The 56,071-nt window shown below is 70.8% G+C and carries 56 protein-coding genes (2 of these 56 only partly in view); 33 read left to right on the top strand and 23 right to left on the bottom strand.

Annotated features, from left to right (window positions below):
* The 6 genes in view from NRB56_RS16975 to NRB56_RS16950 are tightly spaced (at most 43 nt apart) and all read left to right on the top strand, a layout consistent with a single transcriptional unit that may run on beyond the window.
* A protein-coding gene (locus NRB56_RS16975) for a questin oxidase family protein (RefSeq protein ID WP_227837916.1) crosses the window boundary here: on the top strand, positions 1-7 show its final stretch. 1,178 nt of this gene lie to the left of the window's left edge; the window shows 7 of its 1,185 coding nt (coding positions 1,179-1,185); the start codon falls outside the window, past its left edge; its stop codon occupies positions 5-7.
* Positions 8-50: 43 nt separating this feature from the next.
* Positions 51-881: a nitroreductase family protein gene (locus NRB56_RS16970; RefSeq protein WP_194290892.1), complete on the top strand. Its 831-nt coding sequence runs from the start codon at positions 51-53 to the stop codon at positions 879-881.
* A gap of 18 nt (positions 882-899) precedes the next feature.
* Positions 900-1,931 carry a BMP family ABC transporter substrate-binding protein gene (locus tag NRB56_RS16965; protein ID WP_153343314.1) on the top strand — a complete coding sequence of 344 codons (1,032 nt, stop codon included), beginning with the start codon at positions 900-902 and terminating at the stop codon, positions 1,929-1,931.
* Between the two features lie 12 nt (positions 1,932-1,943).
* On the top strand, positions 1,944-3,821 hold the full coding sequence (locus NRB56_RS16960) for an ABC transporter ATP-binding protein (RefSeq protein ID WP_153343312.1): 1,878 nt from the start codon (positions 1,944-1,946) through the stop codon (positions 3,819-3,821).
* A complete protein-coding gene (locus tag NRB56_RS16955) occupies positions 3,818-5,212 on the top strand; it encodes an ABC transporter permease (RefSeq protein WP_153343310.1) in 1,395 nt (464 codons plus the stop codon). Before NRB56_RS16960 ends, NRB56_RS16955 begins: the two co-directional genes overlap by 4 nt.
* The gene (locus NRB56_RS16950) at positions 5,209-6,150 is read left to right on the top strand and encodes an ABC transporter permease (RefSeq protein WP_153343308.1); all 942 of its coding nucleotides are present in this window, start codon (positions 5,209-5,211) and stop codon (positions 6,148-6,150) included. Before NRB56_RS16955 ends, NRB56_RS16950 begins: the two co-directional genes overlap by 4 nt.
* 7 nt (positions 6,151-6,157) lie before the next feature.
* Here the strand turns inward: NRB56_RS16950 and NRB56_RS16945 are convergent, their stop codons facing one another.
* Positions 6,158-6,877: an alpha/beta fold hydrolase gene (locus NRB56_RS16945; RefSeq protein ID WP_153343306.1), complete on the bottom strand. Its 720-nt coding sequence runs from the start codon at positions 6,875-6,877 to the stop codon at positions 6,158-6,160.
* Between the two features lie 85 nt (positions 6,878-6,962).
* Between NRB56_RS16945 and NRB56_RS16940 the strand changes: the two genes are divergently transcribed.
* Positions 6,963-7,592, top strand: coding sequence for a TetR family transcriptional regulator (locus tag NRB56_RS16940; protein ID WP_153343304.1), 630 nt, complete (start codon positions 6,963-6,965; stop codon positions 7,590-7,592).
* 8 nt (positions 7,593-7,600) lie between these two features.
* On the opposite strand, the gene efeB is transcribed toward NRB56_RS16940, so the two are convergent.
* Genes efeB through efeU form a run of 3 tightly spaced genes read right to left on the bottom strand, consistent with a single transcriptional unit; the run spans position 7,601 to position 11,097 of the window.
* Positions 7,601-8,920: an iron uptake transporter deferrochelatase/peroxidase subunit gene (efeB, locus tag NRB56_RS16935; RefSeq protein WP_153343302.1), complete on the bottom strand. Its 1,320-nt coding sequence runs from the start codon at positions 8,918-8,920 to the stop codon at positions 7,601-7,603.
* Between the two features lie 24 nt (positions 8,921-8,944).
* Positions 8,945-10,156 (bottom strand): iron uptake system protein EfeO, encoded by a 1,212-nt coding sequence (efeO, locus tag NRB56_RS16930; RefSeq protein WP_406603491.1) that lies wholly within the window; start codon positions 10,154-10,156, stop codon positions 8,945-8,947.
* A gap of 26 nt (positions 10,157-10,182) precedes the next feature.
* The gene (gene efeU, locus NRB56_RS16925) at positions 10,183-11,097 is read right to left on the bottom strand and encodes an iron uptake transporter permease EfeU (RefSeq protein WP_319943098.1); all 915 of its coding nucleotides are present in this window, start codon (positions 11,095-11,097) and stop codon (positions 10,183-10,185) included.
* 168 nt (positions 11,098-11,265) lie between these two features.
* On the opposite strand from efeU, the gene NRB56_RS16920 reads away from it, so the two are divergent.
* The 4 genes from NRB56_RS16920 (at position 11,266) to NRB56_RS16905 (ending at position 13,797) form a co-directional block, all read left to right on the top strand.
* Positions 11,266-11,718, top strand: a complete 453-nt coding sequence (locus NRB56_RS16920; RefSeq protein WP_319943097.1) for a BlaI/MecI/CopY family transcriptional regulator — start codon at positions 11,266-11,268, stop codon at positions 11,716-11,718.
* Entirely contained in the window at positions 11,718-12,653 is a 936-nt protein-coding gene (locus tag NRB56_RS16915) for a M56 family metallopeptidase (RefSeq protein ID WP_153343296.1), read from the top strand. Before NRB56_RS16920 ends, NRB56_RS16915 begins: the two co-directional genes overlap by 1 nt.
* Positions 12,654-12,790: 137 nt before the next feature.
* A complete protein-coding gene (locus NRB56_RS16910; protein ID WP_153343294.1) occupies positions 12,791-13,264 on the top strand; it encodes a Dps family protein in 474 nt (157 codons plus the stop codon).
* 113 nt (positions 13,265-13,377) lie between these two features.
* Positions 13,378-13,797, top strand: coding sequence for a nitroreductase/quinone reductase family protein (locus tag NRB56_RS16905; RefSeq protein ID WP_153343292.1), 420 nt, complete (start codon positions 13,378-13,380; stop codon positions 13,795-13,797).
* Between the two features lie 170 nt (positions 13,798-13,967).
* Here NRB56_RS16905 and NRB56_RS16900 read toward each other — a convergent pair whose 3' ends face one another.
* The 4 genes from NRB56_RS16900 to NRB56_RS16885 form a co-directional block, all read right to left on the bottom strand.
* On the bottom strand, positions 13,968-14,825 hold the full coding sequence (locus NRB56_RS16900; RefSeq protein WP_153343290.1) for a class II glutamine amidotransferase: 858 nt from the start codon (positions 14,823-14,825) through the stop codon (positions 13,968-13,970).
* Between the two features lie 50 nt (positions 14,826-14,875).
* Complete coding sequence (locus NRB56_RS16895; RefSeq protein ID WP_153343288.1) at positions 14,876-15,193, bottom strand: hypothetical protein; 318 nt, start codon at positions 15,191-15,193, stop codon at positions 14,876-14,878.
* Positions 15,190-15,477, bottom strand: a complete 288-nt coding sequence (locus NRB56_RS16890; protein ID WP_194290891.1) for a hypothetical protein — start codon at positions 15,475-15,477, stop codon at positions 15,190-15,192. The genes NRB56_RS16895 and NRB56_RS16890 overlap by 4 nt, the downstream gene beginning before the upstream one ends.
* A gap of 190 nt (positions 15,478-15,667) precedes the next feature.
* Positions 15,668-16,231: a class I SAM-dependent methyltransferase gene (locus NRB56_RS16885; protein ID WP_319943096.1), complete on the bottom strand. Its 564-nt coding sequence runs from the start codon at positions 16,229-16,231 to the stop codon at positions 15,668-15,670.
* Between the two features lie 82 nt (positions 16,232-16,313).
* Between NRB56_RS16885 and NRB56_RS16880 the strand changes: the two genes are divergently transcribed.
* On the top strand, positions 16,314-17,135 hold the full coding sequence (locus tag NRB56_RS16880) for an AraC family transcriptional regulator (protein WP_319943095.1): 822 nt from the start codon (positions 16,314-16,316) through the stop codon (positions 17,133-17,135).
* A gap of 38 nt (positions 17,136-17,173) precedes the next feature.
* On the opposite strand, the gene NRB56_RS16875 is transcribed toward NRB56_RS16880, so the two are convergent.
* Complete coding sequence (locus tag NRB56_RS16875) at positions 17,174-18,799, bottom strand: thiolase C-terminal domain-containing protein (protein WP_153343286.1); 1,626 nt, start codon at positions 18,797-18,799, stop codon at positions 17,174-17,176.
* 321 nt (positions 18,800-19,120) lie between these two features.
* Between NRB56_RS16875 and NRB56_RS16870 the strand changes: the two genes are divergently transcribed.
* Positions 19,121-20,794, top strand: coding sequence for a CocE/NonD family hydrolase (locus NRB56_RS16870; protein WP_153343284.1), 1,674 nt, complete (start codon positions 19,121-19,123; stop codon positions 20,792-20,794).
* Positions 20,795-21,231: 437 nt separating this feature from the next.
* Positions 21,232-22,824 carry a GMC oxidoreductase gene (locus NRB56_RS16865; RefSeq protein WP_153343282.1) on the top strand — a complete coding sequence of 531 codons (1,593 nt, stop codon included), beginning with the start codon at positions 21,232-21,234 and terminating at the stop codon, positions 22,822-22,824.
* Here the strand turns inward: NRB56_RS16865 and NRB56_RS16860 are convergent.
* Both NRB56_RS16860 and NRB56_RS16855 read right to left on the bottom strand, forming a co-directional pair.
* Positions 22,817-23,956 (bottom strand): PucR family transcriptional regulator, encoded by a 1,140-nt coding sequence (locus NRB56_RS16860; RefSeq protein WP_194290890.1) that lies wholly within the window; start codon positions 23,954-23,956, stop codon positions 22,817-22,819. The genes NRB56_RS16865 and NRB56_RS16860 overlap by 8 nt on opposite strands.
* 190 nt (positions 23,957-24,146) lie before the next feature.
* On the bottom strand, positions 24,147-25,043 hold the full coding sequence (locus NRB56_RS16855) for a LacI family DNA-binding transcriptional regulator (protein WP_153343278.1): 897 nt from the start codon (positions 25,041-25,043) through the stop codon (positions 24,147-24,149).
* A 76-nt stretch (positions 25,044-25,119) separates the two neighbouring features.
* Here NRB56_RS16855 and NRB56_RS16850 point away from each other — a divergent pair, with 76 nt between their 5' ends.
* Entirely contained in the window at positions 25,120-26,136 is a 1,017-nt protein-coding gene (locus NRB56_RS16850; protein ID WP_153343276.1) for a zinc-dependent alcohol dehydrogenase, read from the top strand.
* On the opposite strand, the gene NRB56_RS16845 is transcribed toward NRB56_RS16850, so the two are convergent.
* Positions 26,123-27,592 (bottom strand): SDR family oxidoreductase, encoded by a 1,470-nt coding sequence (locus NRB56_RS16845; protein WP_153343274.1) that lies wholly within the window; start codon positions 27,590-27,592, stop codon positions 26,123-26,125. The two genes, NRB56_RS16850 and NRB56_RS16845, sit on opposite strands and share 14 nt — an antisense overlap.
* A 158-nt stretch (positions 27,593-27,750) precedes the next feature.
* On the opposite strand from NRB56_RS16845, the gene NRB56_RS16840 reads away from it, so the two are divergent.
* Entirely contained in the window at positions 27,751-31,101 is a 3,351-nt protein-coding gene (locus NRB56_RS16840; RefSeq protein WP_227837871.1) for a serine/threonine-protein kinase, read from the top strand.
* 9 nt (positions 31,102-31,110) lie between these two features.
* Here NRB56_RS16840 and NRB56_RS16835 read toward each other — a convergent pair whose 3' ends face one another.
* The 3 genes from NRB56_RS16835 to NRB56_RS16825 all read right to left on the bottom strand — a co-directional run bounded on the left by NRB56_RS16835 (position 31,111) and on the right by NRB56_RS16825 (position 36,238).
* Positions 31,111-34,515 (bottom strand): serine/threonine-protein kinase, encoded by a 3,405-nt coding sequence (locus NRB56_RS16835; protein WP_153343272.1) that lies wholly within the window; start codon positions 34,513-34,515, stop codon positions 31,111-31,113.
* Positions 34,516-34,608: 93 nt separating this feature from the next.
* Positions 34,609-35,166, bottom strand: coding sequence for a type 1 glutamine amidotransferase domain-containing protein (locus NRB56_RS16830; RefSeq protein WP_319943094.1), 558 nt, complete (start codon positions 35,164-35,166; stop codon positions 34,609-34,611).
* A gap of 13 nt (positions 35,167-35,179) precedes the next feature.
* Complete coding sequence (locus NRB56_RS16825) at positions 35,180-36,238, bottom strand: DoxX family protein (RefSeq protein WP_153343270.1); 1,059 nt, start codon at positions 36,236-36,238, stop codon at positions 35,180-35,182.
* A 194-nt stretch (positions 36,239-36,432) separates the two neighbouring features.
* Here NRB56_RS16825 and NRB56_RS16820 point away from each other — a divergent pair, with 194 nt between their 5' ends.
* The 4 genes from NRB56_RS16820 to NRB56_RS16805 all read left to right on the top strand — a co-directional run bounded on the left by NRB56_RS16820 (position 36,433) and on the right by NRB56_RS16805 (position 38,640).
* Entirely contained in the window at positions 36,433-36,906 is a 474-nt protein-coding gene (locus NRB56_RS16820) for a Dps family protein (RefSeq protein ID WP_153343268.1), read from the top strand.
* A 37-nt stretch (positions 36,907-36,943) separates the two neighbouring features.
* The gene (locus tag NRB56_RS16815) at positions 36,944-37,249 is read left to right on the top strand and encodes a hypothetical protein (protein WP_153343266.1); all 306 of its coding nucleotides are present in this window, start codon (positions 36,944-36,946) and stop codon (positions 37,247-37,249) included.
* A 191-nt stretch (positions 37,250-37,440) separates the two neighbouring features.
* Positions 37,441-37,635 carry a hypothetical protein gene (locus NRB56_RS16810; RefSeq protein ID WP_153343264.1) on the top strand — a complete coding sequence of 65 codons (195 nt, stop codon included), beginning with the start codon at positions 37,441-37,443 and terminating at the stop codon, positions 37,633-37,635.
* 30 nt (positions 37,636-37,665) lie between these two features.
* Positions 37,666-38,640, top strand: coding sequence for a TIGR03557 family F420-dependent LLM class oxidoreductase (locus tag NRB56_RS16805; protein ID WP_319943170.1), 975 nt, complete (start codon positions 37,666-37,668; stop codon positions 38,638-38,640).
* Positions 38,641-38,776: 136 nt separating this feature from the next.
* On the opposite strand, the gene NRB56_RS16800 is transcribed toward NRB56_RS16805, so the two are convergent.
* The gene (locus NRB56_RS16800; protein WP_153343260.1) at positions 38,777-40,573 is read right to left on the bottom strand and encodes a thiamine pyrophosphate-requiring protein; all 1,797 of its coding nucleotides are present in this window, start codon (positions 40,571-40,573) and stop codon (positions 38,777-38,779) included.
* A gap of 137 nt (positions 40,574-40,710) precedes the next feature.
* On the opposite strand from NRB56_RS16800, the gene NRB56_RS16795 reads away from it, so the two are divergent.
* The 8 genes from NRB56_RS16795 (at position 40,711) to NRB56_RS16760 (ending at position 46,148) form a co-directional block, all read left to right on the top strand.
* Positions 40,711-40,875 carry a hypothetical protein gene (locus NRB56_RS16795; protein WP_153343258.1) on the top strand — a complete coding sequence of 55 codons (165 nt, stop codon included), beginning with the start codon at positions 40,711-40,713 and terminating at the stop codon, positions 40,873-40,875.
* Positions 40,872-41,963 (top strand): enolase C-terminal domain-like protein, encoded by a 1,092-nt coding sequence (locus NRB56_RS16790; RefSeq protein ID WP_153343257.1) that lies wholly within the window; start codon positions 40,872-40,874, stop codon positions 41,961-41,963. The genes NRB56_RS16795 and NRB56_RS16790 overlap by 4 nt, the downstream gene beginning before the upstream one ends.
* Before the next feature lie 121 nt (positions 41,964-42,084).
* Positions 42,085-42,924 (top strand): sigma-70 family RNA polymerase sigma factor, encoded by an 840-nt coding sequence (locus NRB56_RS16785; RefSeq protein ID WP_153343255.1) that lies wholly within the window; start codon positions 42,085-42,087, stop codon positions 42,922-42,924.
* 133 nt (positions 42,925-43,057) lie between these two features.
* The gene (locus NRB56_RS16780; protein WP_153343253.1) at positions 43,058-44,017 is read left to right on the top strand and encodes an AraC family transcriptional regulator; all 960 of its coding nucleotides are present in this window, start codon (positions 43,058-43,060) and stop codon (positions 44,015-44,017) included.
* A 50-nt stretch (positions 44,018-44,067) separates the two neighbouring features.
* A complete protein-coding gene (locus NRB56_RS16775) occupies positions 44,068-44,505 on the top strand; it encodes a MarR family winged helix-turn-helix transcriptional regulator (RefSeq protein ID WP_153343251.1) in 438 nt (145 codons plus the stop codon).
* 88 nt (positions 44,506-44,593) lie between these two features.
* Positions 44,594-45,010 carry a hypothetical protein gene (locus NRB56_RS16770; RefSeq protein WP_153343249.1) on the top strand — a complete coding sequence of 139 codons (417 nt, stop codon included), beginning with the start codon at positions 44,594-44,596 and terminating at the stop codon, positions 45,008-45,010.
* Between the two features lie 400 nt (positions 45,011-45,410).
* The gene (locus tag NRB56_RS16765; RefSeq protein WP_153343247.1) at positions 45,411-45,764 is read left to right on the top strand and encodes a hypothetical protein; all 354 of its coding nucleotides are present in this window, start codon (positions 45,411-45,413) and stop codon (positions 45,762-45,764) included.
* A gap of 54 nt (positions 45,765-45,818) precedes the next feature.
* A complete protein-coding gene (locus NRB56_RS16760; protein ID WP_153343246.1) occupies positions 45,819-46,148 on the top strand; it encodes a plasmid stabilization protein in 330 nt (109 codons plus the stop codon).
* 92 nt (positions 46,149-46,240) lie between these two features.
* Here the strand turns inward: NRB56_RS16760 and NRB56_RS16755 are convergent, their stop codons facing one another.
* Positions 46,241-46,528: a hypothetical protein gene (locus tag NRB56_RS16755; RefSeq protein ID WP_153343244.1), complete on the bottom strand. Its 288-nt coding sequence runs from the start codon at positions 46,526-46,528 to the stop codon at positions 46,241-46,243.
* Between the two features lie 298 nt (positions 46,529-46,826).
* On the opposite strand from NRB56_RS16755, the gene NRB56_RS16750 reads away from it, so the two are divergent.
* Positions 46,827-47,666 (top strand): sigma-70 family RNA polymerase sigma factor, encoded by an 840-nt coding sequence (locus NRB56_RS16750; protein WP_194290889.1) that lies wholly within the window; start codon positions 46,827-46,829, stop codon positions 47,664-47,666.
* A 52-nt stretch (positions 47,667-47,718) separates the two neighbouring features.
* On the opposite strand, the gene NRB56_RS16745 is transcribed toward NRB56_RS16750, so the two are convergent.
* Positions 47,719-48,798 (bottom strand): NAD-dependent epimerase/dehydratase family protein, encoded by a 1,080-nt coding sequence (locus tag NRB56_RS16745; protein WP_153343241.1) that lies wholly within the window; start codon positions 48,796-48,798, stop codon positions 47,719-47,721.
* A 66-nt stretch (positions 48,799-48,864) separates the two neighbouring features.
* Positions 48,865-49,413: a hemerythrin domain-containing protein gene (locus NRB56_RS16740; RefSeq protein ID WP_153343239.1), complete on the bottom strand. Its 549-nt coding sequence runs from the start codon at positions 49,411-49,413 to the stop codon at positions 48,865-48,867.
* Positions 49,414-49,572: 159 nt separating this feature from the next.
* Between NRB56_RS16740 and NRB56_RS16735 the strand changes: the two genes are divergently transcribed.
* Genes NRB56_RS16735 through NRB56_RS16720 form a run of 4 tightly spaced genes read left to right on the top strand, consistent with a single transcriptional unit; the run spans position 49,573 to position 53,538 of the window.
* Entirely contained in the window at positions 49,573-50,652 is a 1,080-nt protein-coding gene (locus NRB56_RS16735; protein WP_153343237.1) for a glycosyltransferase family protein, read from the top strand.
* The gene (locus NRB56_RS16730; RefSeq protein ID WP_153343235.1) at positions 50,649-51,737 is read left to right on the top strand and encodes a glycosyltransferase; all 1,089 of its coding nucleotides are present in this window, start codon (positions 50,649-50,651) and stop codon (positions 51,735-51,737) included. The genes NRB56_RS16735 and NRB56_RS16730 overlap by 4 nt, the downstream gene beginning before the upstream one ends.
* Entirely contained in the window at positions 51,734-52,723 is a 990-nt protein-coding gene (locus tag NRB56_RS16725) for a glycosyltransferase (protein ID WP_153343233.1), read from the top strand. Before NRB56_RS16730 ends, NRB56_RS16725 begins: the two co-directional genes overlap by 4 nt.
* A complete protein-coding gene (locus NRB56_RS16720; protein WP_153343231.1) occupies positions 52,720-53,538 on the top strand; it encodes a glycosyltransferase family 2 protein in 819 nt (272 codons plus the stop codon). Before NRB56_RS16725 ends, NRB56_RS16720 begins: the two co-directional genes overlap by 4 nt.
* A 44-nt stretch (positions 53,539-53,582) precedes the next feature.
* Here the strand turns inward: NRB56_RS16720 and NRB56_RS16715 are convergent, their stop codons facing one another.
* The 4 genes in view from NRB56_RS16715 to NRB56_RS16700 are tightly spaced (at most 41 nt apart) and all read right to left on the bottom strand, a layout consistent with a single transcriptional unit that may run on beyond the window.
* Positions 53,583-53,819, bottom strand: coding sequence for a CDGSH iron-sulfur domain-containing protein (locus tag NRB56_RS16715; RefSeq protein WP_406603490.1), 237 nt, complete (start codon positions 53,817-53,819; stop codon positions 53,583-53,585).
* Complete coding sequence (locus NRB56_RS16710) at positions 53,800-54,450, bottom strand: methyltransferase (RefSeq protein WP_153343230.1); 651 nt, start codon at positions 54,448-54,450, stop codon at positions 53,800-53,802. The genes NRB56_RS16715 and NRB56_RS16710 overlap by 20 nt, the downstream gene beginning before the upstream one ends.
* On the bottom strand, positions 54,447-55,466 hold the full coding sequence (locus tag NRB56_RS16705; protein ID WP_153343228.1) for an iron-containing redox enzyme family protein: 1,020 nt from the start codon (positions 55,464-55,466) through the stop codon (positions 54,447-54,449). Before NRB56_RS16705 ends, NRB56_RS16710 begins: the two co-directional genes overlap by 4 nt.
* Before the next feature lie 41 nt (positions 55,467-55,507).
* A protein-coding gene (locus NRB56_RS16700; RefSeq protein ID WP_153343226.1) for an AI-2E family transporter crosses the window boundary here: on the bottom strand, positions 55,508-56,071 show its 3' end. 618 nt of this gene lie beyond the right edge of the window; the window shows 564 of its 1,182 coding nt (coding positions 619-1,182); its start codon lies off the right edge, out of view; the stop codon is at positions 55,508-55,510.

The raw sequence follows: 56,071 nt of genomic DNA, 5'->3' as shown, positions 1-56,071 counted from the left end.
CGAATGAGCTGCCGTACAGCAGCTTCCACCACCAGAGAACAGGAAATCCGGTGACCGAGGTCATCTCGAACGCGCTGCAACAGCAGCTGGACAAACGGTACGGCCCGGCCGGGCCACGCGCCGGAACGGCGGGCAACCCGACCCTCGAGGTGCTGTTACGGCACCGCACCGTACGCCGCTTCCTGCCCGGCACGATCGGCGAGGACGAACTACAGCTGATCCTCGCCGCGGGCCAGTCGGCCTCGACCTCGGCGGGCTTCCAGTTCACCAGCGTCGTCGTGATCGACGACCCCGCGGCCCGTGCGCGGCTCGCCGAGCTGGCCGGCGGCCAGCGGCTGGTGACCGACGCCGCCGTATTCCTGGTGTGGGTGGCCGACTGGTCGCGCAACATCGCCCTCGCCCGCGCGCACGGGCACAGCATCGAGGCCACCGAATACCTCGACAGCACCATCTCGAGCATCGTGGACGTCACGCTGTCGGCGCAGAACGCCGCTGTCGCCGCCGAATCCCTCGGCTACGGCATCACTTTCGTCGGCGCGCTGCGCAACAACATCGACGCCGTGATCGAGCTGCTGCGGCTGCCGCAGTGGACCTTCCCGGTGTACGGACTGGCCATCGGCATCCCCGATCCCGATGATCCGGCCGACGTCAAACCGCGCTACGGGCAGAACGTGGTCGTGCACCGCAACACCTACACCCCACCCGCCGACGCCGATGTGACCGACTACCTCGAGCGCATCAACGCCTACTACCGCGAGCAGGAACTGCCGGAGGACTGGGTGCTGAACCGGCTGGCGAACCGGATCTCGACCAAGGAGAGCCTGCACGGACGGCAGGGCATCCGTAACACCTTCCACCGCCAGGGTTTCGAGCTCAGGTAAGACCGCAGGAGAACACCGATGACGCGAATCCGATCGATCCCCCGCACCGCCGCCGGGGTCGTCGCGGCACTGCTCGTGGCCGCGCTCGCCGGCTGCGGTGGCGGCGACGCCACCGCGAACAGCGCCGAGATCGTCTACATCACCGACGCCCCGATCGGGCAGAACCAGTTCCTGCAATTGGGCAGGACCGGTACCGAGGAGGCCGCGAAGACGCTGGGCACCGCCGCCCGTACCTACGAGAGCACCGACGAACAGTCGCGGCGCTCCAATCTCGAGGCGGCCGTCGCCCGCCGGCCCGCCGCGATCGTACTCATCACCTACGAATTCAACGACCTGGTCACCGAATTCGCCGACAAGTACCCGGATCAACAGTTCGCCCTGGTGGATTCGTGCCCGAAGCACATCCCCGCCAACCTGCGCTGCGGAACGTTCGCGGAATACGAACCCTCCTATCTGCTGGGCGTCGAGGCCGGACTGCTCGGCCGCAGCGGGCACGTCGGCACCGTCGCCGCCCGCGATTCCGCCTTCTTCCACCGCTGGTCGGACGCCTTCGCCCAGGGCGCGCGCAGCGTGAACCCGCAGCTGACCGACACCCAGCTGTTCGTCGGCGGCGACAACGCCGTCGGTGACCCGGCCCGCTCGAAGGAGTTGGCGCTCACCGCGATCCAGTCCGGGGTCGATCAGGTCTACGGCGTCACCGGTGGCGGCAACGGCGGCGTGTTCGAGGCCGCCGCGCAGAACCACGTGCTCGCCTACGGCGTGGACGTGAACCAGTGCCCGCAGGCGCCCGGGGTGATCGTGGACAACGCGATCAAACGGGTCGACAAGGTCGTGCTGGACCTGCTGACCGCGATCCACCAGGGCGCCCCCGGCGGCACCTCGACGGTCTTCGGACTGGCCCAGGACGGCTCCACCGTCACCAGCCTCGGCCCCGACGCCGCCGCCAGCGGCTGTGCGGTGCTCCAACATCCCGAGGTGCTGGCCCGCGTCCGGCAGGTCCGCGACGACATCGTCGCCGGCCGGATCACCATCCCGCATGCGACCAACTGAGCCGGAACACGCATGCGCACACTGACTCTGGAGGCGATCACCAAACGATTCGGCCCGGTGCTCGCGAACGACGCGATCTCCCTGACCGTCCACGCGGGCACCGTGCTCGGCCTCATCGGCGAGAACGGCGCCGGCAAGTCGACCCTGGTGTCGATCCTGTACGGGGTGCACCGGCCGGACTCGGGGCGCCTGCTCATCGACGGCCGCGAGGTGGTGTTCCGGTCCCCCGGCGCGGCCATCGCGCACGGAATGGGCATGGTGTTCCAGCACTTTCAGCTGTTCGCCGACATGACGGTGCTGGAGAACGTGGTGTACGGTGCCGAACCGGGTCGCTGGGGCCTGCTGGACCGGCGCGGCGCCGAACGCCGGGTGGCCGCGCTGGCCGCCGAGTACGGGCTCGACGTGCCGCTGACCGAGATCGTCGCCGACCTACCGGTCGGCGTGCTGCAACGGGTGGAGATCCTCAAGGCGCTGTACCGCCGCGCCGAGGTGCTGATCCTCGACGAACCCACCGGTGTCCTGACCCCGCCCGAGGCCCGTGCGCTGTTCCGGGTGCTGCGCCGCCTGGCCGACCAGGGCCATGCCGTACTGCTCATCACCCACAAACTCGACGAGATCATCGCCGTCGCGGACGAGGTGGTCGTGCTGCGCGACGGCCGCCGGGTCTTCGACGCCCGCGTCGCGGCCACCACGACCACCGAACTCGCCCGCCACCTGGTCGGCCGCGACCTCGACCTGCGCCCCCGGCGCGCGACCCGCCCGCCCGGCGACCCGGTCCTGGTCGTCGATCGCGTCAGCACCCCGGGCACCGGCCGCTCCGCCCTGTCGGAGGTGTCGGTGACCGTACGCTCCGGTGAGATCGTCGCGGTCGCCGGGGTGGCCGGGAACGGCCAGGAGACGCTGGCCGCCGTCGTGGCCGGGCATCGCCTCCCGGCCACCGGCACCGTGACCCTGGCCGGAACCGACGTCACCACTCGCGGCAACGACCGCCGCCGCGCCGCCGGGCTCGCGCACATCCCGGAGGACCGCAACGGTGCGGGCGTCGCCGCCGCCGCGAGCGCGATCGTGAACCTGGCGGCCGGCTTCCACCGCGGCCCGCCGCTGGGTCGCCGGGGCCGGCTGAGCCCGCGCGCGATGCGGGCCCACGCGCGAGAACTCATCGCCCGCTTCGGAATCCGGGTCGCCGACCCCGCGGCGCCGGTCCAGGGCCTGTCCGGCGGCAATGTCCAGAAGCTGGTGGTGGCCCGCGAACTCGCCCACCGGTCCCCATTCCTGCTCGCCGAACAACCCACGCGCGGTATCGATCTGGGCGCGATCGAATTCGTCTACCGTCAACTGGACGAGTTCCGTGCCGCCGGCGGAGCGGTCCTGCTGATCTCCAGCGAACTGACCGAACTCCTCGCCCTCGGTGACCGCGTCGTGGTCCTGGCCGACGGCCGCATCGCCGGCGAATTCGACTCCGCCGGCGCGGATCCCGAAATCATCGGCGCCCTCATGGCCGGCGGGGCGGATTCCGCCACCGCCGACACCCGGGAGGGCACGGCCGGTTCCGGAACCGTCGGTGCCCGTACGGCCGACAGTGCGGATGCCCGAACTGCCGGCAGCATCCTGGCCGGCGGCGCGCATCCCCGAACAGCCGGTACCCGCGCGGCAGGTAGTGGCGACCACGGATTCATCGGTACCCGTGATGCCGGTGTGGCCGCTCCCGAGACCGTCGCCGACCGCGCGCCCGGTGGTGTGGAGCGCGGAACCTCCGGTGCCGGTGCCGGTGCCGGTGCGGCCGGCGTGGCCGGTGCCGGAGCCGCCGGGGTGCGCGTGGCCGGCGGCGCGGATCCGGAAACCGAGGCGGCGAACAGCCCCGGTTCCGCCGTGACACCGGAGTCGGTATGAGCACGGCGCCGCGCCGGCTGCGTGGGTTCGCCGGATCACGGGAGACCGTGGTGGAGCGAGCGGTGGCGGTCGTGCTGACCGCGCTGGTGACCGCCGCCCTGTTCGCCGTCGCCGGGCACGATCCGATCGCGGTGTACCGCAGCATGTTCCAGGGCGCGTTCGTCGGTGCCGGCCTGGTGACGACGGTGCAGCAGAGCGTCGTGGTGGTCGGGCTCGGCCTGGGCCTGTCGTTCGCGTTCCGGGCCGGTCAGTTCAACCTGGGCACCGCGGGGCAGTTCGTCGGTGGCGGGGCGGCCGGCGCCGTGGTGGCGTTGTACTGTCCGGGGCCCGGGTGGGCGGTGGTGCCGCTGGCGCTGGCCGCGGCGTCGCTGACCGGCGCGCTGCTGGCCCTGATCCCGGCGGTCCTGTTCACGGCGCTGTCCGCACCGGTGTTCGCGACCTCGTTGCTGCTGAACTATCCGGTGCTGTCGCTCACCTCGTATCTGGTGACCACGTGGTTGAAGGATCCGGCCTCCGATCGCGAAGCAACCCGGCCGATCCCGGTCGGCCACCGCATTCCGGTTCTCGCACCGCCACATTCGATCCCGGGGCGGTTCCTGGAGTCGGTGTTCGGCCGTCACCACGTGTTCACCCTGCTCGGCGCGGGACTCAACTGGTCGATACTGCTCGTCGCCGTGCTGCTGGTGGTGGTGCTGCTGGTCGAGTCCCGCACCGCGCTCGGCTTCGAAACCGGCCTGATCGGGCTGAACGCGCGGATGGCCACCGCGGTCGGCATCGACACCGGCCGCGCGATCCGGCTCGCCCTCGCCGGTGCCGGCGCGATCGCCGGCGTGATCGGCGCACTTGTGGTGCTCGGCGCGCACTACCGGCTCATCGACGGCGCGCTCGACGGCACCGGCTACCCGATCACGGCGCTGCTCGTCGTGATGCTGGCTCGCGAGAATCCGATCGCGGTGGTCGTGGTCGGTTTCCTGTTCACCGCGATCGGCGTCGGCGGACAAGAGGTGGAACGCGACTACAACCTGTCCTCGTATGTGTCGACGGTGATCCAGGCTCTGGTGGTCTTCCTGGTGTCGATGCGGCTGACATTCCGATTCGGCAGGTACGCAACGAGATTCAGGGCTCGCCGGGGAGCGGGATCCGCGGCCGGCGCATCGGCGCATCCGGCGTCCGGACCCGCGGTGGATCCGGTGTCCGGGGTGTCGGCCCGCCCGGAATCCGAGCTCGCGGCCGTCCCCGCACTCGGGTCCGCGATTCGCGCGGTGCCCGATTCGGTGACGTCGCCGTCGGCCGATTCACGTTCCGGCGCAACAGATCAGCTCGCCTCGGAGCGCCGGCGTCCGCCCGGCCGCGGGACCTCGGCGGCGGACGACGGGGAGGTACGGCCGTGACCGGTCTGGATCTGATTGTCTCCCCGGCGATTCTGGGTGCCGTGGTGCGCAGTGTCGTCCCCTTGATCCTGCTCGGGCTGGGCGGGTTGATCTGTCAGCGGGCCGGGGTGTTCAACGTCGCCCTGGAGGGGCTCATGCTCACCGGGTGCTTCACGGCGGTCGCGGCGAGCGCGTGGTCCGGCAGCGCGGCGATCGGTGTGTTCGCCGCGGCCGCGGGTGGGATGGCGGTCGCCTTCGTCCTCGCGGCCGGATCATTGTGGCGCCGTGGCGATCCGCTCGTTCTCGGCACCGCGCTGAACATCGTGGTGGCGGGACTGACCACATTCCTGTTGCAGGCGCTGTTCCACGTGCGAGGCACCTTCCAGCGGCCCGATCTTGCCCGGCTGCCGCACTGGTTCGCCGATGTTCCGCTGCCCTGGATCGGACCGGCCGTCGCGGCGCTGAGTCCGCTGGGCTGTCTGGCCCTGATCGCGATTCCCGCGGTGCACGTCTTCCTGCATCACACCGTGCCGGGGATGCGGTTGCGTGGGGTCGGTACCGATGCGCAGGCCGCGGCCTCGCTGGGGGTGCGCCCGGACCGGTACCGATTCGCGGCGCTACTGGCGGCCGGGCTGTTCGGCGGGCTGGCCGGCGCCGAACTCTCGCTGGGGTCGGTGGCGCTGTTCACCGAGAACATGTCGGCCGGACGCGGCTGGGTCATCGTGCTCGTGCTGCTGCTCGGCAACGGCAGACTGCGCGCGCTGTTGTTCGCGCTCGTCGTCTACGCCTACGCACAGGCGGTCGGGTTCCGGTTGCAGACCGTCGGTCTGCCGATGCAATTGTCCGATGCCGCACCGTATCTGGCGACACTCGCGGTGCTGGTGTGGGCCGGGGTCCGCGCCCGGCGCGCCGCGCGCCGGGCCCGGACGCTGCCTGGCCGGCCCATCCCCGTCTCGTGAGAAATGTTCAGGCGGCGGCGATTTCGAGCAGCGCGGCGGTGACGGCGTCGGGTTCGGTGATCATCAGATCGTGGCCGGTGTCGATATCCCACAGCCGCCCTTGCGCCCGCGCGGTGTCGAGCAGTCGCGGGTCGCGGGTGGCGAGGGTGGTGGTGCAGACGATGTGGTACTGCGGGATCTTCCACAGCGCGTCCTCGTTGCGCAGGTCGAGTTTGTCCTCGAAACAGCGCCAGGGGTGTGCGGTCAGCCGCGTCGCCATCCATGTGCTGTCGGCGGGGTCGGTGACCCCGTACAGCAGCGGCGCCTCCGGTCCGGGCAGCAGCACCAACTCCACGCCGTCGACGACCGTGCCGAACGGCCGGGCCGCCTCGATGATCGGCCCGGCGACGTCGACCAGCGACTGCCCGTTCACGGGATTGGCCGCGTCCAGATAGACCAGCCGGCCGACCCGGTCGGTCACCTTGTCGGCCGCGCCGGTGATCACCATGCCGCCGTAGCTGTGGCCGACCAGGATCACCTCCTCGAGATCCTCGTAGTGCAGCAGCGACGCGACGTCTTCGAGGTGGGTCTCCAGCCCGATGCCGGACAGGTTCAGATGCGAGCGTTCGGCCAGTCCGGACAGGGTGGGCGTGTGCACCTCGTGCCCGGCGCGCCGCAGCCGCCGCGCCACCTTCTGATAACACCAGCCGCCGTGCCCGCCGCCGTGCACCAATACGAACGTAGCCATGTCGCTCCTGAAACATCATTCTCGGTAACCGAGAGTCGAATAGTGAGTAATCCGATTACTCGAGTAATGAGATTACTCTGGAGGGATGGCGGGCGAGCAGGAATCGGAGACATCGCAGCGGATCCTGGCCGTCGTGCTCGAGGCCCTCGAGCGCGGCGGGTACCACGGGGTCCATCTCCAGGAGGTCGCCCGCATCGCGCGGGTCTCACTGGCGACGGTGTACAAACTCTTCGGCACCCGCGACGAACTGATCGTCGCGGCGCTGGCACAGTGGATGGCCGGCGCCAGCTACGCCGACCTCACCGCCCCGGAACCGGGAGAATCCCTGTACGACGGGCTGATGCGCCTGTTCCGCCGGGTGTTCGAGCCCTGGGAGCGCAGCCCCCGGATGCTGGAGGCGTTCCATCGCGCCCGCAGCGGTCCCAGCGGGAACCGGCTCGACGCACAGGGCCTGATCGCGGTGCTCCCGGCCGCCGCGGCGGTGCTCGACGGCGCCGACCCGCGGTATCTGGAGGACATCGGATACGTCCTCACCAACCTCAGCTACGGGCTGATCGGCCGGTACGTCGACGGCACGATCGACATCACCGACATCCTGCCGACCCTGGACCGCGCCGTGTACCGGCTCACCGCCGACAACGCTGACCTGGCGACCGCGGCGGTGGTGCGGCGGGCGGAGTCGGAACCCGGCGCGAGCACGCAGGCGCGCCCGTAGCGCCGGATTCAGGCCTCGAACAGGCGCTGCCCCCACCAGTCGTCCGCGCCGAGACCCGGCGGGCAGGCATACAGCGCCGAGCCGGTGTGGGTGATGTACTCCATCATCGCGTCCTTGGTGGCCAGCGCGCGCTGCATGGGCACGAACTGGTTCTGCGCGTTGCGGCAGTAGGCCAGGAAGAACAGGCCGGCGTCCAGGTGGCCGAAACCGTCCGAACCGTCGGTGAAGTTGTAACCGCGGCGCAGGATCTGCACGCCGCCGAGGTTGTCCGGATGCGCGAGCCGCACGTGCGCGGTCTTCGGGATCACCGGCGACCCGCTCGAGGTCACCACGAAATCGGGTTTGTCGAATTCCTTGTCCTTGCCCAGCGGAGCGCCGTCGCCCTTGCTGCGGCCGATGATCGCCTCCTGCTCGGACAGCGCCGCGCGGTCCCACGGCTCGATGTCCATCCGGATCCGCCGGGCCACGAGATAGCTTCCGCCGGTGAGCCATTGGGCCTCGGCGGGATTGTCCTCCGGCGCCACCCAGACCCAGCGGTCGAGCAGATCGGCCTGCTCCGCGGTGAGATTCGCGGTGCCGTCCTTGAAGCCGAACATGTTTCGCGGCGTCTGCTGGCTGCGCGAGGTGCTGGAGGTGCGGCCGAACCCCAGCTGCGACCAGCGGACGCTGACCACGCCGAAGCCCATCCGGGCGAGGTTGCGGATGGCGTGCACCGCCACCTGCGGGTCGTCGGCGCACGCCTGGATGCACAGATCGCCGTCGCTGCGCGAGGTTTCGAGCGCGTCCTTGGCGAACGCCGGCAGTTCCGTGAGCGCCTCCGGGCGGTGCTTCGCCAGGCCGAAGCGGTCCTTGCGGCCCGGCGCGGCCGGGGTGGGGCCGAACAGGCTCGGCCCGAACCCGATCGTCAGGGTCAGCGAGGACGGCGAAAGGCCAAGGGCCTCACCGGTATCCGGCGGCGGAAGGTAACGGCCGTGGCCGGTCGCGCCGCCGTCCACGGTCTCCTGGCCGCGGGTCATCCGCTCCGCCGCCGCCGTCCAGCGTTTGAGCAGGTTGACCAATTCGGTGCGGGAGTCGGTGATCACGTCGAAGGACGCGAAATGCAGCCGATCCTGCACCGGGGTGACGATGCCGGCCTGCCGCGTGCCGCGGAAGTCGACGATGCGGTCGGCGGTGGCCGCGCCGGCGTGCCCGGCCTGGACGACGGTGACGCCGGCGGCGACCCCCGCCACGACCCCCGCACTCGCGGCCGCGCCACCGAACAGGGCACGGCGGGACAGTCGGCCTCCGCGCGGCGCGGGCGCCGCGTCGGCTGCGAGTTCGTCGGTCATGGCGGGATCCTTCGCGTCGCGGGTTTACTTGCCCAGCACCAGGTCCGGGACCTGGCTCAGGGTCGCCGACAGGGCGTCGATCTTGTCGGACAGATCCTTGCGCTGTGGCGCGGTGACCGTGTTGTAGCTCACGTAGCCGTCGCCCTGGCGGTACTGGTCGATGGCGTCGCGCACTGCCTTGAACTGCGCGGTGATCTTGTCGGTGAGACCCGGGTTCTTGGCCGCGATCATCGGCTGCAGTTGACCGATCAGGGCTTCCGAACCGTCGATGTTGGCGGCGAAGTCCCAGAGGTCGGTCCGCGAGTAGCGATCCTCCTCGCCGCCGACCTTGGTCCGGGCGATCTCGTCGACCAGGGCCTGCGGGCCCTTCACGAAGGACTGGTCCTCGAAGTCGAAATCGGTCTTCTTCACCTCGTCGCGCAGCGCGGTGACGTTCTTCAGCAGTGTGTCCGCCTCGGCCGCGATCGCGTCCTTGGTGTCGGACTTGATGTTGTCGAGATCGGACGCGGTGATCTGGTCACCCTTGTCACCGACCTGGTTCGGCTGCGGGGGCCACAGGAACCGCTCGATCCGATGGAATCCGGTGAACGGCTGCTTGCCGTCCTCGGTGTCGTCCCAGCGCATATCGATCGCGGGATCCAGTTCGGCGAACGACTCGGCCACCGGCTCGACCCGCTCGTAGAGGGTGCGGGTGCGGGCGAATTGGGCGCGCGCCCCGTTGAGGTCGCCGGACTTCACCGCCGCGGTGAAAGTGGTGGTCTGCGCGACGAGACCGTCGAGCTGGCCGCGCACGTAGTCCAGATAGCGGACCTTCGCCTGCACCACATCGGCGGGCACCTCGGACTTGGCCTTCTTGTCACCGGACACGGTCAGCGCCTGATGGATTCCGTTGCCCACCATGCCCGGCTTGCAGGCGGTGTCGTACTTGCCCGGATCGGAGATGTCGACGGTGAGCTTGCCGGTCACGCCCGGGCCGATGTTCTCCACCTCGCCGAGCACCCGGTCGTTCGCGCCGAACACGTAGAACTCGGTGACCTTCGATCCGTTGTTGGTGACGTTGAACACCACCTGACCGGTCGAGGCCGTCGTCGCGCCGAGCCGGCACTCGGAGTCGGTGGAGGTCACCGCGACGCCGTCGGCGGAATCGGATTTCGCCGTGCACGCCACCAGCGCCAACGGCGTTGTCACGAGCACTCCGGCGACGACGCCCCACCGGCGCGACAACTTCGGTTTCACTGTGTTTCCTCTCATCCACCGGCTCTTCACGAGACCGGAGTTCCGTCCGGGGACCCGGCCGGAACCGGTTGCGCGGGGGCCGCGGCGGGCTTGCGAGTGTTGCGGCGCGGGCGCAGGAACAGCGCCAGCACCACGACCAGATACACCGCCCAGGCGCACATCTGCAGCACCGTCGGATCCGGGCGCAGGTTGAACAGGCCGGCCAATGTCGTTCCGTACCAGGACGACTGGTCGTAGTGGGCGCTGGCGTCGAAGGCCAGGGTGCCGTTGCCGGGCAGCCAGCCGACCGTCTGCAATGCCCGCACGCCGTAGCCGAGGATGCCGGCGGCGACCACCACCAGCAGCGCACCGGTGAAGGTGAAGAACTTGCCCAGGTCGATGCGGACCGCGCCGAAGTACAGCGCGATGGTCACCACCACGGCGACCAGGATGCCCAGCAGCAGGCCCAGCAGCGGCCAGCTGCTGCCGGAGGTGTTCTCGGCGTAACCGACCATCAGCAACGCGGTTTCGACCCCCTCACGGCCGACCGCGAGGAACGACAGCGACACCACCGCGAAGCCGCCCATCTCGACCGCGTCGGCGAGGCCGCGCCGCAGGTCCGACGAGATGTGCGCCGCCGCACCGCGCATCCACAACACCATGCCGGTGACCACGCAGACCGCCACCAGCGAGGCCACCCCGGCCACCGCCTCGGCGAACATGCCGCTGATCGTCGATGTGCCGTAATGGATTCCGGCGAAGATGGCGACCACCATCACCAGCGCCGCGGCGACGCCGAGCCACAACCACCGGAGATTGTCGCGGCGATCGGACTTCACCAGGAAGGCCGCCAGGATCATCACCACGATCCCGGTCTCCAGCCCCTCCCGCAGCCCGATCAGCCCGCTGCCGAACAGCTGCGTCGTCACCGTGGGCGTCGACAGAGCGAGATACACGCCCACATCACCTCGATCCACTCTCCGCGGACCGGTCGGCCGCGACACATGTTGCGAACGCCATCCCTACTAAGGGTAGGCAATCCTTGTGGTGAGAGTACCTGGACCGCGTGCTGAAAACTACACGCTGCGTAGAATTTCTACAGCAAACGTCCGCAGTGCTTGAATGAGGCTGTGCGACAAGGAAACGACGACGCCCCACCCGGAGCAGGCCGCGGCCGCCGGCGCAGCGGCGAGTTGTCGGGCCTCATCCTCGCCGTACTGCGCACGGCCGGCGGTGAACTGACCCCCGGCGAAGTGTGCGAACGCCTCGGCACGGCCGGCGCCCCGGAACTCGCCTACACCACGGTCGTCACGATCCTCTCCCGCCTGCAATCCCGGGGCCTGCTGGAGCGGCGACGGGTGGGTCGAGCGTACGCCTACCGTGCCGTGGCCGATCCGGCCCGCCTGGCCGCCGGCCGGATGCGGCGGATGCTGGACGCCGAGCACGACCGGGACGCGGTACTCGCCAGCTTCGTCCGCGACCTGTCCGCCGACGACGAGCGGCTGCTGCGCGAACTGCTGGGCACCGACCTCGCGGACAGCTGTGACCTCGCCGGTGACTCCCCGAGCGAAGGGGCGAACTGATGCATGTGGCGGTCTATCTGCCTCTGATCATGCCGATCCTGGCAGCCGTCTCGGCCCGGCGGCTGGCGATGTGGCTGCCACCCCGCTTGGCGACCTGGCTGCTGACCGCCGCCGCCGCGATCTTGGCCGCCGCGAGTTGGCTGGCACTCGCCGCGCTGACGGCGGTGCCGATCGGCCGGGTGCCGGCCGTGGCGCGGTGGGGCCGCTGGTCCACCCATCTGCCCGACCACGACGGCCCGATCTCACTGCTCGTGGGGCTGGCGGCGGGCGCCGCACTCGGCGCCGGGGCGTTCGCGGCCGGGCGGACGATTGTGCGACGGACGCGGGCCGTGCGGGCTGCGGCCCGCACCGCCGGTGCCATGCCGGGCACGGAATCCGTTGTGGTGCTGGACGATCCGGATCCCGATGCCTACGCGATCCCCGGTTCGCCCGGCCGGATCGTGGTCACCACGGGCATGCTGGCGGCCCTCGACGCGCCTGAGCGACACGCACTGCTGGCCCACGAGCGGGCCCACCTGCGAGACCGCCACCACCTGTTCGTCGCGTGCGCCGATCTGGCCGCCGCGGTCGATCCGCTGCTGCGTCCGCTGGCCACCGCCGTCCGGTACACGACCGAGCGCTGGGCCGACGAATCCGCCGTGACCGAGGTCGGTGACCGTCGCCTGGTCGCCCGCGCCATCGGCAAGGCGGCCCTGCGGACCCGTCGCGCGAGCGGCGGCCCGGCCCTCGCGCTGGCCGTCGCCGGCCGCAACCCGGACCGCGGCGGTCCCGTCCCGCGCCGGGTCGCCGCTCTGCTCACCCCCGGCCCCACCGTCCGCCGCACCCGCTGGCTCACCGCCACGGCCCTGGCCGTCGTCGGCTTCGCGGCCGCGACCTGTCTGCACGCCGTCTACGACCTGAACATCCTGTTCGAACACGCCCGGCTGCCGCACTGAGTCGAAAGTCCTTCTCGCCCAGCCGAACTCGGCCACCCGGGCCGGGGCGCGCCGAGTCCGGCCGCCTGCCGCGCGATAGATCCGCGCCGCGGCGGGTACGTCCCGGAGAGAGGCAACGTTTACGAAGGAGGCGGACCATGGCTCATCCCATCACCACCGAACTCGATCAGGAGCAGCAGCGGCTGGCCGGTGACGCGTTGCGCGACACCGTCATCGATCTGACCGATCTCGCGCTGATCGGAAAACAGGCGCACTGGAACGTGATCGGTCCCCGGTTCCGGTCTCTGCACCTCGCCCTCGACGAATTGGTCGACACCGCACGGGAGTTCACGGACTCCGCGGCGGAGCGGGCCACCGCGATCGGGGTCACCCCCGACGGGCGGGTGCGGACGGTCGCGGATCGCTCGGGCATCGACGCGTTCCCGGCCGGCTGGCAGCGCGACGACGACGTCAGCTTCACGATCGCCACGGATCTGGGCATCGTGATCCGGCGGCTGCGCCGCCGCATCGAGGTCACCGACAAGGCCGACCCGGTGACCCAGGACCTCCTCATCGAGATCACCGCCCGCCTGGAGCAGCTGCACTGGATGTGGCAGGCCCAGTCCGCCTGAGCCCGAGACCGGCGGCGGGGGCGCGGATCGCGCCCCCGCCGGTTTCGCTGTGTAGTGGGAACATTCACGCCGCAACGGTGGCCGCGCGACTCGTTTCCGCCTACGGTGTCGGCATGACCGACTACGACCGGGCGCTCATCGAACGGTTCCGTGCCAACGGCGGCCGCCTGGACGCGGCGCTGGGCGGCGCGCCCTTGCTGCTGCTCCACCATGTCGGAGCGCGCACCGGTATCTCCCGGATCACGCCGCTGGGATATTTCCCCTGTCCCGACGGAAGTTTCGCGATCGTCGCCGCCAACGGTGGATCGCCGCGGCACCCGGGCTGGTATCACAATCTGCTGGCACATCCGGACACCTCGGTCGAGGTCGGGACCGAGACCGTCCCGGTCCGCGCCGAGGACCTGACCGGCGCTGCCCGCGAATCACTCTGGAATACTCTCGTCACCCTGGCCCCGGGACTCGGGGCCTTCGCCCGCCGGTCCGGCCGGACCATCCCGCTGCTGGTCCTGCACCGGCTCGACCAGGCGGACTGATCCGCACGAATTACGCGCTCGCGGCGACGAATTCGGTCGCCACCCGGCGATCCCGGCTGTCGGCGCGGCGGGTCGTGTGTACCTCGTCACCATGACCGCGCCGATCGGCATCGACTCGCGGCAGCCGATCGAGCCCGCGTACCCGGCTGCCCGCTCGGCGATTTCCGGCGCTACGACCCGGTTTGCGATGCCGCGCCGACGCTCCCGAGTTCGGCGAGCGAAAGCCGTTGTCGCGGCGGCGCCTCGAGGACGACTTCCGATCGGGTGCCGAGCCGGTTGTCGACGTGCAGGAGTTCGCCGGACCGCAGCAACCGCCAGCCGGGATCCTCGTCCATGCGCTCGCTGGCGACCACCACCGCGGGCAGCTCGGCGAGGCGGCTGCTGTGCGCGTGGACCGTGCCGGCGTGACCCACATGCTCGAGGTGCCGGCCGGCCGGTTGCCGCTCGAGCACGTACAGGTCGTGCGTGTCCGGATAACGCAGTGCCCACAGCTCGGTCGCGGTGGTGAGGATCAGATTCAGGGCGTAGACCGGGAGATGTTCGCCGATCCAGGCCGCCGCGTCGGTGATACCGGCGGTGACGTCGCCGCCGTGCCGGTCGGTGCGCTGGGTGATCAGTGCGAAGACCCGTTCGGAATCGGTTTCCCCGGCGACGAGCCGCCGGTAGTCGCCGAGTTCGGCCTCCAGCTCGTCGAGGCCCCGGACCACCCCGTTGTGCGCGAACAGCCGATCGCGCTGCCGGAACGGGTGGGTATTGCGGCCGGAGAGGCCGCCGGTGGAGGCGTACCGGATGTGTGCGACGAAGGTGACCGACTCGCGCTCGCGGGCCTCGCACGCGAACGCCGTGTCCTCGTACGCCGCGATCGGCTGTTTCTCGACCAGCGGCGCACCGTCGCGACCGAAGGTGCCGAGCCCCGTCCCGTCCGGCTCGCGGCGGCTCTGCGCCGCCAGACTGTCCGGCGCGTCCAGTAACCAGAAGGTGGCCCGCACCCGCTGCGGCGCGGCCGACAAACCGAACAAGCGACACATGGCACTCCCCGGAATCGGTTGGTGCGGACAATGTCTCGGGTGGCGGGACCTCAGGCGGTGGGGCGCAGGCTGCTCAGGACCCGGATGGCGTCCGACAGCGGGATCATCCGCTGCGGCTGTTCGGCGGCCAGGCCCATCTCGATGTACTGCCGGACCAGCATGCTGGAGGTGACGCAGTGGTCGGCCGCGGTGTCGCGCAGGCGTTCCCGCAGCTCCGCCGGCAACTTGAACGTCATGGTCACCATGCCGCGTTCGATCTCCTCGGCCGTCGGCGGCAGCGCGGGCACCGCCGCGGTGTCGTCGAACACCAGTGATTCGAGGATGTCGGCCGGATCCAGGTCAGGCTGCGGCTCGTAGTTCCTGCTCATCGTTCCGCCTCCCATGCGATGTATTCCTTCAGCTGGTGCGGCCGCATTTCCGCCGCCAGCAGGATCTGCCAGGTGTCGAGATCCGAGTGCAGGCGGCGCAGCAGCACCACCAGCGGGCGGCCCTCCTCGGTCCGCCCCCACACGGTGAGTGCGGGGGCACCCTCCGGCGTCGTCACCGGCCGTGGCCAGCGATGGGACGAGTACAGCACGTCCATCACCTCCCACCGCCGCACCCGGGCCCGATCGAAGAACCGGCCCGAGCCGATCCACCACTCGTACTCCACGGATCACACGATAATACCCGGGTATTACCCGCCTGGACCATCCTCCCGCGAGAGGGGGCGATTGCCCGGAGCGGACCGCGGGTGGATTCGATGTGTGCCACCGTCCGGCTCCGGGCTGTCCGGGTCGAGGACGAGACCGGGCCGTACGGTCGCTGACCCGAGATCGCCGGCGAGTCGCGGGTCGGACGGATCAGGCCGGTGTGGTGGCGGAAAAGCGGAAATGGTGTTCGTCGTGCGGGGTGACGACGATGTTCTCGAAGCCGGCGGCGGTCAGGCGGTCCGGGAGCGTGTCCGGGCCGACGGGGACGAAGGTGTCGTCGAGGTGGGCGCGGCGCAGGGCGGGAGTGTCGACCGCGTCGGTGCCGACCAGCGACGCGCCCGGGCGCAGTACCCGGCCGAGCCGGGCGAACAGCAGATCCTGGTGCTGCGGGGAGGGCATGTGGTGCAGCATCGCGAAGCAGGTCACGGCGGTGTAGTGGCGTTCCGGGAGATCGGCGGTGACGGCGTCGCCGTGGATCACGGTGGCTTCCGGCAGTCGCCGGCGCAGCCGGTCGGCCAGGTCGGCGTCGATCTCGACGGCGGTGATCGTCGCGCCCAGTTCCAGCAGCAGATCGGTGCTGAGCCCGGGGCCGGGGCCGATCTCCAGGACGTCGCCGAGATCGGTGACGCGGTCCCGCAGCCACGGCAGCAGCCGGACGCGCAACTCGCCGGCCCAGGCCGGGCTCGCCAGGTAGGTCAGATGGGACTCGTTCACGTTGTGCTCTCCGTTCGTGGATACCGGTGTGCGCCGGTGGAATTCGCGTCGGTGGGCCCGGTTCCATTGGTACGCTCGGGCGGTGGTGACCGGCACTGCCGCATCGGCCGAATCCTTGCTCGCGGCGGCCGATTCCAGGTTCGTCCGCCTGCGCGGAGCGTCCGCGGTCCTCGCCGGGTCGTACACGTTCACGGGCACGGTGGCCGACGCCGGCTGGCACCGGCACGACCTGCATCAGTTGGAGTACGCCGTCGCGGGCGTGATCGAGGTGGAAACGCCGGTGGCCCGGTATCGTTCGCCGTCGCGGCAGGCGGTGTGGATCCCGGCGGGCCTGGCGCACCGGTCGATCCTGCGCGAGGTGCACACGGTCTCGGTGTTTTTCGATCCGGTCCTGTTGCGCGACAACGATTGCCGTGCCCGGGTCCTGCACGCGGGCCCGCTGCTGCGGGAGATGGTGATCCATGCCGGCCGCTGGCCCATCGACCGGCCCGCCACCGAAGCGGGCGGCGAGAGCTACTTCGAGGCGCTGGCGCATCTGGTGCTGGAATGGCTCGGCGACGAACAGCCCTTCCACCTGCCGGTCGGCCGGGATCCGCTGACCGCCGAGATCATGCGCTGGACCGACGCGAACCTGGCCTCGGCGACGCTGCCGCAGGTGTGCCGGGCCGTCGCCGTCTCCGAGCGGACGCTGCGCCGCCGCTTCCACGCCGCCACCGGCATGACCTGGCAGCAGTATCTGCGGCAGAGCCGCCTGCTGCACGCGACCACCCTGCTGGTGGAGACCACCGACACCGTCATGAGCATCGCCACCGCCGTCGGCTTCGACAGCGCGGCGGCCTTCACCCGCGCGTTCGAAAGGTACAGCGGCCGAACCCCGTCCGCGTTCCGCCGGGAACGCCGTTGAGCCGCTTCGCCGACCCGGCAAGCCACCTGTGCCGGTGGTCAGGAGTCCCGTTGCATCAGGAACACTCCTGACGGGGTGCCGCCGCCGGTGGAGACGACCGCGGTGCGGACGTGGGGTACCTGCCGGTCCCCCGCCTCGTGTCGTAGCTGCGCGACCGCTTCGTAGAGGAAGCCGAAGCCGTGGGTGCGGCCTTCGGAGAGCTGGCCGCCGTGCGGGTTCAGTGGTAGCCGGCCGCCGGGGGCGATGCTGCGGCCCTCGTCCAGCCAGTCCTGGGCCTCGCCGAAGCCGCAGAAGCCCAGGCCTTCCAGCCACGAGACGGCGTTGAAGGTGAAGCCGTCGTAGAGCAGTGCCAGGTCGACGTCGTCGGGGCGCAGGTCGGTGCGGCTCCACAGGTGCGCGGACTGTCCGAGGACCTGGGGTTCATGGGTGAGTACGCCTTGGTCCCAGGACGTGCGTTCGAGGATCTGGGTGCCCGCGGCGGCTATCCGTACCGCGGGTTTCGGCAGGTCCGTGGTGGTCTCGGCGGCGGAGACGATCACCGCGATCGAGCCGTCGCACGGCACGTCGCAGTCGTAGAGGCCGAACGGGGAGGAGACCATCCGCGCGGACAGGTAGTCGTCCATCGTGAGCGGATCGCGGTAGATCGCCGCCGGATTGCGCGCCGCGTTGGCCCGGCCGTTGATCGCGATGGCGCCCAGCATCTCTCGCGTGGCGCCGTACTTGTGCAGATAGCGGGTGGCGTTCATGCCGATCCAGTTCGCCGCCGACATCGCGCCGAACGGCAAGCGCCACGCCATCATCGAGCCCGAGGCCCGCCCGCCGGGCGAGCCGAGCCGCAGGGTGCGGTACGTCGATTCCCACACGGTCCGGAAGCAGAGCACATGCCGGCACAGCCCCGCCGACACCGCCAGCATCGCCGCCACCAGCGCACCGCCGGGGCCCGGCAGGTCGCCGCCGCCGTTGTGCCAGGTGGGGTGGATGCGCAGCGCCTCCTCCAGCGCGGTCACCCCGCCCTCGCTCATTCCCGCACCGGCGAAACCGCCGGGGTAGGTGGACAATCCGTCGATGTCGCCGAGGTCGAGCCCGGCATCGGCGACCGCCTCCAGGCAGGCGTCCACGGTCAGTGCCAGCGGATCCACCAGCAGGCGGCGGCCCAGCCGGGAGCGGCCGATTCCGGACAGCACCGAATCGTGCTCGAAGCGCTTGCTGCCCAGCGGCTTTCGTGGCACGTAGCGGACGGGGTCGCCGACCTCGAGGTCGTCGTCCGGCGCGCCGGTGGGGGCGAACACCGGCAGCCACACATCCTCGTGCCGATCGAACCGGACGGCGACCTGCTGCCCGACCCGCACCTCCGCCGGATCGCAGTCGACGATGTTGGTGGTGAGCCGGACGTCCGGATCCTCGGCCAGCGCGACCGTCGCGATCACGTACGGCGGCGGCAGATCCGGCGACCACTGCTGCGCGTTGACCGTGTACCCGGCCACCGTCGCCCGCCCCGAGACCTCGGCCGGGGCGTGCGCCCGGCTGCGGCAGCGCGGGCAGATCGGCGCCGGCGGATGCACCAGCTTCCCGCAGTCCGTGCAGCCCTGGACGCGGAGCTTCCCGTCCGCTCCGGCATGCCAGAACCACTCGGTCGCCGGCGTCACTTCGGGCAACGGTCGCATTCCGGTACCTCGTCCATCCGCGTTGTGAGACGATACTGTCTCGTTTACTTTCGCTGTGCGGCGAACCGTAGTCAAGCCCCCCCGGCATCGGCTGGGCGGGTGGCGCCCGATGGCAAATCGCCTGCGGCACAAAATGATTCGGCGACGACGCGGTTCGCTCCCGCGGAGACCCGCGACTCCGGCCGATTCGCCGGTGCTCCCAACTCGGCGCTGTACGACGCTCCCGATCGGCCGGCCTTTATCAGGATTCCTGTATTATGCGGGGCATAGTCAGAGGGTCCGCACCGCATCGCCGCGGCACGGGTCCGGCAAGGAGTCGCCATGACCACGCTGCGCCAGCGGCTGACCCGGGTGTTCGACGAGCGCCTGCGCAGGACCGAACTGGGCCCGTACGAGGTCGAGGTCGACCGGGATCTGCGCGTGCCGATGGACGACGGTGTGGAGCTGGTCGGCGACCTGTACCGGCCCGTCGGCGCGGACGGGAGCCTGCCGACGATCGTGATCCGCGGGCCCTACGGGCGGCGCGGAGTGCTCGGCGGCTCGGCCCGCGCGCTCGCCTACGAGGGATTCCCGGTGTTCTTCCAGAGCTGCCGGGGCACCTGGGGTTCGCAGGGCGTGTTCACCCCGCAGATCGACGAGCAACGCGACGGCATCGCGACCCACCGCTGGGTGCGCGCGCAGCCCTGGTTCACCGGCCGGCTCGCGACCTTCGGTGAGAGCTACATGGGTTACACCCAGTGGGCCGTCGCCGGCACGATGCTGCGGGAGGATCCGGACAACGCCCCGGAGGCGCTGGTCCTGCAGATCACGATGCCGGATTTCGGCGCGATCACCTGGGACAACGGCGCCTTCTCGCTGCGCAACGCACTGAGTTGGAGCCGCATGATGGACCGGATGAGTCGCGGCGGCCTCGCGATGGCGGGCATCCTGCTGCCGGATCCGAGACTGCGGCGGGCCTTCGACGTATTTCCGCTCGGCCGGGGCGACTCGGCCGCGACCGGGCATCCGATCCCCTGGTACCAGGACTGGGTCCGGCACGAGCGCCTCACCGACGACTACTGGACCCGGCAGTCGCACACCGCGTCGGTGCCCGATGTGACCGCTCCCGTGCTGATGGTCACCGGCTGGTACGACATCTTTCTGCCCTGGCAGTTGCGCACCTACCGGCAACTCGTCGAGGCAGGAAATCCGCCGCAACTCACCGTCGGCCCGTGGGGACATATCTCGCGCGGGAAATCCGCTCCGGCGCACGATGATTCGATCGCCTTCCTGAAGGAGACGTTCGCGGGCGCGGACTCCGGGCGCGCGACCCCGGTCCGCGCGTACGAGACCGGTGCGCGGCAGTGGCACGACCTCGAGGTGTGGCCGCCGGAAGACGCGGCTGTCCAGGATTGGCGCCTGCACCCCGGCGGTGGGTTCGCCACCACCGCCGGACCCGACGGCGCCACGCGCTACACCTACGATCCGCGACGTCCCACCCCGGCGATCGGCGGCCCGAGCCTGGGGCCCGACACCGACCCCGTCGACAACGCCGCGCACGAGAAGCGCTCGGACGTGGTGGTATTCCGGTCCGAACCCCTGGCGGCGGACCTGAGCGTCGCCGGCGAACCGGTCGCCCGCATCCGGATCCGTTCCAGCGCACCGAGTTACGACGTCTTCGTGCGCCTCACCGACCTCCACCCGGACGGCCGCGCGATGACCGTCTGCGACGGCATCCGCCGCATCGGCTCGATCGCCACGGCCCCCACCGATCCGGCGCCCGACGCCGACGGATTCCGGGTGGTCGAGGTCCCGCTGTGGCAGACCTTCCACCGGTTCGCCGCCGGCCACCGGATCGGCGTACAGGTCAGCTCCGGCGCGCATCCGCGGTATGCGCGCAACCCCGGCACCGGCGAGCCCGCCTTCGAGGCGGAGGCCACAGTCGTCGCGCACCAAGAGATTTCGCACACCGGATCGGACGCCTCGCGCATCGACCTGCCGGTCCGGGCCCGCTGACGGACCTCGGAGCCGGACAGCACTGCGGGCACAACCGGATCACGCTCGACCGGCGATCTCGCCCGGGTCGGGCCACTCGTACTCCGCGGATCTCCGGGTGCCCGTCCCGGAGGTACCTCCCGCGAATCGTGGCCGGGCGATCTCCACCTCCGTCCGGCTGCCCCGACCGTATCGGGCGCCGTCGGCCGAATCGAAAGATTTCGTATCGTTTTGGGAGTTCCGACAAATACGATCGGAAACGCTGCGCGTGCGGTCACATGCCGTCGTGATGAAACGGTGATCGGCGCGGTCAATGCTTGACAGGATTCCTGGTACTGTCTAATTTCGAATTGCCCGACCTGTCGTTCGCGTGCTCCGCCCACCGGACGTCGTCCCGAGTAGCAGCGGAATTCCGTTGCCGGGGATATTCGTTCGAATGTGGTACCGGAGGTCGATTCATGTCCGCAATTCCTCGCCGTTCCTTCCTGGGCGCGGCTCTGGCCACGGGAATAACCGCGGCCGGCGCCGGCCGCGCCGCCGCCGACGGCATCGCCGCCCGGATCGGGCGGGTCCGCGTGGTCCGGGAGGACCATCGCGTGATCGTGATCGGCTCCGGCTTCGGCGGCGGCGTCACCGCGCTCCGGCTGGCCGAGGCAGGCGTGCCGGTCCTGGTCCTGGAACGCGGGCGGCGCTGGCCGACCGGTCCCGACTCCGAGACCTTCCCGCACGCGTCGGCTCCCGACAAGCGGATGCTCTGGTACAAGTCGGCCCCCGAACTGTTCGGCAGATCGGTCGGTTTCGACCCGTATCCGGGCCTGCTGGAAACCGTGCTCGGCGACAATATGACGGCTTTGTGCGCGGCCGGTGTCGGCGGCGGCTCGCTGATCTATCAGGGCATGACCCTCCAGCCGGCGAAGGAGGCGTTCGAATCCCAGCTCCCGCCCGAATTGGATTGGGAGACGATGAATCGTGTGCATTATCCACGGGTGGCGAAAATGCTGGGAATCGCCGTCGCCCCCGACGCGTTGATCGACACTCCGAACTACACCGCGGTACGGGTGTTCGCCGATCATGTGCGCCGGGCCGGACTGCCGCTGTCGAAGATTCCGATGCCGATCGACTGGAACTACGCCCTCGACGAGATCCACGGCCGGATGAAACCCTCGTACACCAACGGTGACGGTTCGCTGGGAGTCAACAACGGCGGCAAGCATTCCGTCGACGTCACCTATCTGGCGGCGGCCGAGGCCACGGGCCTGGTGCGGGTGGCCACACTGCACGACGCGACCGATATCGAGCGCGCCCCCGACGGTCGCTGGATCGTCCACGTCGAGCACATCGACGAGCGGGGCACGGTGGTGGAGAACAAGATCCTCACCACCCCGGCGCTGGTACTGGCGGCCGGCAGCCTCAACACCACCCGATTGCTGATGCGGGCCGGCGCCAAGGGGAAGATCCCCGATCTGCCGGACGGCCTCGGTGGCGGCTGGGGCACCAACGCCGATCGCATCTACACGTGGACCTGCCTGGACGCCGACTTCGGTGCGGTACAAGGCGGTCCGGTCGTGTACGGTAGCCTGGACTGGGCCGATCCGGCGCGGGCGGCCACGGTCATCCAGGCGTCGATTCCGCCGATGGGCCTGGACGCCCGCACCACGATGCTCGTCGGTTACGGCGTGAGCGACGCCCGCGGCCGCTTCGTCTACGATTCCGCCGCCGACGATGCCCGATTGCGGTGGCAGCACGACGGCGATGCGGTGGCGCAGAACGGCTGGATCGGGCCGCTGGTGCGGCGAGTGGCGGGACCGGCGGGTCTGTTGTTCGACACCACCGCGGTGGCGCCGACGACGTGGCATCCGCTGGGCGGGGCGAACATGGGCCCGGTGTGCGATCTCGTGGGCCGGGTGCACGGCCAGCGCGGACTCTACGTGCTCGACGGCGCCCTGATCCCGGGCAATTGCGCGGCCTGCAATCCGTCGATGACCATCGCCGCCGTCGCGGAGCGGGCACTGGACGAGCTCGTGAAAACCGATGTCGGGCAACTCATCTGAGGTGGTCGTCAGCCGGGGCCGGGTCGATCGGGCGGGTGGTGCGGGCGACCAGTGCGGCGCGCAGCCGCCACAGGCCGAAGACGTCGTTGGGTTCGATTCCGGTGAGTTCCCGGATTCGCCGCATCCGCCGCGTGACGGTCGCCGGGTGCAGACCGAGCAGTTCCGCTGTGCGGGTGCCGATTCCGCCGGCGCGGATGTGCCGGTCGAGCGCGACGAGCAGTTCGGGCTCCGGGTCGAGCGGATCGAGGATTGCGGCGAGCCGGTCGCGGGCGAATCCGCCGTGCGCGAGTTGATGTTCGACGGCCAGATCGCCGACGCGGTACAGGCCGGGGCCGAGCCCGAGTTGTTCGACGAGATCCAGGAGTTCGTGGGCGTGTTGCCGCGCGGCGGGCAATTCGGGGACGCCGGCCCGGACCGCCGCCGCGGTGAGGGTGAGGTCCGCGGCGGTCGCCGCCGTCGCGAGCAGATCGTCGAGTTCGCGCGCCGGTTCGTGGGGCGCGACCGGAATCAGCACGGTGCCACCGGATTCGGCGACCACCGACAGGACGGCGTCCCGGTGGGCCCGAACTCCGTGCAGCAGTCGCCGCATCGGCGCCAGGACGGTGGGTGCGCCGGAGCGCAGTTGCACGGCGACCACCTCGTAGGCGGCGGCGATCCGTACACCGGCGACGCCGCCGCCACCGGCCGCGCCGCCACCGGCCGGGGTGCCCAGTGCGAGAACGGAATCGGCCAGTGCGCGGCCCGCGGCCGGTGGCGCCGCCAGATAGGGCTGGAGTTGCGGATAGTAGGCGCGCAGTACCGTGCGCGGCAGGTGGACGGCGGCGGCGACGATCATCCGCAGCTGATGGGACAGCGCCGGGGTGGGTTCGGCGGCGAGCCGTTCGATCACCTCCCGCAACGCGTCTTGCAGCGCGTTGTGCGCGTCCACATGGGTCAGGCCCGCGTTGGCCCAGCGGCGAGCGGCCTCGTACACGATGTCGGCCAGTTCGTCCGGCGTGGTGTCGTCCCCGATCGAGGCGGCGAAACGCCCGCACAGCCGCCGTGCCTCGGCGCGGACGTCCGGCAGCGGGGATTTGTTGCGCCGCTGAGCGGGTACGCGGCGAGATCCGTCGCCGGGTGGGGTGATATCCATACTCGAGGGGCAGTTCATGCTCGTTCCGGCCGGATTCCGCGACCGGTGTCGGATGCCTGGATCAGCGACGGAGCCCGATCCTGGGCAAGTGCACAATCTTACGGTGACCCATCCGGGAAGCGGGTGTCAAGCAGCACCGGCGGATCGGCGCAGAAGCGCTGATGTCGCTGCCGCGCCGAGGGATTCGCGCTCAGGCCGTGGCGCGCACGACGATCTCAATGGCCGCCGGTTTGGTCTCCCCCATCGGCAGGCCCAGCACGTCGCGGCCGGCGCGGCGGCCGTAGGTGCGGGTGTCGATCCGGACCGTGGTCAGGGCCGGTCGCCGCAACGCCCCGGCGACCGAATCGCCCAGGCCGATGACGGCCGGCCCCGCGTCTCCCCGGCCGGTCGGGGCCGCCAGTACCGTCAGTGCGAGTTCGTCGGTCAGCGCGGCGACGGCGGTGACCTCCGGCGGCAGATCCGCGCGGGACGGCGCGTGCCCGGGATCGAGCTCGAGCACGACAGCCACCTCCATGTCGAGAGCCCGTGCGGCGGAACGGATGTGCTCGGTCATCAGAGCCAGCTGCCGATCCTCGGACGGCCCGGCCGCGACGGCGATGTGGCGATGGCCGCGCTCGCGCAGGTATCCGATCTGGGTGGCGTAGTGCGCGGCCATGCCGTCGATCCAGCCGCCGTCGGCGATGGCGCGATCCGGCCGCTGGTACAGGGCGGGCAGGTCGATCACGGCCCGCGGATTCAGTGATTCGATCGCGGCCCGGCGGCCGGTCTCGCCCGGTCCGGTGAACGAGACCAGCAGGGTGTGCCCGTGCTCGGCCAGCTCCTCGCCGAGCCCGCGGATGAAATCCTCCAGCAGCCGCGCCCACTGCAGCCCGCCCGCCTCGACGACCACCAGCCGCGAATTGCCTTCGCGCAGTGCGCGAGCCAGGGAATGCGGGACGTAGCCCAGTTCGGTGGCGGCCCGGCGCACCCGATCGCGGGTGGCCTCGGGGATGCTCTGGCCCGGCGCCGAGTTCAGGACGAAACTCACGGTCGCCGGCGACACCCCGGCACGCGCCGCGACGTCGCGCAAAGTGACGCGTGTGGCCATCGGACACCCCTCGATTCTTGTCGGAGCCGATGCTAGCCTACCTACTAAATCGATTTAGTAATCCCTGGAGGCACCGATGAAGACCGTGGTCGTGACCGCGCCGGACCGGACCGAGATCCACGAGGTCGCCGAGCCCGAGGCGGGCCCCGCGGACGTCGTGGTCCGGATGAAGGCGTGCGGGATCTGCGGATCGGACACGCTCTACATCCACGTCGGCGGCATCCCGCCGCGGCAGGGCGACACCCGGCTGGGGCACGAACCCGCCGGGGAGGTGGTGCGGGTCGGGTCCGCGGTCGAGGGCGTGCGGGTCGGCGACCACGTCGTGATCAACCCGATGGCCGCCGCCGACGGCATGATCGGCAACGGTGGCGCCCAGGGCGGGCTGTCGGACATGCTGGTCCTGCGCGAGGCGCGCGCCGGCGTCCAGTTCCGGGTCGTGCCGAAGGAGATCCCCTGGCACGTCGTCGCGCTGAACGAGCCGATGGCCGTGGCCTATCACGGCGTCAACCGGTCCGGCGCGGGTGTGGGGACCAAAGCGGTGGTGTTCGGCGCCGGTCCGGTCGGGCTCGGCACGGCGATCGGCCTGAAGGCCAAGGGCGCCGAGCACGTCGTGGTCGTCGACGTGGTGCCGAACCGGCTCGAGAAGGCTGTGCGGGTCGGCGCGGACGCGGTGATCGACTCGTCCCGGGAGGACGTGATCGAGCGGCTGAAGGACCTGCACGGCGAGGTGCCCGGCTTCATGGGCCGCGCGAGCCGACCGGCGACCGACGTCTACCTCGACGCCGCGGGCGTCCCGGCGGTGATCGAGACGGCGCTGCGCGCGATGCGGCACCGCGGCGTGCTGACGATCATCGCCGTGCACAAGCGGCCGGTGCCGATCGACTTCCAGGAGATCCTGACCACCGAGGTCGACATCCGGATGTCGATGGGCTATCCCACCGAGATCTTCGAGGTGACCGATTCGATCATCGCGGACTGGGACAAGTACCAGCACATCGTGAGCGATGTCGTCCCGTTCGCCGAGGTCGAGCGCGGGCTGGCGCTCGCGGCCACGCCGGGGGCGACCGACAAGGTGGTCGTCACGTTCGACTGAGCGTCCGTTCCTGCTCCGCGGCGCCGATGATGTTGCGCGCCATGCCGCCGAAGACGATCGCGTGGAACGGGGCGATCGCCTTCCAGTACAGGTGCCCGGCCAGTCCGTGCGGTTCGAACAGGGCGCGCTGATGGTAGGTCGCGCCCGAATCGTCCGGCGCCACGGACAGTTCCAGCCAGGCCCGGCCCGGCACCCGCATCTCCGCGCGCAGCCGCAGCACCCGCGGCCGCTCGAGGTGCTCGACCCGCCACCAGTCCAGGGCCTCGCCCTCGTGCAGCCGGCGCGGATCGCGGCGGCCGCGGCGCAGCCCGGCTCCGCCGACGAACCGGTCGATCCAGCCGCGCAGCGACCAGGCCAGCGGGAACGAGTACCAGCCGTGCTCGCCGCCGATCGCCTCCACCACCGACCACAGTGTGGCCGGATCGGCGGTGGTGTGCCGGCTGCGGACGTCCTGATAGAGCGAGCCGCCGGACCAGTCCGGGTCGATCGGCAGCGAATCCGACGGCGCGCCCGGCACATCCGCGTCCGACCAGCGGGTCGGCACATCCAGATCGCGAATTCGCCGCAGCGCCAGCTCGACCGCGCGCCGATATCCGGTGAGACCGCCGGGTGGATCCGGAATGTGTTGCGCGATATCGTGTTCCCGGCAGACCGCGTCGTTGATCAGCGATTCGATCAACGGCACGGCGATCGAGCGCGGCACCGGCGTCACCAGGTTGACCCACTGCGCCGACAGCCACGGCGTCAGCACGGGCACCGGCACGATGCCGCGGCGCGGCAGCCCCGCCACCGCCGCGTACTCGCGCATCATGCCGGCGTAGGTGAGCACGTCCGGGCCGCCGATATCGAAGAATCCCGCGAAGTCGCCCGGCACCGCCGCGGCCCGGGTCAGGTAGTAGAGCACGTCGCGCACCGCGATCGGCTGGATCAGGTTGCGCACCCAGCGCGGGGTGACCATGACCGGCAGCCGTTCGGTCAGATAGCGCAGGATCTCGAAGCTGGCCGAGCCGGAACCGATGATCACCGCCGCCTGGAACACCACCGCCGGCACCGGCCCCGCCGCCAGGATCCGGCCGACCTCGGCCCGCGAGGCCAGATGCCGCGACATCCGCTGCCCGACCGGCACGATGCCGCCGAGGTAGACCAGCCGCCGCACCCCGGCCGCCGCGGCCTCGGCGGCCAGCGATTCGGCCGCGAGCCGGTCCACGGCCACGAAATCCGATCGGTGCAGCGAGTGGACCAGGTAGTACACGATCTCCTGGCCGTCCACTGCGGCTCGCAGATCCTCGGCGGAGGTCACATCGCCCCGCACGATCTCCACCCGATCACGCCACGGCGCCTCGGCGAGCTTGCCGGGTGTCCGGGCGACGACCCGCACCTCGTGGCCCGCCGCCAGCAGCTCCGGGACCAGTCGCCCCCCGATGTAGCCGGTCGCCCCGAACACGACGCACCGCATCCGAACCACCTCCTGCCGCACGGCCTCGTGGTCCGCCCCACCCTATCCGCCCCGCTGACGGCCCGAGTAGAACAGCTATCGTTCAGCAACAATCGGGGCTATCGTGGTAGCGCAGGTTGGGTCGCCGACGACCCCCTCTCGACAACTATGAGAATTTGATGGCCGACATCGACATCGCCGCCACGCAGCGGGACATGTCCACCGGGGTCCGCGCGGAGCTGGTGGCGGGGGGTTTCGACGGCCCGGAGGAGGTCGGCCACGGTGGATTCGGCGTCGTGTACCGCTGCCGGGAGCCCGAGTTGGAGCGGATGGTCGCGGTCAAGCTCCTGCTGTCGGAGGTGCACGGCGACGAGCGGGGCCGGTTCGTCCGGGAACAGCGGGCGCTGGGCCGGTTGTCCGGGCATCCGCACATCGTCCAGGTGCTCCGGATCGATCTCACGGCGACCGGCCGGCCGTTCATCGTGATGCCGTATTTCACCCGCGGGTCGCTGGATCGGGTGGTGCGGGCGACCGGGCCGCTGCGCTGGCCCGACGCGCTCTCGATCGGGGTCCGGATGGCCGGCGCGCTGGCCGCCGCGCACGCGGTCGGCATCGTGCACGGTGACGTCAAACCGGGCAACATCCTGCTCACCGACTACGGCGAACCGCTGTTGTCGGATTTCGGCATCGCCCGCTTCGGCGACGAGACGATGAGCGCGTCGGCGCTGGTCCAGGGAACTCCTGCCTACACCGCGCCCGAGGTGCTGCGCGGCGCGGTCCAGAACGCCGTCGCGGACGTGTACGGACTGGGCGCGACGCTGTATTACCTGACCACCGGCCACTGCCCCGCGGCCCGGCCCGGCGGCGAGGCCGGTGACCTCGGCGCCGACCTCGAGGCCTACGGCGTCCCGGACGAGGCGCGCGACGCGATCGTGGCCGCGCTGTCGGCCGATCCCGAGGACCGGCCCGGCTCGGCGATCGAATTCGGCGAACTGCTGCGCGAGGCGCAGCGCGACACCGGGCAGCCGGTCGACACGATGGCGATGCCGGTCGACGGGGCCGAGTCCGCGCGCACGGTCCTGCCCGCGCAGCCGATCGCGCCGGTGACCCCGCCACCGCCGCCGATCGCGGCGACCAAGTTCCGGCCGCCGGCCCCGGCCCGCGCGGTCGTCGAGCGCACCCGCCTGCTGGACATCCTCCGCGCCGCCGCCGAGCGCCGCCTGATCCTCGTCCACGGCCCGGCCGGATTCGGCAAGACCACCCTGGTGGTGCAGTGGGCCCGCGAACTGCGGGCTACCGGCGTGCCGGTGGCCTGGCTGACCGTGGACGCCGACGACGACAACGTGGTCTGGTTCCTCACCCACCTGATCGAGGCGATCCGCCGGGTGCGCCCCGAACTGGCTCGCGAACTCGGCGACCTGCTCGAGGAACGGTCCTCCAACGCGACCCGCTCGGTGCTGTCGGCGCTGATCGACGAGATCCACGACAGCGGGCAGCCGATCGTGCTCGTCATCGACGATTGGCATCGAATCAACGGCCGCAAGACCTTCGCCGCGGTCGACTATCTGCTCGAACACGGCTGCCACCACCTGAAACTGGTGGTGGCCGGCCGCGCCCGCACGGGCCTGCCGCTGAGCAAACTGCGAGTGGCCGACGAACTGGTCGAGATCGACACCGCGGCACTGCGTTTCGACCCCGAGGAGACCGGCACCTTCCTGGTCGGGGTGAGCGGCCTGCCGCTGACCGGCGAGGACGTGACCCGCATCCTGGAGTCGACCGAGGGGTGGCCCGCCGGATTGCGGCTGGCGCAGTTGTCGCTGTCCGGGCGCGACGATCCGTCCGGATTCATCGACAACCTGTCCGGACGGCATCACGCGATCGGCGACTATCTCACCGAGAACGTGCTGGACTCGCTGGACCCGCCGCTGCTGGACTTCCTGATGGCGACCACGATCACCCCCCGGATCTGCGCGGGCCTGGCGGCCGCGCTGTCCGGCCGCGCCGATGCCCGGGCCCTGCTGGAACAGATCGCCGACCGGAACCTGTTCCTGCACCGGATGGAGGAGAACGAGAGCGGTGAGTGGTTCCGCTACCACGGCCTGTTCGCCGACCACCTGCAGCGCCGGCTGGGCTACTGGGATCCGGACCGCGTGCAGGTCCTGCACGCGCGCGCCGCGGCCTGGTTCGCCGACCACGATCTGCTGATCGAGGCGGTCGACCACACCCTGGCCGCGGGCGACCCGGAAGGCGCGGTGGACCTGGTCGAATCCCAGGCGATGGGGCTGATCGTGAACTCCCGGATGGCGACGATCCTGGGCCTGCTCGCCAAACTGCCCGCCTCCCTGACCGATGTCCGGCCGCGGTTGCAACTGTGCGCGGCCTGGGCGAACGTCGGGCTCGAACGCGGCGTCCGGGTGTACACGGCGGCCCGCAAGGTCGAATCCGCGATCGAGGCCTCCGGCACGCCGGAACCGCAGGCCACCGCGTTCCGGGTCGAGGCCGCGCTGGCGATCGGGATGGAGGAGTACATCGCCGACCGGCTGGAGAACCTCTCGGAGCTGGTCCCCGAGCACATCACCGCGCTGGACAACACGATCGTGGCGATGAACGCGGCCGACCTCGCCGCGGTCGACGCCCTGAACCGGTTCGACTTCGATGGGGTGCGGCACTGGCACGGGCAGGCGCTGTACTACGGCCGGGAACTGCCCTCGCTGGCCGTGATGCACAGTCACTGCGTCGCGGGCCTGTCCGAGGTGGAGCAGGTGCATCCGAGCGCGGCCGAGGCGCACTTCACCACCGCGATCGCCGCGGTGAACCCGGAATCGGAGGTGGTGGTCCGGGCCACGGAACTGGCCGGCGCCTTCCTCGGGGACCTGCGGTATCGGCAGAACCGGCTGACGGAGGCCGGGGAACGGCTTGCCACGGCGCTGGGCCGGCACGGCGACCCGCGCAGCGCCGAGGTCGCCCTCGCCGGGTACGGCACCGGCGCCCGGATAGCGGTGATCCACGGCGATATCGAACACGCGGAGCGGTTGCTGCGCACGGGGGAACGCCTGGCGCAGGATCGCTCGCTGCCCCGGCTGGCCGCCCGGATGATCAACGAACGGTTGCGCATCGGCCTGCCGGTCCCCGACGACGTCCGCGCCCGGCTGCTGAACCTGCCACCGTATCGGGCGCAGCACATCAGGATTCGGGCCGCGCTCGCCGAACTCGCGCAGGAGTCGGCGATCCGGATGCTGCTGACCGACGGGACCCCCGCCGCGCTCGCCGCCGCCCGCGAGCGGGCGGAGGTCATGTACCGGGAGATCCTGACCCTGAATCGCCCACGAGCCAAGGTCGATTCGAGCCTGCTGTACGCGTGTTGCCTGTGGGCCACCGGCGAACACGAGGCCGCCTGCGCGATCGCCCGGCCCGCGGTGACCCTGTGCGTCGAACGCGGCGTGCCCCGGCTGGCGCAGGACGCGGGTCCGTACATGTCCGAGATCAGTGCGGCGGTGGGTCCGGAGTGCCTGCCGCACTTGGGTGAATGAGTTGTCCGGTCAGTGCGGCGAGTGCGCGCGGAACTGCTCGAGCATCCGTTGCAGAAACCGCCGCGGCGGCGTTCCCGGCGCTTCCGGTGCGCCGTACAGGGTTTCCACCACGGCGGCCATGGCCGGGCAGCCGCTGTCGATCGCGAACCGGACGAGCCCGAGATCAGCGCAGGTGGACAGGGCGGGCACCACGCGGTCGACGGCCTCCCGGGTCCGGCCGGCGGCGGCGAGGCAGCAGGCGTACAACAACTGGGCCTGCAACTGCGCCCGGGGCCGGTGCTGCCGGCGCAACTGCTCGAACATCGTCTCGGACCGTTCCACGGCCCGCCGGACCGGACCCGGGGACTGCTCCGCGAGCAACAGCCGGATGACCGAGTCCTGTTCGAATTCCGCTGCGGCCGCGCGCAAGTGGTCGGACTGGCGGACATAAGGGCCGAGCCGCTCCAGCCGGCGGCGCTCGTCGGCGGCGATCGGCAGGCCGAGCCGGATCCGCTCGTTGAGCATCCGAGCCGACATCCGGGGTAGCGAAAGCCGCTGTGCGACAGCGCGTCCGTCGGCGATGGCCTGTTCCGCGGCGGCCCGGTCACCCCGGACCGCCGCGAGCCGGACCGCGGTGCCGTAGGCGCTGATCAGCACCTCCGCGATCGCGGTGTCCAGTTCGTCGCCGGTCGGGACGATTTCCCCGGCCTCCGCGAATTGGCCGGTGTAGTAGAGCAATTCGGCGAGCTGGGCGGCGGTGATGAAGCGGGCCGCGTGCGGCCGCAGCCCCGCCGCCAGCGCCTTGTCCAGCGCGCCGCGCAGAATCGACTCGGCCCCTTCGACATCGAGCTGCTCGAAGGCCGCCATCGCCGCGGACACATCGCTGAGCACCACATTGAACGTGCCGCTGCGGACCGGGCGGGCCGTGGTGCGCCGATGCCAGCGGCGCACCTCGTCGAAATCGAAGCGGTAGAAGGCAAGTGACGCCGCCGCGGCCGCGCCGACGTCGGCCAGGAACGGCCGGACCGGCCCCTGCACCCGCCACCGCGCCACCAACGACAGATCGTCGAACCGGTCGCACTGCAACGCGTGCACCGACCGGATCAGTTCGGCCTCGACCGCGAGATCGGTACTGTGCGCGTCCAGCGGGCGGGCCGCGAGCAGGGTATCGATCCGGCACCGGGTCCGGCGCATCACGTCGTGATGGAACAGCGGCATGTGCGCCCAGGCGACCGCCAGTTGCAGTTCCGCGTCGGATTCGGCGAGCGCCGGCGGGAGCTTGTCCACCAGCGCGAGGAACGTGGACATCCGGGATTCCGCGAGCAGCGCGTCGGCGCTGTCCAGGACCAGGCGCAGCGCGCGGCCGGGCCGATCCGCGGCCAGCGCGTGATCCACTGCCTCCGGGACCATGTCGTGGGCGGCGAACCAGTCCGAGGCCAGTCCGTGCAGCCGCTCCGGCAGGCCGGGATGCCGCCGGGCCAGCCGGTCGCGCAGGAAGCCGGCGAACAGGCTGTGATAGCGGAACCAGCGCAGATCGCCGTCCACGCTGCGCAGGAACAGATTTCGCCGACGGACCTCCTCGAGCAGCTCCTGGGTGCCGGTCCGCTCGGTCAGCGTGGCCGCGAGATCGGCGCAGACGGTATCGGTGATCGCGGTGCGCATCAGGAAGTCGAGCAGATCCGGTTCGAGTTCGCCGACGACGTCGTCCATCAGGTAGTCGCCGAGAGCGCCGTGCTGCCCGGCGAGCCGGCCCAGATGCGCGGCCGGATCCGGCTTGCCCCGCAGCGACAGGCAGACCAGTTGCAGCGCCGCGGCCCAGCCCTCGGTGGTGCGCCGGATGTGTTCCAGCTCCGGGCCGTCCAGCGGCACGCCGCCGACATCCCGCAGCAGCCGGTCGGCCTCGGATTCGTCGAAACGCAGTGCGGTCTCGTCGATCTCGACCAGTTCGTCGCGGACCCGCATGTGCCCCAAGGGAAGTCCGGCCGTGGTGCGGCTGGTCACGATGACGCGCAGATGATGGCAGCCGTTGTCCAGCAGGAACCGGACCGCCTCGCACACCTGCGGGTTGTGGACGCGATGCCAGTCGTCCAGGACGATCGCCACGGTCCGGCCGCCCTCGTGGATCTCGTTGATCAGCGTCGTGACGACCTGGTGCACCGCCTCGCCGGCCCCCTCCTCGAGCATCTGTGCCAGCTCGCCGGCCAGATTCGGCTGCACCCGGCGGACGGCCTCGGTGAGCCGGGTCAGGCACCGGACCAGGTTGTTGTCGTCGGGCACCAGGGTCAGCCAGGCGACCGGGATGTTCTCCGCGGCCAGTTCGGCGGCCCACTGCGCGGCCAGGGTGCTCTTGCCGTACCCGGCCGGCGCGTGGATGAGCGCCAGCCGCCGGGGCCCGCCCGCGCGCAGCGTCCGGATCAGCCGTGGGCGGGCGACCAGGCGATGCGACGAGGTGGGCGGCCGCAACCGGGTCGTCGGCGTCGCCACCGGGGCCGGCCGGACCGGCTGCCGGCGCGTCGCCTGTGGGGCCGCCGGGTCGGCGGTCGGGATCAGGGTGTCGACCGGCAGTCCGGCGGCGAACTGGATGTCGCGCAGCATGGTCCCGAATTCCCGGGCCGAGCCGGGCCGGTCCTCCGGGCGGTGTTCCATCGCGGCCTCGATCGCCGAGCACAGCGGCGCCGGCACGCCCGTCGCGCGCAGATCCGGTACGCCTTCGGCGCCGATCCGGACGAACTGCGCGACCATGGTCTCGCCGTCCCGGCGGGCGAAGGCGGCGTGCCCGGTGAGCGCGGTGAACAGGGTGGCGCCGAGCCCGTACAGATCCGCGGCCTCGGCGGGCGGCCGCCCCTGCAGCACCTCCGGCGCGGTGTACGCGGGCGTGCCGGCGATGATCCCGTCGGCGGTCCGGAAGGCGTCGGCCGCGCGGGCCAGGCCGAAATCGGCCAGTTGCGGTTCGCCGTAGTCGGTGATCAGGATGTTGGCCGGATTCACGTCGCGATGCAGCACCCCCGCGGCGTGTGCCGTGGTCAGCGCGCCGGCGAGTTTGATCCCCAGCGACAGCACCTCCGGCCACGGCAGCGCTCCCCGCTCGCGGATGTGCCGATCCAGCGTGCCGCGCGCGTGGAAGGGCATGACCAGGAACGGCCGGCCGTGCGCGGTGACGTCGACCCGCAGCACCTGGACGATGTGCGGATGCGCGGCGAACCGGCCGCAGGCGCGCTGCTCCCGGACGAATCGCGCCCGCCCGTCCGCGCCGAGATCGGCGGTGAGTACCTTGACTGCCACCACCCGGTCCAGCGACTCCTCCCGGCAGCGGTAGACCGTCCCGAACGCGCCGCGCCCGACGACCTCCGCGGCACCGAAACCGGCCTCCAGCAACTCGGCGGCAATGTCGTTGTCCGCCGGAGAAGTATTCAGCACGGCAGTGTTTGCGGCCATGATTCACCTTCGAAACGGACGCTGAGCACTCACCGCAAGTCTAGTCAGGCAACGATCGGCATACCACGCGAGCCGGACCGGGCGATCAGGCGGTCAGGCGGTGAGCTCCCGGGTGATCGCCTCGACGAAGTCCGGCAGGTCCGCCGGTTTGCGCGAGGTGATCAGGGTCCAGCCGTCGGTGTCGTCGCGGACCATCGGCCGATCCACCCACTCGCCGTGCGCGTTGCGGATGTCGGTGCGCAGCGACGGGTAGGAGGTGAGGGTCTTGCCGGGCAGCACCTCGGCGTCGACGAGCAGCCAGGGGCCGTGGCAGACGGCGGCGACCGGCTTGTACGCGCCGGTCGCGGCGCGGACCAGACGCCGCGCGTCCTCGTTGGCCCGCAGCCGATCCGCGTTGACGGTGCCGCCGGGCACGATCAGCAGGTCGATCTCGCCCGGGTCGACGGCGTCGATGGTGGTGTCGGGCTGGATCTGCTCGTCCGGCTCCAGATCGTGCCGGTAGGTCTGCACGGGCGTGTCGTGTTCCGCGGCGTGGATCACCTGCGCGCCGCGCTCGCGCAGCCGATCGCGCGGCACGACCAGTTCGTCGTGCTCGACGCCGGTGTTGGACGTGAGGATCAGGATGCGGGCGTTCCGCAGTTCTCCGGGCACGATGTCTCCTTCGTCAGCGGTTCCGGCGGTGGGCGGCCTCGGACAGTTGCTCGCCGCGGTCGCGGGCCGCCTCGTACAGCTCCGCGCCTCGATCCCGGGCAGTGCCGAACAGCTCGCCACCGCGGTCCCGCGCGGTGTCGTACAGGTCTCCGCCACGGTCCCGGGCGGTGTCGAACCAGTCGCCGCTCCGGTCCCGGGCGGTGTCGACCAGATCACCGCCGCGGTCGCGCGCGACACCGAACCAGTTCCCGCCGCGGTCGCGGGCGTTGTCGAGCAGATTCCCGCGGCTGTCGAAGAAGTTGCCGCCGCGATCCCGGGCGGTGTCCAGCAGGTCGGCGCCGCGGTCGCGAGCCGTATCGAGCAGCCCCGGGCCGCGGTCGCGGGCGGTATCGAGCAGGTCGGCGCCGCGATCGCGGGCGGCGTCGAGCAGATGCGAGCCCTGGCGGGTCGCAACCGACCCGGCGCGCGCGCCGAACTCACGGGTGGTGTCGGCGAGGTGATGGGTGGTATCGGCGAGATGTTCGCCCCGATCCCGCAGTGCCGCACCGAGTTCCGGTCCACGCTCGCGGACGGCCTCCGCGGTCTCCGTGAGCCGGTCGCGCAGGGGGCCGGCCTCGCCCCGGCGCCGGGCCAGCGCCCGCCGGCCACGCCAGGTCAGCGACGGCCGGCCCTCGCGATCGGTCGAGGCGATCAGCAGACCGCCCAGCAGGCTGGCATCGGTCAGGAATCCGGCGCGTTTGACATTGCGGCGCTCCGGGTCCTTCTCGTTCCAGAAATCGTGCTCGGTCATCGTCGTGGGCAACGCCGTCGCGGCCAGCGCGAGCGCGGACAGCCGCGGGAATTTGCCCAGCGCGAGCAGCACACCCCCGCCGACGCGGACCGCCGCGTTGATCTCGACGATCCGCCCCGGATTCGCCCGCAGATAGGCGGCCACGCCCTGCGGCAGCACGCGTCCACCCCGTTCGGCCAGCAGGGTGGCGGATTCGATCCGGGAGGACGGTTCGGTGAAGGCGGCGATGCCGTCGGCGACGAAGGTGGTGGCCAACAACGGGCGTGCGATGCGCCGGAGCATGACGGGTCCTTTCGGTGGTACGCGAGGCGTCCGAGTGCGTCGTGGACGAACTGTTCCACTCGCGGCTACCCCGATTCCCACCGCTTACGCACCCGCCGCCCGGCCCGCTACCGGCGTCGCCGGCGGCTGATTCGTGGTGCTGATTACGGGTAGCCCGCTCTGCGTACGACACCGATCAGAGAGGAGACCACGCAATGGCTCATCCGATCTCTACGGAGCTGGACCCGGAACAGCAGCGCATCGCCGGTGACGCCCTGTGCGACACCGTCGTCGACCTGATCGATCTGTCCTTGATCGGCAAGCAGGCGCACTGGAACGTCGTCGGCCCGCGATTCCGCTCGGTCCACTTGGCCCTGGACGAATTGGTCCTGGCGGCAAGGGAATTCACCGACGCGGCCGCCGAACGCGCGACCGCCGTCGGGGTCAGCCCGGACGGGCGCGCCCGCACGGTCGCCGACCGATCCGGCGCCGAGGGCTTCGCCGTCGGCTGGCAGCGCGACGACGACGTCACCACCGCGATCGTCGCGAATCTCGCGGCGGTGATCCGCCGGTTGCGCCAGCGGATCGAGGCGGTGGAGAAGGCGGATCCGGTGTCGCAGGACCTCCTGCTCGACATCATCGCCCGGCTGGAGCAGCTGCACTGGATGTGGCAGGCCCAGTCGGTGTGAGCGCACCGCCGAGACCGAACACGGAAGGACATCGATCATGACGCGACCCGACGCACGACCCTTCGCCAGGATTCCCGGCTCGTACCGGTCCCGCCGGGCCGAGCCCACCCGGACCCACGCCGGCCAGGGTCTCGAGGACAACAAGAACGTCCCCGCCCTGGTCCTGTGCTTCCTCGGCGTGGTGGCCCTGGGCACGGCGCTGACCGCCGCCGGGTACGGCTTCGCGGGCTGGTCGATCGTCGCCGGGATCATCTGCGCGGTCTGCCTCGTCGCCGGGGTGACCTGGCTGGTGATCGAGGGCCGCCGCACCAGCGCAGCCGAACCCGACCGGCAGGGGCATTGACCCGCGCCGCGGCTCGATCACGACATATTTTGCGCGGCTACGCGTTCCCGGCCGGCGGCTAGCGTGGCGCTGGTCGGGCGCGGCGGGACATCTCCTGGATATGCCTGCCCGGCCGGGACGGCGACGCCGTCTTCGCGGGCCTGCTCGGTGCACCACGACGACGGCGGGGTCTGGCGAGCGCGGGCCGGGCAGTGGCGGTTGCGGTGGACCGGCGCGGCCGGCGGCGGGTCGCCGAGGGCAGCTGGACAACTCGAATCCCGCTGCGCGCCGGGCATTCTCCCGACCTGATTCTCGAAATATCGGACCGCACACCGCCGGACGACGCGGTCGCGCTCGTCCACGCACTCCCGCTCGAATTGTCGGTACTGCTGTCCGCCGACGGCTGAACGATGACCATCGACCCCGAGGAGACCACTGTGCAGATCGGATACAAGCTGGCGGCGGAGGGTTTCGGGCCCGCGGAACTGATCCGGCAGGCGGTGCGCGCGGAAGCGGCCGGCTTCGACTTCGTCGAGATCAGCGACCACTTCCATCCCTGGCTGGACAACCAGGGCCATTCGCCGTTCGCCTGGACCGTACTCGGCGCGATCGCCGCGAAGACCGAGCGGATCGGCCTGGCCACCGGCGTCACCTGCCCGACCGTCCGGTACCACCCGGCCATCGTCGCGCAGGCCGCGGCCACGCTGGCGCTGGTCTCCGAGGGCCGGTTCACCCTCGGCATCGGCTCCGGCGAGCGGCTCAACGAACATGTGGTGGGCACCGGATTCCCGGACGCCGTCCGGGTGCGGCATCGGATGCTGCGCGAGGCGCTGGAGATCATCCGATTGCTGTGGCGCGGCGGCTATCAGTCCTATCAGGGCGAATACCTGCAACTGTCGGACGCGCGGATCTTCGACCTGCCCGACGAGCTGCCGGTCGTCGCCGTCGCCGCGGGCGGTCCCGCCGCGGCCCGGCTCGCCGCCGAACTGGGCGACGGGCTGTTCGCCACCGAACCGAAACCCGACATCGTCGAGCACTATCAGAGCTCCGGCGGCCGCGGCCCGCGCTATGCGGAGGTCCCCGTCGCCTGGGCGCCCGACGAGGAGGCCGCGGTGGCGGCGGCCCTGGAGACCTCCCGCTGGGCCGTCACCGGCTGGAAGGTGATGAGCGAACTGCCCAACCCGGCCAACTTCGCCGCCGCCTCGGCCACGGTCCGCCCCGACGATATCCGCGGCGCGTTCACCTGTGGCAGTGTGCCGGACGACTACGTCCGGGCCGTCCAGGAATATCGCGACGCCGGATTCGACCGTCTGGTGCTGCAGAACGCCGGCCCCGACCCGGACGGCTTCATCGACTTCTACCGGGACGAACTGCGCGCCCGGCTGGGATCGGCCGCCGCCGCGGCCGGCTGACCGTCCCGTGGCCCGGGCATGAGCTCATGCCCGGGCCACGGATTCGACCTGCCGGGCGAGCCGGGCCCGTGGGCTGTGCCGGTTGCCGGTCCCGACGGCCGGCACCGGGTCCTGGTACCGGCAGCCGGTGCCTCCGTCAGCGCCGGACGGCCGAAACGAACTCCTGCGCCTTGGTTTTCGCGCCCTGCAGCATCAGATGCCAGGCGTCGGGGTCGCCCTTCAGGACGGCCTGCGCGGTCGACTCCAGCTGATCCCAGGTGGCGTGCGGCGGGATCGGCGGGACCTCCGGATCGCAGCGCACATCCAGCAGCATCGGCCCGTCGGCGGCGAAGGCCCGCGCCCAGGCGTCGGCGAGCTGATCCGGATGATCGACCGCGATCGACGGCACGCCGAGACCGCGTGCGGCGTCCGCGTACGAGATGTCCGGAAGCGACTGGGACTCTTCGAATTTCGGCGCGCCGCCCATCGCGCGCAGCTCCCAGGTGACCTGGTTGAGATCGTTGTTGTGGAACACGCAGATCACCAGCCGCGGATCGCTCCACCGGTCGCGGTAGCGCGCGATGGTCATCAGCTCGGCCAGGCCGTTCATCTGCATCGCGCCGTCGCCGACCAGGGCGACCGCCGGCCGGTCCGGATGGGCGAACTTCGCGCCGATGGCGTACGGCACAGCCGGGCCCATGGTGGCCAGCGTGCCCGACAACGAGCCGCGCATCCGGCCGCGGAACCGCAGGCAGCGGGCGTACCAGTTCGTGGACGAACCGGAATCGGCGGTGATGATGGCGTTCTCGGGAACGCAGCGGGACAGCTCCCACACCACCCGCATCGGATTGACCGGCTTCGCCGCCAGCATCGACTGCCGCTCGACGGTGTCCCACCAGCGCTTGACATTCGACTCGATCGTCTCGCGCCAGGTACCGTCCGATTTACCGGTCAGCAGCGGAATCAGTTCCGTCAGAGTGGCTTTCGCATCACCGAGCAGGGACACCTCGGCCGGGTAGCGCATGCCGATCATGCCGCCGTCGATATCGATCTGCACGGCCCGCGCCTGATCCAGATCGGGCAGGAACTGGGTGTAGGGGAAGCTCGAGCCGATCATCAGCAGCGTGTCGCAGTCGCGCATCATCTCGTAACTGGGCCGGGTGCCCAGCAATCCGATCGATCCGGTCACGAACGGCAGGTCGTCGGCGAGCACGTCCTTGCCCAGCAACGCCTTCGCCACGCCGGCCCCGGTGAGGTCCGCGACCTCCACCACGAGGTCCGCGGCGTTGCGCGCGCCCTGACCGATCAGGATCGCCACCTTGGATCCGGCGTTGAGTACCGCGGCGGCCCGCTCGATCTCCGACCGCGCGGGCACCACCGTCGGATGCATCACCTGCGGCGGACTCGACGGCACCTGCTTGAAGGCGTGCTCCGGCGGCTGGTACGGCTCCTCCTGCAGATCCGACGGGATGATCACCGCCGTCGGCGCGCGGCGGGTGCGGGCGATCCGGAACGCGCGGTCCAGCGCGTTGGGCAGCTGGCTGGCGACGTTCACCTCGACGAGATACTCGCTGGCCACATCCTTGAACAGCGCCTGGAGATCGACCTCCTGCTGATAGCTGCCGCCCATCGCGCTGCGCGCGGTCTGGCCGACGATCGCCACCACCGGCACGTGATCCAGTTTGGCGTCGTACAACCCGTTCAGCAGATGGATCGCGCCCGGACCGGACGTCGCCGCGCACACGCCGACCTCGCCGCTGAACTTCGCGTAGCCGGTCGCCTCGAACGCCGCCATCTCCTCGTGCCGCGCCTGGACGAAGGCCGGACCCTCGCCCGCGGCCCGGCCGAAGGCCGCGATGAGTCCGTTGATGCCGTCGCCGGGGTAGCCGAAGACCTGCCGGACCCCCCACTCCCGCAAGCGCTGCAGGACATAGTCGCCCACTTGCTGTGCCATTCCGTCTCCCGTCCGGTCCGTTGCTCGTGTCGGCGGCCGGATACCCGGGCGCTCCGGACCCAATCACGGTGTGTGCGCCGGTCCGGACGGGGTAGTCGCCGCACATTCCGGATAAACGTCGCACGAAGGGCCAGGTCATGACACGTTCCGATTCGGTATCGCCCGCGCGGCCCGCCGATCTGCCGGACCCGGTGCCGACGCGGCCGCACCGCCATCGGCACGCGATCCCCGGCTCCGAACGCGAACTGCCGCCCGCCACCGGCGCCGACGTGACCGTACTCGATGCCGGAGGTACCCGATGATCTCGCGCGAGCTTCGCCTCGAGGAGCCGGGTTCCGTTGCGGTGTACCGGTTTCCGACGCCCGGCCCGGAGGCCGACGGCACCCTGGCCTGGACCTCGACCACCGCCGTCACCGTGCGGCTCGAGGCCGGCGGCCGCACCGGACTCGGCTGGACCTACAGCACCCCGGCGGCGGCCGCGATCATCCGGGACGAGCTGCTGCCGATCCTGGTGGGCCGCCCACCCTGGGACATCGCGCAGTGCCGGCTCGAAATGCGCCGGGCCTGCCGTAATTTCGGCACCACCGGAGTGGTCGCGCAGGCGCTCAGCGCCGTCGACATCGCGTTGTGGGATCTGAAGGCGCGGCTGCTGGACACCTCGCTCGCGCACCTGATGGGCAGCGTGCGCGCCGCGACGCCGGTCTACGGTTCCGGCGGTTTCACCAATCTGCCCGACGAGGCGCTCGAGGAACAGATCACCTCCTGGCTGACCGCCGGCTGCACGGCGGTCAAGATCGAGATCGGCCGCGAGACCGCCCGCGACCTGGACCGGCTGGTCCGGGCCACCGACCTGGTCACCGGCCGCGCGGAACTCATGGTCGACGCCAACGGCGCCTACCCCACCGGGCACGCCCGCCGGGTCGGGGTCGCGCTGGACGAACTGGGGGTCACCTGGTTCGAGGAGCCGGTGCGCAGCGACGACCACGCCGGCCTGACGGCGGTCCGCGAGGGCGTCGAATGTGATGTCGCCGCAGGCGAATACGTCTCCGATCCGATGAGCGCCGCGACCCTGCTCGACGCGGTGGACTGCCTGCAACTGGACGTCACCCGCTGCGGTGGCTACACCGGATTCCTGGAATGCGCCGCGCTCGCCGCCGCGCACGGCCTCGAGGTGTCCGCCCATTGCGCCCCCGCGCTGCACGCCCCGGTCGCCGCCGCCGTGCCCAACCTCCGGCACGTGGAATGGTTCATCGATCACGCGCGCCTGGAGCCGCTGCTGGTCGACGGCACCCCCGAGGTCACCGACGGCCTGCTGCCCCGCGCGGGCGAACACGGCGACTGCGGCCACGGCATGACCCTCGCCGCCAGCGCCGCGGAGTTCCGGATCTGACCGCCGCTCTCGGGACCGTCTCCGGATCCGAACGAAACGATCACGACAGGTCCACGGCGACGTACCGGTGATGCCATGCTCGGGGACGCGTGGGATCCGGTACTGCGACGAAGGGACCGGCATGAGCATCCGCTGTTCGGACGCCCCGGCCTCGCGTCATCGGCGCGAACGGGGCGGCGACCCGTACGACCATCTGGAACCCGAGCTGGCCGTCCTGCACGGCCTCGATCCCGGCGATCCCGTCCGGGCCGCGCTGCGCGACCGGCTCATCGACCGCTGCCTGCCGCTGGCCGACCACCTGGCCTCCCGCTACACCGGCCGCGGTCAGGGTTTCGACGATCTGCGGCAGGTCGCGCGGCTCGGGGCCGTGCTGGCCGTCGATCGCTACGATCCGAATCTCGGAACACCGTTCCTGGCCTTCGCGATCCCGACCATCACCGGCGAGTTGCGCCGCTTCTTCCGCGACTGCGGCTGGACCGTGCACGTCCCCCGCCGGGTGAAGGAGATGCAGCAGCGGATCGCCGCCGCCACCGGCCGACTCGCGCAACAGTTGCACCGGATGCCGACCCGCGAGGATCTCGCCGCCGATCTCGGCGTGCCGGTCGCGGCCGTCGAGGAGGCGATGCTCGGCTCGCGCTGCTACCGCACCGAATCCCTGGACCTGCTGCTCGACCTGGACGACGATCCGCCGTCGCCCCGGGACGGTTCGCTCGCCGTCACCGAGAGCAGCTACGAACTCGTCGAGGACGCCCTCGCCGTCGCCCCGCACCTGCGCGACCTGACGCCCGCCGAACTCGACCTGCTGCGCTTGCGCTTCGCCACCCGGTTGTCCCAGCAACAGATCGGCGACCGCCTCGGTGTGTCCCAGATGACCGTGTGCCGCATGCTGCTGCGCATCCTCCAGCAACTGCGCGCGGGGGCTGCCGCCGAGCCGGAACCGGCCGGTGGCATCCCGGCCTGACCGCTTCCCGTGTCGCGCGGCACAGCCCGGGAGTACCCCCGGCTCGAATGGGTATTCGAGCTAAGGTGTGGAAGGGAAGCGTGCACGATGTCCGTCCGGTTCGGGTCCCCGGGCAGCGAGGAGCGCAACTGGCATGACCATCGAGTTCGACAGCACCAGCCTGGCGGCGACCGAGGAGTTCCTGAACCGGAACTACACCACCATGCGGATCGGCAACGAGAAGGCGGGTCCGGTGCGCAGCACGGTCAGCCGGGAGCGGCTCGGTGAGGTGAGCCTCGACCGGCTCGAATTCGGCTTCGACATGAGCTACGACGCCGATCCGCTGGGCAAGATCTGCCTGTGCGAGGTCGAAACCGGCTGGGTCGAGGAGAACTACCACGATATCGGCACCGATCATTTCGAACCCGGTGACATCGGCATCCTGACCCCGCCGGATCTGCCCTATTCGGGAGTGATCCACACCTCGCGCTACACCATCACCATGTTCGATCCGGCCAACCTCGCCCGGGTCGCCGACATCGAGGGCGGCAAGCCGGTCGAGCTGACCGGTTATCGTCCCGTCTCGGCCGCGGCCGGCCGGCGGCTCGCCGGGACGCTCGCACACCTCCGGCAACTCACCGCCGACTACGAGGGCCGGGTACCGCCCCTGGTGGCGGCGACCGCCACCCAGTTTCTCGCCGCCAGCGTGCTGGACGCGTTCCCGAACACCGCGTCGGCGGAGCTCACGTCGATCGACCGGGTCGACGCGCATCCCGCCGCCCTGCGCCGAGCGCTGGCGTACATGGAAGGGCGCGTGCACGACGACATCGCGGTGGCCGACATCGCCGCGGCCGCGTACGTGTCGGTGCGCGCCCTGCAACTGGCCTTCCGCCGCCATCTGGGGACCACCCCGATGGCGCACCTGGCCCGCCTGCGATTGCAGGGCGCCCACGAGCAGCTGACCGACGGTGACGGCGCGACCGTCTCCGCGATCGCGACCGAATGGGGATTCGGCCACCCCGGCCGCTTCGCCGCCCTGTACCGGCGGCACTACGGCCGCTCACCCGGCGCCACCCTCGGCGACCGCCCGGACCTACCCGACCTCCACAACTAGGCAACCGGGCCCGCGCCGACTGCGCGATCGTGCGGCCCTAGATTGACCCCATGGTGATGGACGATGCGGGGGCCGCCCGGGAACTACGCCTGGTGACCGGCCGGTTGGCGCGCCGGATCCGCCGGCTCGTGGTCGACGCCGACGAGGGCGTGGCATTCCTCGAACTGGCCGTCCTGCACCGGCTGGACCGCGACGGCCCGGCCTCGCCGGGATCGCTGTCCTCGGACGAGGAGGTCACCACCCCCGCGATCGCCGCCGTCCTGCGCCACCTCGAGGAACTGGGCCTGGTCGAGCGGACCCGCGACCCGGCCGACGGCCGTCGCGTGGTGGTCACCATCACCGAGTCCGGCCGCCGGGGCCTGCGGAATCGCAACGAGGCCGTCGTCGGCCGCCTGCACGCGGTCCTCCGCGACGACCTCGACGAGACCGAGCGCGCGGCGCTCACCGCCGCCCTGCCCGTGCTCGACAAGGTGGCCGGCCTGCTGTGATCCCCATTTGTCTAATCCGGGTTAGGTAATTACCGTGGGTGCCGGTGCCGGGCGTCCGGCGCCGCCTTCCCGCGAGAAAGCAGCCGCAGTGATCACCGCTACCTGGAAGCCACTGGATCCCGACCTCGCCGCATTCCTCACCGAATTCGAAAAAGCCAACGCCACAACGGAATCCGATCAAGGCAGGCCGTTCGCCGAGCAATTCCTCACCACGGATCCGAACCGGGCGACCGTGGTCACCCGCGAAGCGCTCGTCGCCTCCCTGCCCATGCGCCGCCGCCTGTTCGAATCCGCCGGCCTGGGCCACGCGGTCTGCGTCGCCTCCGCCCAGCTCGACCTGGACGAGCACCACGTCCTCGTGACGACCGACTGGGACACTCCCCGCGCCGGCGCCGAGCCCGTCCGGCTCGAATCCACCTACCTGATCCGCCGCGACGACGACGATCTCCGAATCCTGGTCTACCTCAACCACCGTGACATCGTCGCCGTCCTCGGCGCACTGTGACGGCACGCACGATTCCCGCCACGGCCGTGCGCCGCGGATCGTGAGCGGCACCCGGCGATCGCCCGGCGGGCGGCCGGGTGCGCCCCGAGTGCGGCATGACATTCCGGAAACGACAGCGCCGCGTGGCGGGTGGTGGCGCGCGCGGCGGGTAGTCGCCGGGCATGCCGGAGATTCGAGAGGTATTGCGATGCCGCCCGGGTCAGAACGCCCTGGCCCGCGGGTACTACGAGTGCGATTGCGGCCGGGGCCACTGGTGCCTCACCGAGGGCGGCGGCCGGCGGATGCCGGCGTTGCCCGGCGAATGCCCCGGTGCGGAGTGGGTACTGCGACGGCTGACCCCACGCCCACCCCTGGACGCCGCGCACCGATGAACACCAGTTGAAGCCGGAAAGGAACGACCATGCCGGATTCGGAAGGCACCTGGGACCCGCCGCAGGACACCGGTTCCCCGGACGCGGTGGAAACCGACCCGGCCTCGCTGAGCAGCGCCGAGGATCTCGACGAGGACAGCCTCGGCGCCGATCCGCTGGAACAGGCCATGGATCCGCCGGAACACCCCGTCGGCGTCGACCGCTACGGCACCACGCCGTACGAACAGGCGCATCCGCGCCCGCTCGGCGACCGGCTCGCCGAGGAGACCCCCGACGTCGGCAGTGCTCCCGCAGCCGCACCGGACGACGATGCCGGCGCCCGCCGCTACCGCGAGGAACTGGGCATCTCCGCGGACGGGCCGGAGGGCGTGGACGAGTCGTGACCGGTGACCGAAAAACCCTCGTAGGCAAGCAGTTTCGACCGAACGGAGGAAAGCATGCCCCAGCAGCAATGGAGTGACAAGCGTGAGCGTCAGTACGAGCACATCAAGGATTCCGCGGAGGATCGCGGGGCGAGCACCCGTCGCGCGAAGGAGATCGCGGCCCGGACGGTGAACAAGAATCGTGCCCAGAGCGGCGAATCCAAGACCGCGAGTCGCAGCTCGACGCAGGACATGTCGCCGCAGCGGCGCGGTGGCCAGCGCTCGGGCACCGACCGGCCCAAGGGCCCGACCCGCGATCAGCTCTACAACGAGGCCCGGCAGCGCAACATCGAGGGCCGATCGAAGATGACCAAGGGCGAACTGGCCCGCGCGCTCGGGCGCTGACACCACGAACGAGGCCGGTCGGTGGAATCTCCACCGACCGGCCTCGTCTCGCCCGGCCGATTCCGCGCTGGTCCGCGGAATCGGCGGCCGCCTCAACGGCGGCGCTGGACCCGGACCATCCGCCGGGCGGGCGGACGCCGCCGACGCGGCGGCGGTGGGACCGGAGTGACCGGCCCGCCGGCGATCGTGGAGCCGGGCTCCACCGGTTCGGGGAACTGCCGTTCCAGCTCGGCGAGCAGGATCGAGCGACGATTTCCGTCGGGCTCGTCCGAGATCTCCGCGTACGGCAACGGCCCGTATCGGACCGCGTGAACGAGCACGATATCGGCTACTCCGTCCGTGGTCGTGCGCATCAGACGCATACCCGGGTGGATGTTCATCCGGTCACCTCTCTCGGGGCCGAACAAGCTCGGACGTTCGATCACGTGCGCGAGGTACCCCGGCCCGGCGCACCCATGCGAACAGCGCAGGACACGAGATCGTTGCGATGTCCCACCGGCGTGCCGCCGGGTGCCATGCTGGTGGAGCCGGTTGAACAGTCAGCCGATGCCTCGGGGCCGGCCGAGCTCTCGCACCGGTCCGCAGCGCCTCCCGATCGTGCACGACCCTGCGGCAACTCCGCATTCTCGTGATCGGCAGGGTGCGGCCCGATCGGCCGGAGAAGGGATTCCCGGTCATATGAACACCGGACGTAACGAGGGCCCGGCCGCACATCCAGCCCGCGGCCGCGACCCCTACGATCACCTCGAACCCGATCTGATCGCCCTGCACAGTATGCCGTGGGGCCATCCGGATCGGGCCAGGTTACGTGCGGGCATCCTCGACCGCTGCCTGCCGCTGGCCGACCATCTGGCCGCCCGCTACCGCGGCCGCGGCCAATCCTTCGACGACCTGCAGCAGGTCGCGCGCGTCGGGCTGGTGCTGGCCGTCGATCGCTACGACCCCGTGCGCGGCGACTCCTTCCTCGCCTTCGCCATCCCCACCGTCACCGGCGAACTGCGGCGCTACTTCCGCGACTACGGCTGGACGGTCCGGGTCCCGCGCCGGCTACAGGACCTGCAGCAGAAGATCACCACCGCCACCCCGCGGCTGGCCCAGCAGTTGCGCCGCACCCCGACCCGCGAGGACCTCGCCGACGACCTCGAGATCACCGCCGACGACGTCGACGCGGCGGCCCTCGGCGCCTACTGCTACCGCACCGAATCCCTCGAGGCGTTCGCCGCCGACGACGAGGGTATCGGCCCGCTGCCCGCCGGCGGCACGCTCGCCGTCGACGAGGACGGATACCGGATGCTGGAGGACGCCCTGGCCGTCGCACCCCATCTGGGCACCCTGTCCCCCGACGACCGGCACGTCCTGATTCTGCGCTTCTACGCGCGGCTGTCCCAGCAGCAGATCGGCGAGATGCTGGGCATGTCCCAGGTCAAGGTGTCCCGCATCCTCGCCCGCATCCTCGGCGACCTGCGTGACAACGCGCTCGCCGACGTCGGTGCCACGGAACCGAGTGACCTGTCCTGACCGCGTCGAGCGACCTGTCCTGACCGCGCCGGGGCGAACTACTCGACCGTGCTCAGTCGGCGTGTGCCCAGCGGTCCACGGGATCGCTGCCGCCGACGCCGGAGGCGAATTCGCGGAACCGGAAGCGGCCGCCGGCGTCCGCGCGCAGCGGTGGCGTCTCACCACCGTCGCCGCCTCGCAGCCCGGTGAGCATGTCCGCGAGCGCGTCCGTCGCGCCGATGCGCGGGGTCCAGCCGAGTTCGCGCCGGGCCCGTTCCGTACTCATGACCGGCAGATGCATCATCGCCTCGAACAGGTCGGCCGGCGCGGGCAGTAGCCGCAGTCGCCAGCCGAGCGCGAGGGCGCCGCGGACCGCGCCCGGCGGCACCGTGACGGTACGGGCCCCGAGCAGCTCGCCGAGCGCGGCGGGGGTGATCACGGGATCGGCCGCCAGATTGAACGCACCGTGCGCGCCCGAGGTCACCGCGAGCGCGAACGCCCGGCCGATGTCCGCGGTGTGCACGGCCTGGAACCGCAGGCCGGCGGGAACCGGCAGGACCGGCGGAACATGGCGGCGCAGAACACGATTGGGCAACAGCGGACCTGCGAACAACCGCCGCTGCGCAGCCGCGGCCGCGTGCTGGAACACGAACGCGGGACGAATCCGGACCAGCCGGAGGCCGGGATGCTCCCGTTCGTGGATGTCGAGCAGCCGCTCGACGTACGCCTTCTCCCGGGTATAGGCCGCCGCGGACCAGCCGTGCGTCGGCCAGCTCTCGTCCACCGGCCGATCGTCGACCGCGGGCGAGTACGCGGCGACGGACGACGCGCACATCAGCACCGGTACATGGGCCTCGGCGACCGCCGCCAGGACCCGCGACGTCCCGATCACGTTGGCGTCCCAGGTGACCATCGGCCGATGGGTGGGCTGGAACAGCCACGCGAGGTGCACGACGGCATCGGCATCGGCGAAACGGGGGCGCAGTTCGTCCCGGCGGATATCGGCGGTCACCCATTCGACGTTGTCCGGGGCGACGGTGCCGGTGGGTCGTCGCCGCGCCAGGCCGACGACCGTCGTCCCGGGCAACGCCGACAGCTCCGTGACCACCCGGCTGCCGATGTTGCCGGTTGCTCCCACCACGACCACACGCATGTCTCGACCTCCGTCTCACGGTCCGGATACCGGTGCCCGGCGCACACCGGCACCGGATGCAGCGGGTCAGGAATGCCGCAGCGCGTCCCGAATCCGGTCGAACACCGCCAGCGGCGGACCGGTCAGCAAGTTCGCCGTCGCCGATTCGCCGGCGTTCGGATGCGGGCGGGTCGGCGCGAGCTTCTCCGCCATTTCCACCCGTTCGGCCATGCGATGCAATTCCTCCGGTGAATTCGCGGCGCGCAGTGCCGGGAATTCCTCGTTCTCCTCGTTTTCGGCGTGCGCGCGAACCGAATTCGCGAACGCGCCGAATTTCTCGTCGAAATCGGCGTGGTCGACGCCGAGATCGTGCAATTCGGCCAGTACGTGTTTCGCCGCCTTCTCCTCCGCCAGCCGTCGATCGACGACGGCGTGACCGGCGGTCGTCCGGCGGGCGGCGGGATGGACGAATTGTTCCTCGGCACTCTCGTGGATCGCCAGCAGGCGGACCAGCTCCCGGAAACGCTCCTGTTTGGCTTTTCCGCGGGCCGCCGGGATCTGCTCGAGCAGATCCTCGACCTGCCGGTGCTGCCGCAGGAGCAGGTCGACCACGTCGGTGTCGGCGCTGATGGTCATCGAATTCCTCTCTACGGTCGAAAGCGGACTTCGCAGACGCGACTACCCAGGACCGGCGGTGTCACTCGCGGATTCCGATCCGATCCGCGAATTCGTCCGGCCATCCGACCACCGGGCTCCCCCGGCGAATAATCGCCGTTCAGCGGGTAGCCGCCGCACATGATCTCTGTACACCCGGCACCGCTCCGGGTGGCCTCCGTGCCCGCCTCCCACGTCTATGTCCGGCATCTGTCGGCACCCGATGGTCACCACGACGTGATCCGGCTGCCGGATCCGGTGCCCGCCGACGGTCGCACGGTGCCCGGTGGCTGGTGGCCGCCGCTGATGCTCGATCCGGGCTGGATTCGCCGCAACCACAAGGAATTCGACGTCTTCCACGTGCATTTCGGATTCGACGCGCTCGCCCCGGAGCTGCTGGCCGACATCGTCGGCGAACTGCGCGCGCACGGGAAACCGTTGCTGTACACCGTGCACGACCTGCGCAACCCGCACCACCGGGACCCGGCCGCCCATCGCGCGCAACTCGACATCCTGGTGCCCGCGGCCGATGAGGTGATCACCCTGACCGCGGGCGCGGCGCGGCTGATCGCCGAACGCTGGGGACGTACCGCACATGTGCTGCCGCACCCACATGTGGTGCGGCCCAACCTGATCCGTGCGCCACGACCGGCGCGCGCCGACGTCGTGATCGGCATCCACGTGAAAAGCCTGCGCGCCAACATGGATCCCCTGCCGATCATCGACACCCTCGCGCGGCTGGTCCCGGAACTGCCCGCCACCACGCTGCGCGTCGACGTCCACGACGAACTGCTCGATCCCGAGAATCATTGGTACAACCCGGATATGGTGGCGGCATTGTGCGCCCGCGCGCGACTGCCGGGTGTCCGGCTGCTCATCCATCCCTATTTCGACGACGACGAACTGTGGCGGTACCTGTCCGCGCTCACAGTGTCGGTGCTGCCGTACCGGTTCGGTACCCATTCCGGATGGCTCGAGGCCTGTCACGATCTCGGCACGGCGGTGCTGGCCCCGAGTTGCGGTTTCTACCACCAGCAGCGGCCCTGTGGCGTCTTCGGCTGCGACGAGAACGGCTTGGACTCGGATTCACTGACCGAGGCGGTGCTGAATCTGCCTGCGGAGCAGCATATCCCGCGCGCGACCTGGCCGGCCCGCCGGGCCGAGCGGATCGGGCTGGCCGCCGCGCACCGCCGGCTCTACGAACGCGCGCTCGACCGATGAGCGGCCTGCGGATCGCCCTGGTCGCCTCCAACAGTCACCCGATCGCGCAGCCGTTCGCGGGCGGCCTGGAGGCGCACGTGTGGCTGCTGGCCCGGGCCCTGCGCGATCGCGGTCATCGGGTCACGCTGTTCGCCGCCCCGGGTTCGGATCCCGGTAGCGGTGCGGACAGTATCGCCGTGCGCGATCTGACACTGAGTACCGCTGCGGTGCAGGACATTTCGATGCCATCGCCCCAGTTCCTGATCGATCACCACGCCTATCTGGGCCTGATGGTCGATCTGATCTCGTCGGGCGCGGCCTCGTTCGACGTCGTCCACAATCACAGCCTGCACTACCTGCCGCTGGCGATGGCGCCGGCGCTGACGGTTCCGATGCTGACCACGCTGCACACCCCGCCCACGCCCTGGCTGGAATCCGCGCTGCACATCACCGGCGGGCACGGCTCGGAATTCGCCGCCGTCAGCCGGTACACCGCGGCGGCGTGGCGGCACGCGGTCGGCGACATCGGCATCGTCGGCAACGGCATCGACACCCGATGCTGGCCTGTCGGCGACGGTGGTGACGACCTGGTGTGGTCCGGCCGGATCACCCCGGAGAAGGCGCCGCATCTGGCGATCGACGTGGCCCGGCGGGCCGGTCGGCGGCTGCATCTGGCGGGACCGATCCACGACCGGCCCTATTTCGACCGATTCATCCGGCCGGCGCTCGACCCGGCGGTGGTCTATCACGGTCATCTGCGCAGCGACCGGCTCGCCCGCCTGATCGGATCCTGTGCCGTCGCGCTGATCACTCCGCAGTGGGACGAACCCTACGGCCTGGTGGTCGCCGAGGCGCTGGCGTGCGGCACCCCGGTGGTGGCGTTCGCCCGCGGTGGCATCCCGGAGATCGTCGACGAGACGTGCGGGTGCCTGGTACCCGCGGGTGACACCGCCGCGATGGCCGCCGCCGTACCGGTCGCGGCCGGACTGCGGCGCCGCGCTGCCCGGCGGCACGCCGAGACCGCCTGCGACCAGGTGACCATGGTCGAGGCTTATCTGGACCGCTACCGCCGGCTGATCGATACCGCCGTACCGGAATTGCGATGATCGGCTACTACATCCATCATCAGGGCCGCGGGCATCTGGCTCGGGCACAGGCGATCTGCGCCCGGCTGAGCCGCCCCGTGACCGTGCTGACCTCGTTGCCGGATGTGCCGGCCGAACCGTTCGCCGCCGTCGTCACCCTGCCGGCGGACGACGAGGCCGGCACGGTCACCGACGTCTCGGCCGATGGCGCGCTGCACTGGGTACCGCGCCGCGACGACGGCCTGCGCACCCGGATGGCCGCGCTGTCGGCATGGATCGCGGCCGAGCGGCCCGCGGCGCTGGTCGCCGATGTCTCCGTGGAGGTCGCGTTGCTGGCCCGGTTGCACGGGATCCCGGTGGTCACCGTCGCGCTGCCCGGCGAGCGGACCGATCCGGCTCATGTTCTGGTACACCGGATCTCGGACGCCATCATTGCCGCGTGGCCCGGACCGCTGTACCGGCCCGAATGGCTCGGCGCCCATCGGCACAAGACCGGATACGTCGGCGGCATCAGCCGCTACTCCACCCGCCCGGCATCCGGAACCCGCTGTCGCACAGCCGAACCCACCATCCTCGTGCTGTCCGGCCGCGGCGGGTCCGAATTCACCGCCGCGACGGTCCGCGACACCGCCGAACGCGTACCTGGCTGTCGGTGGCAGACGCTCGGCCTGGAGTCCTGGACCGCCGACCCGTGGCCTCGGCTGTGTGACGCGGATCTGGTTGTCGCCCATGCCGGACAGGGCGCGGTCGCCGACATCGCGGCCGCCGGAAAACCGGCCGTCCTGATCCCCGCCGCGCGCCCGTTCGGCGAACAGCACGCCACGGCCCACGCCGTCGCCGCGGCCGGACTGGCGGTGACCGTCCCGCACTGGCCGCCGCCCGGCCGATGGCCCGCCTTGATCGACCGGGCCCTGACCCTCGGCGGCGAAGGATGGGCCCGCTGGGAAGTCCGGGGCGCCCCCGACCGGGCCGCCGCCACCATCGCCGCGGTCGCCGACCGCGGATGAGAACCGCCGTCATCACGCTCGCCGCGGGCCGCATACGCCACCTGCGCAACCAGATCATCGCCCTGTCGCACAGCCCGCACACCCCCGACGAACACATCGTCGTCGCGATGGGCGACCCGGAAGTGGTTGCGGCCGTGCGGGATCGGCCGGCCACCAGCGTCTTCGTGCCGGCCGGACCGCCGCTACCGCTGGCCGCCGCCCGCAATCGCGGTGCGCTGGCCGCACTGGACGCGCACGCCGAACTGCTGATCTTCCTCGACGTCGACTGCCTGCCCGATCCGGCCTTGATCGGCCGCTATCAGGCCGCGGCACAGCGCATCCCGGATCGAACCGCGCTGCTGTGCGGCCCGGTCACCTACCTGCCACCGCCACCGGCCACGGGCTACGACCTCACCGCGCTGCCGCGATATCGCGATCCGCATCCGGCCCGCCCGGCGCCGCCGGACCACATCCTGTGGGACGAAACGAATTTCGACCTGTTCTGGTCGCTGTCGTTCGCGGTCACCGCCGACTCCTGGCGCGCGATCGGCGGATTCGATTCCGGCTACCGTGGTTACGGCGCCGAGGACACCGATTTCGCCTACCGGGCCGCGGCTTCGGGCGCCCGCCTGCTCTGGGTGGGGGGCGCCCATGCCTACCACCAGTACCACCCGGTCTCGGACCCCCCGACCGAACATCTGCACGACATCCTCGTCAACGCGCGCCGATTCCACCGCCGCTGGGGCGTCTGGCCGATGCGCGGCTGGCTGGATGGCTTCGCCGACGCCGGTCTCGTCGACCACGTCGGCGGCGAAACCGGCTGGGTACCCAGATGAGTCGCATCCCGCGCCGCCCGATCGACGCGGAGCGGGCATCCGCCTCAGCTGTCCGGATCGACCCGGCGCCGGCGGCGATGGCTGGTGTCGCACAACGGATAGATCCCCGACCGGTGGCAGGTGCAGATCGCGACGAGGAAACGGTCGCAACAGATTTCGCGACCGTCGGCGGCGGTCAGCCGAATCGGCCCCTCGATCAGGATCGGCCCGCCGGCGGTCATCGACACCCGGCGGCGAGTGGCGTCCTCGGTGGTGGGCGATTCATCGGGCGTGGCCGGCACGGATCACCACCAATTCCTCGGCACGCTGGCCGGGTTCGATCAGCCCGGTCGCCTGCAACCACTTCGACCGGGAACGCAGCACCGGCCCGAAGGCGATGGTGCTGCGGGCGGCCACCGCCGCGTCCAGTCCGCCGTCGGTGAGCATCTCGACCGTCCGATCGGGATCCGCGAGTGCGGACTGCACGATCAGCCCGGTGCCCGATTCCCGCAGCAGCCGCGGCAGCAACCGGCACAGCGGGTCCAGCACCGAGCGCCCGGTCGGACCGGCCGCCCAGGCCCGCGCGTCGCGGCGGATGTCGTCGGCGGCGCAGGCGGGTACGTAGGGCGGATTGGCGAGCACCAGGTCGTAGCGACCGCGCGGGTGCACGAGACGAATGTCGCCGTGCAGCAACTCGACTCGGCCCCACCACCGCAGGCTGTTCAGCCGCGCCGACAGCAGTGCGCGGCGGGAGATGTCCATCGCGGTCACCCGTCCGGCGCCGGACCGCAGCGCGGCGACGGTGAGCGCACCGGATCCGGTACCCACATCCAGGACCCGGCCCCCCTCCGGTACGGCAGCCCCCACGGCTCGCAGCAACATCTCGGTATCCGACTGTGGCCGGTAGACGCCCGGCGCACGAAACACGATCATGATCGTCGACTACCCGCCGGCGCGGAATTCACCGCGGCCAGTGATGCGCGCAACGAACTGCGATCGGCCGCCCAATTGTCGAGTAATTGCCGCTCCACCCGGCCCTCCAGCAATTCGGTCGCCTGGATTCCGAAAACCACGGAATCGATGAGCTCGGGATGTTGCCGCAACAGATCGGCGATCACCTCCCGCATGACCTGCTCGTGGACGGCGTCCGCCTCGACATGCTCGGTGTAGAACCGCACACAGGCCGGGTCGGCGTCCATGCGGCGCAGGGTGTCGGCCATGCGTTTCGACGCCGGGGAGGAGGTGATCTCGACGGACGCGAAATGCCCGATCAGCGCGCCCCGCCAGCGCCGGTGCAATCCGAACAGCGACATCATGTTCACCAGCGCGAGCATGGGTGCCGGAACGATATCCAGATAACCCAGATAACCGGAGTCCAGTCCGGCTCCGGCGAGCAGATCGGCGAACAGCCGGGAATGCACCCGCTCGCCGTGCCCGCCGCCGAATTCGTCGAATTCCACCGCGACCAGTGCCGCCTTGGCCGTCCCGCGCAGCCGGGGAATCACCCAGGCGTACGGATCCGCCTCCTTGAGGTGATAGATCGAGCGGTGCGCGAAATATTCGCGGACCTGCCACCACTGCCCGTCCTGTTCCAGGAAGACGCCGACACCTGTGGGCTCGGCCGGTTCGGACAACAGCGCGGCCAATTCCCGATCCAGATCGGCGCCACCGGCCACGTCCCGGCGCAACGCGTCGAGGAATCGCCGCTCCAGCCGGGCCCGGAACGCCAGCACCCGGATATCCCATTCCCGTTCCGGATCCACCGCCGCGAAACCGTGATAATGCAATTCGTAACACATGTGCAGGGCGAGATGCAGATCGTCCCCATAGGGATCGGCGTCCGCGACGGCGACATCGCCGGGTTCCGAGCCGTCCCGCAACAATGCCTCGACCGCGGCCGACAGCGGTCCGCGCGGAGTGGGTAGCGAAATCGGTGCAATCGTCGACATATCGCCCGACTACCCGCCCGACAGCCGCCGACACACCCCGCTCACGGCGTCGTGGCCTCGGCCGGCCGCCGCTTGTCCAGACCCGGAAAGACGATTTCCTCGACCAGCAGCAACACCGCGGCGGCGAGCGGAATCGCCAGCAGCGCGCCCAGCACGCCGAGCAGCGATCCGCCGATCAACACCGCCACGACGGTGACCACCCCGGGCACCGCCACCGTGCGGCCCATGATCCGGGGCCCGAGCAGGTAATCCTCGACCAGCCGCAGCACGATGAAGAAGCCCACGGTCGCCAGGCACACCGGCATCGACACCGTCAGCGCCACCACCGCGATGACGATCCCGGCCAGTGTGGACCCCACCAGCGGGATCAGATCGAGCACGGCGACGAGCACCGCGAGCACCAGCGGATACGGCACCCCGAACACTGCCAGCCAGATGAACGTCAGCACCCCGGTGATCAGCGAGATCAGCAGATTCCCGAGCACATAACCGCCGACCTTGGCGAAGATCGCGTCGCCGATCAGGATCGCCCGCGGCCGGCGATCCTGCGGGAACAGCCGGTACAGATTGGCCCGCAAACTCGGGAAACAGGCCGAGAAATAGGC

It is taken from the genome of Nocardia aurantia, assembly GCF_009604425.1.
Taxonomy (GTDB): domain Bacteria; phylum Actinomycetota; class Actinomycetes; order Mycobacteriales; family Mycobacteriaceae; genus Nocardia; species Nocardia aurantia.
The sequence above is the reverse complement of the archived record's forward strand: the minus strand, read 5'-3'. Positions and strand labels throughout refer to the sequence as shown.

Excerpts from the sequence above, each read along its gene's own strand:
- NRB56_RS16725 (WP_153343233.1), top strand. The coding sequence starts at position 51,734 with ATGATCGGCTACTACATCCATCATCAGGGCCGCGGGCATCTGGCTCGG.
- NRB56_RS16775 (WP_153343251.1), top strand. The coding sequence starts at position 44,068 with ATGGTGATGGACGATGCGGGGGCCGCCCGGGAACTACGCCTGGTGACC.
- NRB56_RS16780 (WP_153343253.1), top strand. The coding sequence starts at position 43,058 with ATGACCATCGAGTTCGACAGCACCAGCCTGGCGGCGACCGAGGAGTTC.
- NRB56_RS16860 (WP_194290890.1), bottom strand. The coding sequence starts at position 23,956 with ATGGATATCACCCCACCCGGCGACGGATCTCGCCGCGTACCCGCTCAG.
- NRB56_RS16820 (WP_153343268.1), top strand. The coding sequence starts at position 36,433 with ATGGCTCATCCGATCTCTACGGAGCTGGACCCGGAACAGCAGCGCATC.
- NRB56_RS16815 (WP_153343266.1), top strand. The coding sequence starts at position 36,944 with ATGACGCGACCCGACGCACGACCCTTCGCCAGGATTCCCGGCTCGTAC.
- NRB56_RS16910 (WP_153343294.1), top strand. The coding sequence starts at position 12,791 with ATGGCTCATCCCATCACCACCGAACTCGATCAGGAGCAGCAGCGGCTG.
- NRB56_RS16915 (WP_153343296.1), top strand. The coding sequence starts at position 11,718 with ATGCATGTGGCGGTCTATCTGCCTCTGATCATGCCGATCCTGGCAGCC.
- NRB56_RS16855 (WP_153343278.1), bottom strand. The coding sequence starts at position 25,043 with ATGGCCACACGCGTCACTTTGCGCGACGTCGCGGCGCGTGCCGGGGTG.
- NRB56_RS16870 (WP_153343284.1), top strand. The coding sequence starts at position 19,121 with ATGACCACGCTGCGCCAGCGGCTGACCCGGGTGTTCGACGAGCGCCTG.
- NRB56_RS16740 (WP_153343239.1), bottom strand. The coding sequence starts at position 49,413 with ATGACCATCAGCGCCGACACCGACGTGGTCGACCTGCTCCTGCGGCAG.
- NRB56_RS16825 (WP_153343270.1), bottom strand. The coding sequence starts at position 36,238 with ATGCTCCGGCGCATCGCACGCCCGTTGTTGGCCACCACCTTCGTCGCC.
- NRB56_RS16785 (WP_153343255.1), top strand. The coding sequence starts at position 42,085 with ATGAGCATCCGCTGTTCGGACGCCCCGGCCTCGCGTCATCGGCGCGAA.
- NRB56_RS16945 (WP_153343306.1), bottom strand. The coding sequence starts at position 6,877 with ATGGCTACGTTCGTATTGGTGCACGGCGGCGGGCACGGCGGCTGGTGT.
- NRB56_RS16800 (WP_153343260.1), bottom strand. The coding sequence starts at position 40,573 with ATGGCACAGCAAGTGGGCGACTATGTCCTGCAGCGCTTGCGGGAGTGG.
- NRB56_RS16745 (WP_153343241.1), bottom strand. The coding sequence starts at position 48,798 with ATGCGTGTGGTCGTGGTGGGAGCAACCGGCAACATCGGCAGCCGGGTG.
- NRB56_RS16850 (WP_153343276.1), top strand. The coding sequence starts at position 25,120 with ATGAAGACCGTGGTCGTGACCGCGCCGGACCGGACCGAGATCCACGAG.
- NRB56_RS16940 (WP_153343304.1), top strand. The coding sequence starts at position 6,963 with ATGGCGGGCGAGCAGGAATCGGAGACATCGCAGCGGATCCTGGCCGTC.
- NRB56_RS16955 (WP_153343310.1), top strand. The coding sequence starts at position 3,818 with ATGAGCACGGCGCCGCGCCGGCTGCGTGGGTTCGCCGGATCACGGGAG.
- NRB56_RS16760 (WP_153343246.1), top strand. The coding sequence starts at position 45,819 with ATGCCCCAGCAGCAATGGAGTGACAAGCGTGAGCGTCAGTACGAGCAC.
- NRB56_RS16900 (WP_153343290.1), bottom strand. The coding sequence starts at position 14,825 with ATGTGTCGCTTGTTCGGTTTGTCGGCCGCGCCGCAGCGGGTGCGGGCC.
- NRB56_RS16865 (WP_153343282.1), top strand. The coding sequence starts at position 21,232 with ATGTCCGCAATTCCTCGCCGTTCCTTCCTGGGCGCGGCTCTGGCCACG.
- NRB56_RS16840 (WP_227837871.1), top strand. The coding sequence starts at position 27,751 with ATGGCCGACATCGACATCGCCGCCACGCAGCGGGACATGTCCACCGGG.
- NRB56_RS16905 (WP_153343292.1), top strand. The coding sequence starts at position 13,378 with ATGACCGACTACGACCGGGCGCTCATCGAACGGTTCCGTGCCAACGGC.
- NRB56_RS16705 (WP_153343228.1), bottom strand. The coding sequence starts at position 55,466 with ATGTCGACGATTGCACCGATTTCGCTACCCACTCCGCGCGGACCGCTG.
- NRB56_RS16730 (WP_153343235.1), top strand. The coding sequence starts at position 50,649 with ATGAGCGGCCTGCGGATCGCCCTGGTCGCCTCCAACAGTCACCCGATC.
- NRB56_RS16875 (WP_153343286.1), bottom strand. The coding sequence starts at position 18,799 with ATGCGACCGTTGCCCGAAGTGACGCCGGCGACCGAGTGGTTCTGGCAT.
- NRB56_RS16710 (WP_153343230.1), bottom strand. The coding sequence starts at position 54,450 with ATGATCGTGTTTCGTGCGCCGGGCGTCTACCGGCCACAGTCGGATACC.
- NRB56_RS16755 (WP_153343244.1), bottom strand. The coding sequence starts at position 46,528 with ATGAACATCCACCCGGGTATGCGTCTGATGCGCACGACCACGGACGGA.
- NRB56_RS16790 (WP_153343257.1), top strand. The coding sequence starts at position 40,872 with ATGATCTCGCGCGAGCTTCGCCTCGAGGAGCCGGGTTCCGTTGCGGTG.
- efeB (WP_153343302.1), bottom strand. The coding sequence starts at position 8,920 with ATGACCGACGAACTCGCAGCCGACGCGGCGCCCGCGCCGCGCGGAGGC.
- NRB56_RS16835 (WP_153343272.1), bottom strand. The coding sequence starts at position 34,515 with ATGGCCGCAAACACTGCCGTGCTGAATACTTCTCCGGCGGACAACGAC.
- NRB56_RS16895 (WP_153343288.1), bottom strand. The coding sequence starts at position 15,193 with ATGAGCAGGAACTACGAGCCGCAGCCTGACCTGGATCCGGCCGACATC.
- NRB56_RS16750 (WP_194290889.1), top strand. The coding sequence starts at position 46,827 with ATGAACACCGGACGTAACGAGGGCCCGGCCGCACATCCAGCCCGCGGC.
- NRB56_RS16960 (WP_153343312.1), top strand. The coding sequence starts at position 1,944 with ATGCGCACACTGACTCTGGAGGCGATCACCAAACGATTCGGCCCGGTG.
- NRB56_RS16845 (WP_153343274.1), bottom strand. The coding sequence starts at position 27,592 with ATGCGGTGCGTCGTGTTCGGGGCGACCGGCTACATCGGGGGGCGACTG.
- NRB56_RS16720 (WP_153343231.1), top strand. The coding sequence starts at position 52,720 with ATGAGAACCGCCGTCATCACGCTCGCCGCGGGCCGCATACGCCACCTG.
- NRB56_RS16965 (WP_153343314.1), top strand. The coding sequence starts at position 900 with ATGACGCGAATCCGATCGATCCCCCGCACCGCCGCCGGGGTCGTCGCG.
- NRB56_RS16735 (WP_153343237.1), top strand. The coding sequence starts at position 49,573 with ATGATCTCTGTACACCCGGCACCGCTCCGGGTGGCCTCCGTGCCCGCC.
- NRB56_RS16765 (WP_153343247.1), top strand. The coding sequence starts at position 45,411 with ATGCCGGATTCGGAAGGCACCTGGGACCCGCCGCAGGACACCGGTTCC.
- NRB56_RS16795 (WP_153343258.1), top strand. The coding sequence starts at position 40,711 with ATGACACGTTCCGATTCGGTATCGCCCGCGCGGCCCGCCGATCTGCCG.